This window comes from Halocatena pleomorpha, assembly GCF_003862495.1.
GTDB lineage: Archaea > Halobacteriota > Halobacteria > Halobacteriales > Haloarculaceae > Halocatena > Halocatena pleomorpha.
Genome location: NZ_RRCH01000024.1, coordinates 1 through 57,671, shown reverse-complemented (window position 1 = coordinate 57,671; position 57,671 = coordinate 1). Strand labels below are relative to the sequence as shown.

57 protein-coding genes and 5 pseudogenes are annotated in these 57,671 nt (G+C 52.6%); 33 read left to right on the top strand and 29 right to left on the bottom strand.

Annotated elements, in window-relative coordinates; translation table 11 throughout:
- The first annotated feature begins 40 nt into the window (after positions 1-40).
- The 3 genes from EIK79_RS11565 to EIK79_RS11555 all read left to right on the top strand — a co-directional run bounded on the left by EIK79_RS11565 (position 41) and on the right by EIK79_RS11555 (position 3,197).
- Positions 41-913, top strand: a complete 873-nt coding sequence (locus tag EIK79_RS11565; RefSeq protein ID WP_124955275.1) for a helix-turn-helix transcriptional regulator — start codon at positions 41-43, stop codon at positions 911-913.
- Between the two features lie 872 nt (positions 914-1,785).
- Positions 1,786-1,926: a hypothetical protein gene (locus tag EIK79_RS18780; protein ID WP_233738119.1), complete on the top strand. Its 141-nt coding sequence runs from the start codon at positions 1,786-1,788 to the stop codon at positions 1,924-1,926.
- A 365-nt stretch (positions 1,927-2,291) separates the two neighbouring features.
- Positions 2,292-3,197: a hypothetical protein gene (locus EIK79_RS11555; RefSeq protein WP_124955274.1), complete on the top strand. Its 906-nt coding sequence runs from the start codon at positions 2,292-2,294 to the stop codon at positions 3,195-3,197.
- Between the two features lie 690 nt (positions 3,198-3,887).
- On the opposite strand, the pseudogene EIK79_RS19435 reads toward EIK79_RS11555, so the two are convergent.
- Positions 3,888-3,986: pseudogene (locus EIK79_RS19435) on the bottom strand (IS1595 family transposase); the annotation flags it as partial.
- Positions 3,987-5,778: 1,792 nt separating this feature from the next.
- On the opposite strand from EIK79_RS19435, the gene EIK79_RS11545 reads away from it, so the two are divergent.
- Positions 5,779-6,009, top strand: a complete 231-nt coding sequence (locus tag EIK79_RS11545; RefSeq protein ID WP_124955273.1) for a hypothetical protein — start codon at positions 5,779-5,781, stop codon at positions 6,007-6,009.
- A 64-nt stretch (positions 6,010-6,073) separates the two neighbouring features.
- A complete protein-coding gene (locus tag EIK79_RS11540; RefSeq protein WP_124955272.1) occupies positions 6,074-6,862 on the top strand; it encodes an ABC transporter ATP-binding protein in 789 nt (262 codons plus the stop codon).
- Positions 6,863-7,438: 576 nt separating this feature from the next.
- Here the strand turns inward: EIK79_RS11540 and EIK79_RS11535 are convergent.
- Positions 7,439-7,996: a restriction endonuclease gene (locus EIK79_RS11535; protein ID WP_124955271.1), complete on the bottom strand. Its 558-nt coding sequence runs from the start codon at positions 7,994-7,996 to the stop codon at positions 7,439-7,441.
- Positions 7,997-8,464: 468 nt separating this feature from the next.
- The gene (locus tag EIK79_RS18100) at positions 8,465-8,647 is read right to left on the bottom strand and encodes a hypothetical protein (protein WP_124955270.1); all 183 of its coding nucleotides are present in this window, start codon (positions 8,645-8,647) and stop codon (positions 8,465-8,467) included.
- 221 nt (positions 8,648-8,868) lie between these two features.
- On the opposite strand from EIK79_RS18100, the gene EIK79_RS11520 reads away from it, so the two are divergent.
- Positions 8,869-9,729 (top strand): ParA family protein, encoded by an 861-nt coding sequence (locus EIK79_RS11520; protein ID WP_124955269.1) that lies wholly within the window; start codon positions 8,869-8,871, stop codon positions 9,727-9,729.
- Complete coding sequence (locus tag EIK79_RS11515; RefSeq protein WP_124955268.1) at positions 9,729-10,163, top strand: hypothetical protein; 435 nt, start codon at positions 9,729-9,731, stop codon at positions 10,161-10,163. Before EIK79_RS11520 ends, EIK79_RS11515 begins: the two co-directional genes overlap by 1 nt.
- 300 nt (positions 10,164-10,463) lie before the next feature.
- On the opposite strand, the gene EIK79_RS11505 is transcribed toward EIK79_RS11515, so the two are convergent.
- Positions 10,464-10,991: an NUDIX domain-containing protein gene (locus tag EIK79_RS11505; protein ID WP_124955287.1), complete on the bottom strand. Its 528-nt coding sequence runs from the start codon at positions 10,989-10,991 to the stop codon at positions 10,464-10,466.
- Between the two features lie 213 nt (positions 10,992-11,204).
- On the opposite strand from EIK79_RS11505, the gene EIK79_RS11500 reads away from it, so the two are divergent.
- Together EIK79_RS11500 and EIK79_RS18465 are read left to right on the top strand one after the other, a co-directional pair.
- A complete protein-coding gene (locus EIK79_RS11500) occupies positions 11,205-11,498 on the top strand; it encodes a PadR family transcriptional regulator (protein ID WP_124955267.1) in 294 nt (97 codons plus the stop codon).
- Between the two features lie 477 nt (positions 11,499-11,975).
- Positions 11,976-12,233, top strand: a complete 258-nt coding sequence (locus EIK79_RS18465) for a hypothetical protein (RefSeq protein WP_124955266.1) — start codon at positions 11,976-11,978, stop codon at positions 12,231-12,233.
- A 48-nt stretch (positions 12,234-12,281) separates the two neighbouring features.
- Here the strand turns inward: EIK79_RS18465 and EIK79_RS11490 are convergent, their stop codons facing one another.
- Positions 12,282-12,563 (bottom strand): hypothetical protein, encoded by a 282-nt coding sequence (locus EIK79_RS11490; RefSeq protein WP_124955265.1) that lies wholly within the window; start codon positions 12,561-12,563, stop codon positions 12,282-12,284.
- Between the two features lie 41 nt (positions 12,564-12,604).
- Here EIK79_RS11490 and EIK79_RS11485 point away from each other — a divergent pair, with 41 nt between their 5' ends.
- Positions 12,605-12,850, top strand: coding sequence for a hypothetical protein (locus EIK79_RS11485; RefSeq protein WP_124955264.1), 246 nt, complete (start codon positions 12,605-12,607; stop codon positions 12,848-12,850).
- A gap of 204 nt (positions 12,851-13,054) precedes the next feature.
- Positions 13,055-13,936 carry a lamin tail domain-containing protein gene (locus EIK79_RS11480; RefSeq protein WP_124955263.1) on the top strand — a complete coding sequence of 294 codons (882 nt, stop codon included), beginning with the start codon at positions 13,055-13,057 and terminating at the stop codon, positions 13,934-13,936.
- A 142-nt stretch (positions 13,937-14,078) separates the two neighbouring features.
- Here EIK79_RS11480 and EIK79_RS19285 read toward each other — a convergent pair whose 3' ends face one another.
- Together EIK79_RS19285 and EIK79_RS19280 are read right to left on the bottom strand one after the other, a co-directional pair.
- The gene (locus EIK79_RS19285) at positions 14,079-14,384 is read right to left on the bottom strand and encodes an HNH endonuclease (RefSeq protein ID WP_221621736.1); all 306 of its coding nucleotides are present in this window, start codon (positions 14,382-14,384) and stop codon (positions 14,079-14,081) included.
- A complete protein-coding gene (locus EIK79_RS19280; protein ID WP_124955262.1) occupies positions 14,374-14,607 on the bottom strand; it encodes a sigma factor-like helix-turn-helix DNA-binding protein in 234 nt (77 codons plus the stop codon). The genes EIK79_RS19285 and EIK79_RS19280 overlap by 11 nt, the downstream gene beginning before the upstream one ends.
- Before the next feature lie 112 nt (positions 14,608-14,719).
- On the opposite strand from EIK79_RS19280, the gene EIK79_RS11465 reads away from it, so the two are divergent.
- Positions 14,720-15,148: a hypothetical protein gene (locus EIK79_RS11465; protein WP_124955261.1), complete on the top strand. Its 429-nt coding sequence runs from the start codon at positions 14,720-14,722 to the stop codon at positions 15,146-15,148.
- 66 nt (positions 15,149-15,214) lie between these two features.
- A pseudogene (locus tag EIK79_RS11460) lies at positions 15,215-15,916 on the top strand (IS6 family transposase).
- Between the two features lie 716 nt (positions 15,917-16,632).
- On the opposite strand, the gene EIK79_RS11455 reads toward EIK79_RS11460, so the two are convergent.
- The 9 genes from EIK79_RS11455 to EIK79_RS11415 form a co-directional block, all read right to left on the bottom strand.
- Complete coding sequence (locus EIK79_RS11455; protein ID WP_124955260.1) at positions 16,633-17,088, bottom strand: twin-arginine translocation signal domain-containing protein; 456 nt, start codon at positions 17,086-17,088, stop codon at positions 16,633-16,635.
- A 595-nt stretch (positions 17,089-17,683) separates the two neighbouring features.
- Positions 17,684-18,787, bottom strand: a complete 1,104-nt coding sequence (locus EIK79_RS11450) for a hypothetical protein (protein ID WP_124955259.1) — start codon at positions 18,785-18,787, stop codon at positions 17,684-17,686.
- 129 nt (positions 18,788-18,916) lie between these two features.
- Positions 18,917-19,324 carry a hypothetical protein gene (locus EIK79_RS11445; protein WP_124955258.1) on the bottom strand — a complete coding sequence of 136 codons (408 nt, stop codon included), beginning with the start codon at positions 19,322-19,324 and terminating at the stop codon, positions 18,917-18,919.
- Positions 19,321-19,905 carry an outer membrane protein assembly factor BamB family protein gene (locus tag EIK79_RS11440; protein WP_185715603.1) on the bottom strand — a complete coding sequence of 195 codons (585 nt, stop codon included), beginning with the start codon at positions 19,903-19,905 and terminating at the stop codon, positions 19,321-19,323. The genes EIK79_RS11445 and EIK79_RS11440 overlap by 4 nt, the downstream gene beginning before the upstream one ends.
- Positions 19,906-20,248: 343 nt before the next feature.
- Positions 20,249-21,169: an RNA-binding domain-containing protein gene (locus EIK79_RS11435; protein ID WP_124955256.1), complete on the bottom strand. Its 921-nt coding sequence runs from the start codon at positions 21,167-21,169 to the stop codon at positions 20,249-20,251.
- A 35-nt stretch (positions 21,170-21,204) separates the two neighbouring features.
- On the bottom strand, positions 21,205-21,810 hold the full coding sequence (locus EIK79_RS11430) for a site-specific integrase (protein WP_124955255.1): 606 nt from the start codon (positions 21,808-21,810) through the stop codon (positions 21,205-21,207).
- A gap of 642 nt (positions 21,811-22,452) precedes the next feature.
- On the bottom strand, positions 22,453-22,962 hold the full coding sequence (locus EIK79_RS11425) for a cupin domain-containing protein (protein ID WP_124955254.1): 510 nt from the start codon (positions 22,960-22,962) through the stop codon (positions 22,453-22,455).
- A 770-nt stretch (positions 22,963-23,732) separates the two neighbouring features.
- Complete coding sequence (locus EIK79_RS11420; RefSeq protein ID WP_124955253.1) at positions 23,733-25,511, bottom strand: ComEC/Rec2 family competence protein; 1,779 nt, start codon at positions 25,509-25,511, stop codon at positions 23,733-23,735.
- Entirely contained in the window at positions 25,511-25,786 is a 276-nt protein-coding gene (locus EIK79_RS11415; protein ID WP_124955252.1) for a hypothetical protein, read from the bottom strand. The genes EIK79_RS11420 and EIK79_RS11415 overlap by 1 nt, the downstream gene beginning before the upstream one ends.
- 547 nt (positions 25,787-26,333) lie before the next feature.
- Here EIK79_RS11415 and EIK79_RS17765 point away from each other — a divergent pair.
- The 5 genes from EIK79_RS17765 (at position 26,334) to EIK79_RS11395 (ending at position 30,174) form a co-directional block, all read left to right on the top strand.
- Positions 26,334-26,630: a hypothetical protein gene (locus tag EIK79_RS17765; RefSeq protein WP_148094145.1), complete on the top strand. Its 297-nt coding sequence runs from the start codon at positions 26,334-26,336 to the stop codon at positions 26,628-26,630.
- A complete protein-coding gene (locus EIK79_RS11410) occupies positions 26,630-26,842 on the top strand; it encodes a hypothetical protein (protein WP_185715602.1) in 213 nt (70 codons plus the stop codon). Before EIK79_RS17765 ends, EIK79_RS11410 begins: the two co-directional genes overlap by 1 nt.
- Positions 26,843-27,432: 590 nt before the next feature.
- The gene (locus tag EIK79_RS11405) at positions 27,433-28,812 is read left to right on the top strand and encodes a lamin tail domain-containing protein (protein WP_124955250.1); all 1,380 of its coding nucleotides are present in this window, start codon (positions 27,433-27,435) and stop codon (positions 28,810-28,812) included.
- Positions 28,809-29,114 carry a DUF3006 domain-containing protein gene (locus EIK79_RS11400; protein WP_124955249.1) on the top strand — a complete coding sequence of 102 codons (306 nt, stop codon included), beginning with the start codon at positions 28,809-28,811 and terminating at the stop codon, positions 29,112-29,114. The genes EIK79_RS11405 and EIK79_RS11400 overlap by 4 nt, the downstream gene beginning before the upstream one ends.
- Positions 29,115-29,289: 175 nt before the next feature.
- Complete coding sequence (locus EIK79_RS11395; protein WP_449405144.1) at positions 29,290-30,174, top strand: lamin tail domain-containing protein; 885 nt, start codon at positions 29,290-29,292, stop codon at positions 30,172-30,174.
- Positions 30,175-30,243: 69 nt separating this feature from the next.
- Here EIK79_RS11395 and EIK79_RS11390 read toward each other — a convergent pair whose 3' ends face one another.
- The gene (locus EIK79_RS11390; protein ID WP_267900537.1) at positions 30,244-31,233 is read right to left on the bottom strand and encodes a pentapeptide repeat-containing protein; all 990 of its coding nucleotides are present in this window, start codon (positions 31,231-31,233) and stop codon (positions 30,244-30,246) included.
- Positions 31,234-31,883: 650 nt separating this feature from the next.
- On the opposite strand from EIK79_RS11390, the gene EIK79_RS11385 reads away from it, so the two are divergent.
- Together EIK79_RS11385 and EIK79_RS11380 are read left to right on the top strand one after the other, a co-directional pair.
- Positions 31,884-32,087 (top strand): lamin tail domain-containing protein, encoded by a 204-nt coding sequence (locus EIK79_RS11385; RefSeq protein ID WP_233738117.1) that lies wholly within the window; start codon positions 31,884-31,886, stop codon positions 32,085-32,087.
- Between the two features lie 220 nt (positions 32,088-32,307).
- Positions 32,308-33,792 (top strand): hypothetical protein, encoded by a 1,485-nt coding sequence (locus EIK79_RS11380; protein WP_124955246.1) that lies wholly within the window; start codon positions 32,308-32,310, stop codon positions 33,790-33,792.
- Here the strand turns inward: EIK79_RS11380 and EIK79_RS19275 are convergent, their stop codons facing one another.
- Complete coding sequence (locus EIK79_RS19275; RefSeq protein ID WP_368276817.1) at positions 33,793-34,020, bottom strand: phage minor head protein; 228 nt, start codon at positions 34,018-34,020, stop codon at positions 33,793-33,795.
- A 227-nt stretch (positions 34,021-34,247) separates the two neighbouring features.
- Between EIK79_RS19275 and EIK79_RS11370 the strand changes: the two are divergent.
- Positions 34,248-34,462 (top strand): annotated as a pseudogene (locus EIK79_RS11370) (IS1595 family transposase); the annotation flags it as partial.
- A 34-nt stretch (positions 34,463-34,496) separates the two neighbouring features.
- Here the strand turns inward: EIK79_RS11370 and EIK79_RS11365 are convergent.
- Positions 34,497-35,978, bottom strand: coding sequence for a phytoene desaturase family protein (locus EIK79_RS11365; RefSeq protein WP_124955245.1), 1,482 nt, complete (start codon positions 35,976-35,978; stop codon positions 34,497-34,499).
- Positions 35,979-36,082: 104 nt separating this feature from the next.
- Here EIK79_RS11365 and EIK79_RS11360 point away from each other — a divergent pair.
- Positions 36,083-36,317, top strand: a pseudogene (locus tag EIK79_RS11360) (helix-turn-helix domain-containing protein); the annotation flags it as partial.
- A 133-nt stretch (positions 36,318-36,450) separates the two neighbouring features.
- On the opposite strand, the gene EIK79_RS18095 reads toward EIK79_RS11360, so the two are convergent.
- A complete protein-coding gene (locus EIK79_RS18095) occupies positions 36,451-36,678 on the bottom strand; it encodes a hypothetical protein (protein ID WP_185715599.1) in 228 nt (75 codons plus the stop codon).
- 516 nt (positions 36,679-37,194) lie between these two features.
- Between EIK79_RS18095 and EIK79_RS11350 the strand changes: the two genes are divergently transcribed.
- Positions 37,195-38,460 (top strand): Cdc6/Cdc18 family protein, encoded by a 1,266-nt coding sequence (locus EIK79_RS11350; RefSeq protein ID WP_124955243.1) that lies wholly within the window; start codon positions 37,195-37,197, stop codon positions 38,458-38,460.
- Between the two features lie 348 nt (positions 38,461-38,808).
- Here the strand turns inward: EIK79_RS11350 and xseB are convergent, their stop codons facing one another.
- Positions 38,809-39,012 carry an exodeoxyribonuclease VII small subunit gene (xseB, locus tag EIK79_RS11345; protein WP_124955242.1) on the bottom strand — a complete coding sequence of 68 codons (204 nt, stop codon included), beginning with the start codon at positions 39,010-39,012 and terminating at the stop codon, positions 38,809-38,811.
- A 24-nt stretch (positions 39,013-39,036) separates the two neighbouring features.
- Positions 39,037-40,521, bottom strand: a complete 1,485-nt coding sequence (xseA, locus tag EIK79_RS11340; protein WP_124955241.1) for an exodeoxyribonuclease VII large subunit — start codon at positions 40,519-40,521, stop codon at positions 39,037-39,039.
- A gap of 308 nt (positions 40,522-40,829) precedes the next feature.
- Between xseA and EIK79_RS11335 the strand changes: the two genes are divergently transcribed.
- The 3 genes from EIK79_RS11335 to EIK79_RS18090 all read left to right on the top strand — a co-directional run bounded on the left by EIK79_RS11335 (position 40,830) and on the right by EIK79_RS18090 (position 42,460).
- A complete protein-coding gene (locus EIK79_RS11335) occupies positions 40,830-41,192 on the top strand; it encodes a helix-turn-helix domain-containing protein (protein ID WP_124955240.1) in 363 nt (120 codons plus the stop codon).
- Positions 41,193-41,642, top strand: coding sequence for a type II toxin-antitoxin system VapC family toxin (locus EIK79_RS11330; protein WP_124955239.1), 450 nt, complete (start codon positions 41,193-41,195; stop codon positions 41,640-41,642).
- Positions 41,643-42,301: 659 nt separating this feature from the next.
- Entirely contained in the window at positions 42,302-42,460 is a 159-nt protein-coding gene (locus tag EIK79_RS18090; protein ID WP_185715598.1) for a hypothetical protein, read from the top strand.
- A 1,642-nt stretch (positions 42,461-44,102) separates the two neighbouring features.
- Here EIK79_RS18090 and EIK79_RS19430 read toward each other — a convergent pair.
- From EIK79_RS19430 to EIK79_RS11310, 3 genes are all read right to left on the bottom strand, one after another.
- On the bottom strand, positions 44,103-44,348 hold the full coding sequence (locus EIK79_RS19430; protein WP_124955238.1) for a DUF7557 family protein: 246 nt from the start codon (positions 44,346-44,348) through the stop codon (positions 44,103-44,105).
- 445 nt (positions 44,349-44,793) lie between these two features.
- On the bottom strand, positions 44,794-45,177 hold the full coding sequence (locus EIK79_RS11315; protein ID WP_124955237.1) for a paraquat-inducible protein A: 384 nt from the start codon (positions 45,175-45,177) through the stop codon (positions 44,794-44,796).
- A 4-nt stretch (positions 45,178-45,181) separates the two neighbouring features.
- Positions 45,182-46,120 (bottom strand): transcription initiation factor IIB, encoded by a 939-nt coding sequence (locus EIK79_RS11310; RefSeq protein ID WP_124955236.1) that lies wholly within the window; start codon positions 46,118-46,120, stop codon positions 45,182-45,184.
- Between the two features lie 281 nt (positions 46,121-46,401).
- On the opposite strand from EIK79_RS11310, the gene EIK79_RS11305 reads away from it, so the two are divergent.
- The 3 genes from EIK79_RS11305 to EIK79_RS11295 are packed head-to-tail and all read left to right on the top strand — an operon-like array spanning position 46,402 to position 49,539.
- Positions 46,402-47,580, top strand: a complete 1,179-nt coding sequence (locus EIK79_RS11305) for a hypothetical protein (protein ID WP_124955235.1) — start codon at positions 46,402-46,404, stop codon at positions 47,578-47,580.
- Positions 47,581-47,599: 19 nt separating this feature from the next.
- On the top strand, positions 47,600-49,060 hold the full coding sequence (locus EIK79_RS11300; protein ID WP_124955234.1) for a hypothetical protein: 1,461 nt from the start codon (positions 47,600-47,602) through the stop codon (positions 49,058-49,060).
- A 26-nt stretch (positions 49,061-49,086) separates the two neighbouring features.
- Positions 49,087-49,539 (top strand): hypothetical protein, encoded by a 453-nt coding sequence (locus tag EIK79_RS11295; protein WP_124955233.1) that lies wholly within the window; start codon positions 49,087-49,089, stop codon positions 49,537-49,539.
- Between the two features lie 142 nt (positions 49,540-49,681).
- Here EIK79_RS11295 and EIK79_RS11290 read toward each other — a convergent pair whose 3' ends face one another.
- From EIK79_RS11290 to EIK79_RS11275, 4 genes are all read right to left on the bottom strand, one after another.
- On the bottom strand, positions 49,682-50,119 hold the full coding sequence (locus EIK79_RS11290; protein ID WP_124955232.1) for an HAD-IA family hydrolase: 438 nt from the start codon (positions 50,117-50,119) through the stop codon (positions 49,682-49,684).
- A 372-nt stretch (positions 50,120-50,491) separates the two neighbouring features.
- A complete protein-coding gene (locus EIK79_RS11285) occupies positions 50,492-51,829 on the bottom strand; it encodes a hypothetical protein (protein ID WP_124955231.1) in 1,338 nt (445 codons plus the stop codon).
- Positions 51,830-51,965: 136 nt separating this feature from the next.
- Positions 51,966-52,502 carry an NUDIX domain-containing protein gene (locus EIK79_RS11280; RefSeq protein WP_124955230.1) on the bottom strand — a complete coding sequence of 179 codons (537 nt, stop codon included), beginning with the start codon at positions 52,500-52,502 and terminating at the stop codon, positions 51,966-51,968.
- Positions 52,503-52,510: 8 nt separating this feature from the next.
- The gene (locus EIK79_RS11275) at positions 52,511-53,404 is read right to left on the bottom strand and encodes a protein phosphatase 2C domain-containing protein (RefSeq protein WP_185715597.1); all 894 of its coding nucleotides are present in this window, start codon (positions 53,402-53,404) and stop codon (positions 52,511-52,513) included.
- A gap of 337 nt (positions 53,405-53,741) precedes the next feature.
- On the opposite strand from EIK79_RS11275, the gene EIK79_RS19020 reads away from it, so the two are divergent.
- From EIK79_RS19020 to EIK79_RS11260, 4 genes and pseudogenes are all read left to right on the top strand, one after another.
- Positions 53,742-54,104: an SDR family NAD(P)-dependent oxidoreductase gene (locus EIK79_RS19020; protein WP_221621735.1), complete on the top strand. Its 363-nt coding sequence runs from the start codon at positions 53,742-53,744 to the stop codon at positions 54,102-54,104.
- Positions 54,068-54,583 carry an SDR family NAD(P)-dependent oxidoreductase gene (locus tag EIK79_RS19015; protein WP_221621734.1) on the top strand — a complete coding sequence of 172 codons (516 nt, stop codon included), beginning with the start codon at positions 54,068-54,070 and terminating at the stop codon, positions 54,581-54,583. Before EIK79_RS19020 ends, EIK79_RS19015 begins: the two co-directional genes overlap by 37 nt.
- Before the next feature lie 739 nt (positions 54,584-55,322).
- Positions 55,323-57,176, top strand: coding sequence for an asparagine synthase-related protein (locus tag EIK79_RS11265; protein WP_185715596.1), 1,854 nt, complete (start codon positions 55,323-55,325; stop codon positions 57,174-57,176).
- A 16-nt stretch (positions 57,177-57,192) separates the two neighbouring features.
- A pseudogene (locus EIK79_RS11260) lies at positions 57,193-57,671 on the top strand (hypothetical protein); the annotation flags it as partial.

The following is a 57,671-nucleotide window of genomic DNA, read 5'->3' as shown; positions in this document are numbered from 1 at the left end:
AAGAAATTATTATATAGTATAGTTTCATATCTATAGATAGATGGATTCGTTAGATTTTTCCAATAATACTCTTCAAGCTGATAGCAACAAGAGTGATACGACGATCCACAGTACAACGCTAGCCGAGATTAACTACCTTGCACGATCGCATAATCGGTTTCGAATTCTCGAATTGATCTGTGCGTCGCCCCATAGTCAAGATGATCTCAAAAAACAACTCGATATTCATCGGACAACACTCCGGAAGAATCTCCGTGGGTTGGAAAAGAAAAACTGGATCGAGACCATCCCAACAGAGAACGTCTATCATGTGCTACCTGCGGGCCAGATTGTGATCCAGAGTCTCCGTGCGACGCTAGCTGATTTTCAAACTGCAGATTCTCTTGGCGACTTCCTCGCGCTGTTCCCTAAAGAACTCCCGATACAGATGCAGACACTTTGTGACTGTAATATAACATACTGTGACGCTCAGAACCCGTATGCACCGATGCAGCGATCTCTTACACTGGTCAGAGAAGCGGAAACCATTCGTGCCTTTACGCCGGTATTTAATCCGATCTACGTTGAGACGTTTGAACATCCGATTTCTGACGACCATGAGATCGAGATCATTGGATCACAGGATGTCTTTGAAACGATACAGTCTGATTATACTTCATCACTCGAAACGGCTCTACAGGCTGAATCCGTACAGTTGCTCGTTGCAGATGACGTTCCACGATTCGGGATAGCACTCCTTGATGATATCGCTGTCATCGCAGTCTATGATCGTGACATGAGAGTCCACTCATTGCTGGAAGCGAACACCGGGCAGCAACAAGTGATAGAGTGGACTAAACAACAGTATAACACACTAAGGAACACAGCCGATAAATATGAGAAACTGAGTGAGGAAGAGATTATACCTCGATAGACGAAGATTGGTCTAGTTGGCACTGTCTAGTTAAGCCGGATCGGCTGATTCCGGAGGTTTGAGGAGTTGGGATGAGCGTGGAAAGGAGCCGAGAACTGATTCGACGACTGGTGAACCAGAGAGACGATCAGCCGTTCAATCGGGGATCTTCGTCTGACCTCAAAGCATTCCCCAGAGAGCTACACTAACTCGTTCGAAATCGCTTATCTAGACAGTGCCGTCTAGTTAATTGTTTAATTCAACAAATAGTAATTCCCCCATCCATTTGATTTCGAACAGTGTCATGTTGCACCCTTGGCAGGCTAACATAAGCACATCATACAATCGACAGCACGATTCGACCGACTCCTGATCGACACGAATCAGGCTACCACGTTGTGGACATGCTTCAATGAAGATTCGCAGGCTTGCCAACACACGAGCACATCCAGCAGGGCTTATAGCCGACCAGTTGGGATATCGCTCTCTAAGCGTCTTTCCGGCGGGACAGCCGTGAGCCGAGCCTCTGGAGAGAGTCACTTTATTTCACGCCATATAGGAGAGATTCAGAAATGACGAACTGATTTAAGTCGGAGTCAGCTTTCGTCGCCAAGAAAATAGCTGGAAGGAACGCCTGGATTATGTATTACTGAGCCATCTGTCCGACATCAGTGCATTATGGATACGTTTAATTCACATTTACAGTGTTTGGAACTATTTTTCGATCTTGTTGCGGTCGGTGTACTCAAGATCACCCCTCAAGTCGCACCTTGCTAACGCGGTTAAATAGCCGAATCCATTAACGAGAAACTCCGTTTTGGAGAGACCATGACGCACTTTTACTCAGAGAGGAATACCGCGGCGGGGAATGACCCCGCCGCGGCGACAGTTGAATGCCAAGTAACAGCTTCGAATCGAAATCAATGGCCGCATACAGCCAGTACCACTCAATGCCGACTTGGACAGCGGTTTCGTCAACTGCGACCCGCGTCGGCGCAGCCGACGGCGAGTCGGGTACGCTGTTGGCGAGCTGATACACCCACTGCCAGATCGCTGGATGAGACCACTAAATGCCGAATACTTCCAGGACAGCGGCTGTTTCCCGAAGTGACAACCCTATCGAGTGGAGCCGCATCCCGAACGCTCTGAGAGCGTTCGGGGGACTCATCGTCTCAACACTCAACTGAAGCTGGCTCTAAAACCGTAGTGAGTAGGTTTTGACGTTCCAGGGACACCAACCCCAAGACCTGCTCCCACTTTGACTAGACGGTGCCTGGACTAACAGAAGTTAATCTGAGTTCAGTGTATGGGTCGCTCACTGAGTGATTCGGACCCATTTAGCACACCACACTTATTGACTGTAAGATACTATTAATACGCAAAAAACACAACTCTGAATGTGGAACAAAATAATGCAAAGCAAGAAGGAAGCTTGTCTGACATTAATCGAAGGGAAGTTCTCAAAAGCATTGGTGTGACAGCGGCTGCTGGGACTGCTGGGATCAGTTTCAGTGTTCCCGCACTAGCAGCTGACGCTGGTATAGATATCGAACGGCAGGAAGTAACGGATCGAAAGTCTACAAGTAGTATTAGAAGCAGCCTCAACCAGAGAGTCGCGAATATCGTGTTAGAAGATGCTCCTGTCGACTCCTTCAACTGGAACGATCCCACAATATATGAAATAAGAGTGGATGCTGATGAAGAGTCTCATATATTTAGGGAAGTAGTTGTTCATTCCCAAGATGGTGACTCTACATTCAACTACGTGACTAACAATGAAGGTCTCGATCGTACAGCAACAGTTACAACAGGATCTGGAACAACTTATCGGGCAACCGTAGACGATGACGGACTTCGAACTGAACATATTCAACGTGGAGAGGATGTGACCAGAAAAGCGGTTAAAATGCTAGACCGTGGGAATAAAAAGAACAAGCTCACGAAGAATGGCGTTTCTGACCTAAATACTTCCCAGGCAAGTGCCTATACTGATCTCACATCAGGATCAACCCATCTGTACGTCTCAGGAACGATTGATTCTGGTAAGGAAGCTTTGATTATAATTGATATGAATGAAGGGGGCGATTTAGAGAAGGCTCAAGTGTTGGCACAGGGTCCTGTAGAGTGCTTTGCAACCTGCGTCGCAGGCTTATCTACCACGATCGGGTGGGCATGCTGGAACGCTGCGTGTGGAACATGTGTGGCCGCTCCAAACCCCGTCTCCTGTGGATCTTGCTTGGCCTGTGGGGGTGGAGTTGTAGGGGCCTGTGCAACAGGCTGCGGTGCGAGAGAAATTTTAACTTAGATCTTATTGCTGTTATAACTGCCTTAATATATTATATAATATATCAACATTTTTAATATACAATTTTGATTAGAAAATGTTGATTTCAGAACATCATTTTGACAGCATGTTTGGTGCTCTTGACCAGGTTTGCGGAACAATTCGTGAAGGTTTTGGGACACTTGGAGATCTATGTGAATTTATTCTTCGAGATGCCTCAATGCGGAAAAAGCCACGATCACAATAGCGACCTGGGGTTCTCTCAGGTCTGACGTGAACGTCTCCATTGACGTATTCGCCGTCGTCCTGAACGGCATACTCACATAAAATTCCTTGACGTTACCAATTAGGTCGTATGCTATAAATCCATCAGTATATACGGTCAGCGACTCCCCTTCGTGATCAATGAGAAGGAGTCGCACCGGCGATTGTCAGCGGATTTCACGAGGACGATATATCGATTTCATATTCCTCCTATTAACGTGGATGAAGAAGGAGGTTTATCCCCGCTTGAGCTACGTCAACACGTAGAGATCCCATGCAAGCGCGACGGGCATCGCGCTTGGGACCTTTTAATATAGCAAGACGTACATTTCATCAATTCAGGGGAATATACGAGATTGAGGAAAGGTGTATCAAGCGCCCTAATGAGACAATCGACACTCAGTACATCGTTTTCGTACATGACTTCGATTTCTCTCCGAAGTTCTGGAATACTGTGTCGAACCGGAGGAACGCATAGATTGAGAACAACCACTTGCGAAGCATGATCTTCGAATGAGCGAAGATCGCACCAATCTTATCATCGAATACGTAGTTATAATTCTAATGTAGAATAGTTAAAACAGAAATTATTTATATTGATTCTATTCACAATTGATCTGAAAATCTATCTTGATATTTTAAGTTTTGTAGGGAGTGTGTATAATAAATCTACCTAGCTAATCTCTAGTTAAAATAGTCCATAGCTGCAGAAAACACTGTCATGCCAGCAAGCCTGTTCCAGCAGATCCGCTGCGACCAATTCCGGCCCAAACACATCGAATGGGGTCATTCGTGTCGGCCACGGGTCTCGCGGTGCCCTTGTCTTCTTTTATCCTAACTCCACATCTAAATTAAACTATTACCTCTCACATCCGAGCGTTAAATGTATAATACAGCGCATATAATAAAGATTGTGACTATTCCTCTCTGGCTCCAGCGTTGTGTACGAATTTCCCAAATCGAACGGACACGGAACCAGCGACGGCTCAATCATTCGAGAGGATGGCGTATTCTTGTCCGTGTTGCAATGCTTTGTGCAACTGTTGCGATCGGCGTCAGCGCATACCTCTTCGGAACAGCTCTCAACCAAGGGCATCTCACTGGTTCACTCGATGTGCTGCCGGTAGCGACAACGATAGGATCGTTTTCGTTATTACTTATGTTCGAACGACGAACGTCCAAATACAGTAGCCACATCAATAGCGATCATCTACTGACAACAGTTCCCACGCGCGAAGTCGTTCTTGGAATAGTGTTGACGGTCCTCTATCCAGTTGCTATTCCTCTTTCTTTCGTGGTCGCCGGAGGTGCCATTGGATTCGCGATCGCCACTCAGTCACCACTGACTGTATTCACTCTCATCGTCGCAGTCAGCGGGCTACTCATACTCACTGCCCTGTTAGGTGTAGCTCTCAATCTTCTCGTTGAATTCATCACTACCCGATCGGCTCATTTTAATAAGTATAAAAAGGCGCTTGGTGTGGTAGCATTCGGTCTCTGTTTCGGTTTAGTCGCTATAGTGATCTCTGGTTTAATTTCGTCTTCATACTTGTTCAATTGGCTTAGTGTCGGACCGGCTGCATGGTTCGTGGATCTCGGATTCGCAGGGTCACCAGTGATTCAATCGGCCTCAGTTCGTAGCATGGGTGCGCTCATAGTCATTGTCAGCGGAGCTCCAGCGCTTGTGGTCGGTGCGACAGCGCTCGCCAATAGAGTGTGGAGAACTGAGCCAGTCAGTATCGCGACACTCCATCACTCCCGGACACTCATCGGTGCGGGAGTAACTGAGCGACTGTTCGCTGGTCACGTGTCGCGGCCCGTACTAACCGTTGCTCGAAAACGATGGCTCCAGGAACGACGCGTTCCGCTTGGTCTCATAATGCTATCGTGGTCGGCGCCTTTTCTTCTGGTTGTGATTGGTCCGATTCTTGCTGTAGACTCGGTTCCAGGCGTTTCGCTGGTGTTTTTTGCGTTCATTGGTGCAGTTGGGACTGGATTTTCATTCGGATTTTACCCGATCGGTACTGAGTATTTGTCGCTGCCCATGACGCTCACGACACTCACGGGAGAGCAATTCATACGTGGAGAACTCCTCGCAAGTAACACAATCGGTGCGACAGTCACAGCGGTGGGCACTGTAGTACTTGCGCTGGGAAGTTCCCTCCACATTCTCGAATCTCTGCTGATTGCTCTTGGCAGTGTTACACTGTGTGTGTGTAGTTCTTCACTCGCCCTTTCGCTCGGGATGAGAGTTTCGCATCGTGATTTGATGCCAATTCCATTACCCCTTACCTCAGCAACCATATATACTGAGATCGGACGAGCGAGCTTCGTAAGGATGGGTGTACTACTGGGGATGTTAGGAATCGTCTGTCTGCCAGCGTTCGGAGGCTATCTTCTCTCTTTTGTTTCTGTTTTCATCTCCATGCCACCGGCACTCGGAACTCAGCTCTCAATAGCGGTCGTTCGGATTAGCTCACTTCTCATGATGATCTGCCTCGCTGTCGGCGTCTCGATCCTTGCGTATCGGAAGGCGGTACACCGCTTCGATCGGTACACACTGTCGTGACCACGTGAACGAACGTAACACAATAAGACGAACGCAACAAGTGACAAACCCCAATACGACATCAATGACCGACTCACTCTCGATTAGTACGGACGCTCTCACGAAACAGTACGGTAGCACAACCGCCGTCAACGACCTCAATCTCGCAATCCCGAGTGGCGCGATCTATGGTTTCCTCGGCCCGAACGGCGCTGGCAAAACGACCACGATACGGATGCTCACGACCCTGATAACGCCGACCAGTGGCACGGCACATATCGTAGGCGAGTCGATCACCGACCGGCAGGCGGTGGTTTCACACATCGGCTATCTTCCCGAGGAGCCGCCGCTGTACGACGAACTCACTGCCCGTGAGCAACTCGAATATCACGGTGGCCTCCGCGACATGAACCCGTCAGAGATCGAGGAACGAATCGATTCGCTCCTTGACCGCTTCGACCTGACCACCGACGCCGACAATCGGATATCGACGTACTCGAAGGGGATGAAGCAGAAAACCGGGTTGATCCAAGCGTTGATGCACCAACCCAACGTGGTGATTCTCGACGAGCCGACATCGGGACTCGACCCGAGGGCTGCACGTACGGTCCGAGAAACCATTGCCGAACTCGCCGCCAGCGACACTACCGTGTTCCTCTCGACACACATCTTGCCAGTCGTCGAAGAACTCGCGACAGAGGTCGGCATCCTCTACGAGGGAGAGTTGGTCGCCGAAGGTTCGCCCGACGCACTGAAAGAACGCATGGAGACCGGCGAAGAAGGCACTCTTGAAGACGTCTTCCTCGATGTCACTACTGATGAGGCTCACGATGAACGCACGACTGAACCCGAACGCACGGGTCAACCGGAGTGAACCGATCGATGTCATGAATCTTTCCCTCATTGACTCACGCCGAACCTACTCTGGGTTGGGAATCTAAGGAGGGCTCTCCCAGCAGTGAAGGACGTAGTCTCTGGGGAGCCGAAACCAACTCTCTGAAGTGGGATTTAGCGTTCTTGTGCCAGATTCATCTTGCAGGTTTCACTCTTAGAGCCATAGAGAATCTGCAATATTTTCAAGGATTTCATCGGCGTATCCATCTTTCAGCATTTTCTCTAAATCGTCTTGATTAAATACGATTACGTACTTTCCCTGAGCAAAGAGTTCACGTACAAGTTGCTGACCAGGATCAGTCAGACCTTTCGAGAAAATATTACCGTCCCCGAGCATTCTGGGTGGAGCATATCCGCTTTTAAGGACATATTACGGATATCTTGAGATCCAATAGGCTTTGAAAACCATTTATAATCTGCAAATACAAATGGTCCCATTCCTCGCCACGGGTATTGCGACGAATTATTCGTCAGTATAAAATCGTATTCCCCGGTTGAGCCAAAACACCGGCTTTTTCGGATTCCAACATCAAGAATTGTCTTTTCAAATAAATCTTCAACGAGATCCCCAACAAGCGGCATAATCTGTTGAATATCGCTTTTTGTTCTGTATTTCCTCGTATTGCTGACGCAAGTTGTCTAAAACAAACTCCGATGTATCTACGTGGGCCCGGCCAGGATCTGTGTTCAGGTGCTCCTTAGCCAAATCATGATTTCGGTTGTTCCCTACCAATCGATTTCGAAGACGTTCAAAATCGTATATCTCCACTCTCCAACTATATTCGTCTCTGAATTCCTCTTCCACACGGTCTCGTTTGATACCGGCGGGATTCACAGTGGTCGCGAAAATGTAGAAGTCAATAGATTCTGGCCGGTCAGCAGAGCTTTCTGCATCGGCCCAACACTTACCCTCCCATTGATGGTTTATACTGCAGTGCAAAATACCAGTCTTCCCGTCTCGACGTAGTATAGAATCGCGTCCACCGTCTGGTCCTCTTGTACCGGTAGGGTCGACTTCATAGCCTTCACGTTGTAGTAGATCGACAGTCAGGCGTTCAAGTCTATGTCCTGTTTCGATGCGTTTGATGGCTCTTTCAGTTGGCGTGCCGGTCATAGATGTTATCGATAATTTGTAGTCCCTATTGTTAAGATTCAACCCATTATCGAGAGTACTACGATAGTGTAAAGAATGACACTTTGAAGACAGTTGATGGAAACATTTCTCCACCTGCCGATGAGATACCTGTCCCCCTCCGGCCGTAAAAGTAAACCCGTCAAAATCGACCGTCGTGATATCGACGTCCTCCAGTGACGGCGTTTCATCAGCGATGTCGACGTCTCACGATCAGGTATCGGCCGAAATGTCGCTGGTCGGGAGCCGCCACTCGTCACCCTCGAACTCTTCACGCAGGTACCGCGCGAACTCCTTGTAGTGATCGATCGCGATGTTCTTCCTCTCGGAGCCGGCAAGTAGCGCGATTGCAAGCTAGTCGATGCGGGCCTCATCGGCTCCGGTCCCCGGTTGAACCCACTAGGGGCGCGGCGCAGTAGGCTGACGCGCGCTTAGTGATCGCACGGCGTACTAAGCGTTCCCCCAGAATCCTTTGATCAGTTCGCCAAGATTGTCAGGAGAAAGTAGTGTGAATTCCTTGCGGACTGACGGCGGGAGATGTCCGCGTACGTCGTCCTGTCTGTGATCACTCGCCCACTGGCGGTCAACGAACACGCTAGAACTGCTGACCTCAACGGCATTGTGACTGGGCAACTGTCCTGCTCCGCTGTACTTATCGAGAAGAATGTTGTCCCTCCATCAACATCGTATAACCGCATGACTGCGTTCGGTTAAACCGTATAGATTAAACGCTTACACTAACCACATAGACTAAACAATTGGGATAACCAAGTAGCCTAATTGTATAGACTAAAGAATTAGTGATAACATTTCAATTAGATATTTATACTATCCGATTAATATAGGCGATAGGAATGATTACAACCACGGTGTACAGCGAAGCTGGTGGGACGTTCAAAACGACCACTGTCTCGAACACGGCTGTTGCTCTGTCACGACAAGGGTACGATGTCCTTGCCATCGACCTAGATCCCCAAGAAGGCTCACTTTCTTACGTCTTTGATGTAGCCGATTCGAGATCAGACGGAGAAGCTGATAATCTAGTCCTGCACATGATCGATCGGCCAAAGGGTGAGTTCGAAGACCTCATTCGCACCACAGAAGAAGGGATCAACGTCATTCCTGCCCATAATATGTTAGAAGATCTCACCTCCTTTTTGAATCGGGCAGCGGAAATCGAGGAAATGAGCAACCCTGGAAAGGAGTATGAACGATACGCACAATTGCATCGGGTACTCAGAGCGAATGACGTACAGAACGACTACGACGCAATCCTAATCGACCCCCAGGCAACGGCATCGGATGCCCTGTACAATGCGATCTACGCGACGCGCACACTCGTTAGTCCCGTTGAACTAAGCGGGAAGGGGAAACTAAGTCTCGATGGACTTGAAGATCTGGTGTTTAACTTGGAGGATCATCTCGACATCGGGGTGGGAGTGGTTGCGGTCGTTCCCGGAAATGTCGGCCGAACACGAGCCAACAAGCGGTACCAAGAACAGTTGAAAGCGCAAGAATGGCCAGTCCCGATCATGATTGGGGAGCGTGAAAGTCTCATGAATGAGATGTGGGACGCTCAAGGCTCGGCATTTAAGGTAGTTGAGCAAGGATACGTCGACGGAGTGCCCGGTGAACGACGAGACCGACCGCACGAACAGGAAACGCTTGAGAAGTACGAGGTGCTTGCTGAACATCTCGAAATGGAGTTCAACTAATGCCGGGAATGAAGACTGGCACAGGTGATGACCCGTTTGCCGACGATCCGGACCCAACCGAACAAGAAGAACAAGGCATCGACACAGAGGATACTGCGAACGATGACCAAGACAAGGAAACGTCAGATCAAAAGGAGGTCGTAAGCACGGACGAGAGTGAAGAAAACGAGACCGGCGAGGGACTCAAGCAAGACGATATCCCCTGGGTTCTCCGACGAGAGCGGGTTAAAGACGGACGACCAGAAATGATTCCAACGTATGTCCGTCAGGAAACAGCAGACGCAGAACCTGAATTCGTGCGAGACGTGGAGAAGATCGTTGGCCGGGATGTCTATAAGTTCGACGTTCGGGAGGCAGCTATGTTAGTGGCAATGGAGCATCCAGAAGAGGTTGCAGCCCAATTAAACGACTGGGGATACAAATATCTCGATTAGGCCACTTCTATCTCCGATTCAAAACCAATCCGGAGCTGTTGGTTCTGGATGAAGCGACCTCCCACGTCGATAACGGAACGGAAGTGCGTCACGCCGATACGATCCCGTTCTCGATGACGGGTCGATCGTCGAACGGGAGACACACGAGGAACTCCTAAAACAGAACGGACTGTATGCGAACCTCTGGTGGGTCCTAGTTGGAGAACTGGATGAACTCCCTAGGGCGTTCCTCGAACGAACTATCGACACTGATACGACACTCTCTGGCCAGTAACGTCACGGCATCCGAAGAGTGGTGTGCTACTGGGTTGTGGACGCGGATTCCCGAAGCACAGCGAACTGTTCGAGAACGGTCTCACTGCTGGTGTGGGTGTCGGCGTATGGATTCGTAACGGCCGCAAACGGTGGGGAGCCATCGAAGGCATCCGCTCGTTCAACGGCTCGGTCAAGGCGAACAAACGATTCAGATAGCCGGGTTGCTGCTGCCTCTGGTGTGAGCCATTCGTACGCATCGTGTTCGTCGTTCAGGGAGATCGCTCGCTCATCGGTCTCACAGCGATAGACGAGCGTCACCATCGGCTCACCTGTCGTTTCATCGATCCACCCGCCGTACATCGCCTCGACGAGTGGTCCAGCACGACTGTCGATAGCTAGCTCTTCCCGGAGTTCTCGACGAAGGCCGCCGACGAGCGTTTCTCCGTACTCGAACGTTCCACCGGGTGGTTCCCAGTGATCATCACATTTCGTAAGCAACACTTGGTCGTCCGGACCGAACAGGATCGCCTTCCGGGTGAGCTTGCCAACATAATGGTCGGATGGCTCTGACATCGTCACGTTGGCAGTGTTGAAACGGAGAGACAATATCAGTCGTGGAGCTAGCCATCCACGAATCGGAGAGCGGCTGGCCGAAGAGTGACTCTCCAAGTAGTCGATGTGAGCGTGCTCTCCTTCCGAAACGGATGTTAATTCAGATTTATGATAGGAGCGGGTCGCCGGTAACGACAAAGCCCATATAACGGACTCTCTAAGGATTGAATGGATATGTATGATGTGACTGGTTTTCAGCGCGATCTTCTTTACATCATTGCAGGGGGCGATGAACCACACGGATTGGCGATCAAAGACGAACTTGAGGACTACTACGAAACGGAGATCTCTGCCGGTCGGCTGTACCCGAACTTAGACACGCTCGTCGAGAAGGGACTCGTTGAGAAAGGCCACAAGGACCGGCGGACGAACTTCTACTCGGTGACACGGCGAGGCCAACGCGAGATCGACGCTCGGGCCGACTGGGAAGCGGAGTACGTCGATCACCCGATCTCTGTGAACGCGTAGGGGGACCTCCGTTGTGTCTATTGCTGTTACAAAACGTACCGACGGTTGTCGTCATCAACGTCACCACCATCCTTCGTCCTACATCAGTTCGTGGCTCAGTATGGGTGCGACTCGCAGGCCTGTCCGTTGCCATCGGCGTTGAGGCGATGAGGATCGTTCGCGGGGTCGTAGGTCTCAAAGAATTACTGTGCCTCTGCCCACGTCTCGAAGTCAGAACAGTTGCGATCGGCCCCAGTAATTGGTGTCGGTATGGTGTTGCTGATGTTCAGTCGAATGCCCAGATACCTTGCCTTTCGGCCTGTGCGGTTTGCGCGGCACTGCCGAACTGCTTACGATATGAAGATGAGTCTCTATTGAAGGCTCTTCTCAAAAGATTCATCTCGTGAAAAGAGCCCCTACTCTATGTAGAATTGGTTATGTCCGTCTGGTGAAGTCAATGTAGAAACTACTTTTGCGTCTCAATTTGATATTTAGTTTGTGGCAACTGAGTCTGGTCCCACTGCGATAGATTTCCGAGAATTACTCAGAGATGGCTGGAAAATAGCGGCGATCCTCCTCTTCTGGGGAGCGCTTGCCCTAATTGGGTTCGCTGGAGTCACAAACATCGGATTCTACAGACCTGGCAGCTTCTTCTGGTGGATCGGGAATATGCTTGGATGGATATTCGTAGTAACTGGGATTGGTAACATACTTATCTATACCATCGCTCGCGGGATCCACCTTTCCCGTCAATAACTGATGTAACTGAGAGAGGTTCTGAACTGAGCGAAGCGTAGCCCTAGTTCAACAGCCAGTCGCGGTCCTCAACTGTTTCTGGAACAGTAAACTCCGGCAGGTCTTCGTTCGCGGGATTTGTTTCGGGCGTATCCACCCGAGCAGTCGGATCGTATCGGTCGTCCTGTTCGTAGACTGCACCTCGATCGTGTCTCTGTCCACCACGCGTGTAACTGTCACCGTTTGCGTCTCACCTCCCGTTGGTGGTGCCTCTATCGATGGACCGGGACTCGCCGCACCGCCGGCCAACAGCAGCCGCGTCAGCGCGAGGGCAAGACGGTTCCAGTGCATCGTGATGGATAGCTAAATGGAGACAGTCCTAACGACCATTCGTGACTGCATCCGACGCGCCGACGGTGTTCGATTACACTCGATCGGATGGCCGCACCGCTACTCAGGAGCCCCAGTGCCCCCATTGCGGGACGAGGTTTCATAGCGAGCACAGAGACAGCGAGTCCGTCATCGATCGCCACGGGGAGTCATATCCCAGCATCGACGCCCCTGCTCACGACGGGCCGTTTTTCTGTCCGCCATGCTGGGCGGACTTGGAAACGAATCGACTGGCCCAAGATATCTGAGAGTCGTGGGACACGCAGGCGACTGAGCACAATCTCGACGGGTATGCGTCCCGTGCTGTGGGACGGAACTGCCTCGTCAGAGCCCGCTTGGCAGATAGCGGAATAGCCGTCGAGAGTGTGTCCGATGGGCAGGTCTGTCAGTGTAGTTCTATATACATTTCGTAACCAACGTTAATATATTATTATCTAAAAGGTATGGACGTGATGCGAACATCGCATATAGTAGTGGTGATGGCAGTGTTGGCCGTTGCGATTCCAGCGGGCGTCGTGGGCAGTCCTTCGACGACAAGCACTGAACTCACGGCGATGGTGACCGGTGTGACGGACGGGGATACTGTTGATATTGAATACTCGAATGGGACGACCGACACCGTGCGGTTGCTCGGGGTGGACACCCCTGAAGTGTATGGCGAAAACGACCCCACGGAATTCGAAGGCGTCCCAGATACGGAAGCAGGTGAGCAATGTCTCAGCGATGCAGGGGACGCCGCAAGTGCATATATGAAAGACGAGCTCCAGACGGGTGAGCAGGTGACACTTGAACTCGATGCTGAAAGCGATGGGCGGGGAGACTATGGTCGGTTGTTGGCGTACATCCACGATGACGGAGTGAATCTCAACTACAACCTCGTCGACACCGGCCACGCACGCGTCTACGACAGCCAATTCAGCCAGAGTGATCGCTTCTATGCGGCCGAATCAGATGCTCAAGCAGCTGAGCGCGGCCTGTGGCAATGTCGGAACGCAGGGAGTGAGAGCAGCCTTTCCGTCACAGAGATTCATGCCGACGCGGCTGGGAACGACAACGAGAATTTGAACGATGAATACGTGGTGTTCGAGAATACAGGTACTGACACGCTCGATCTCTCGGGCTGGTCGGTATCAGACGACGCGGGTCACACCTACACGTTCCCGAGTGGTGCGTCGCTCGCGGCCGGTGAGACTGTCACGCTCCACACAGGCAGCGGCTTGGACACAGCCAGTGATCGCTACTGGGGATCCTCAAGTGCGATCTGGAACAACGGTGGCGATACCGTGACGGTCAAAGACAGTGCTGGGACCGTCATAACAAGCAAATCCTACTGACGACGGCTCAACAGCGAATCCGTAGGTGTAATTATGGTTTCCTGAATGGGTTCTCATGTTGCAGATTGGGTGTCGCTGTTCTAGTTGGTCGGTTGTCAACTTCTCACAGATTCTAGAAACAGCAGTGAGACGTGCTATTCACTTAGAGTTCTTCAAAGTCGTCGAATGTTAGTTGGCACTCGTCCTGGTGTCCGCTGTCAATCTGTGGGTGGGAAAGATGATCAGTTGTAGAATATTCGTCGAAGGTTCCCTGATCCTCATCGGCTTTATGGCGTGAGTGCTCACACCTGTGCTTCGCGCGACTGTCACAGGGAAGGAGGTTTTCGGGGCGATTATCCCACTTGTGAGTGTTTTTGTGATGAACTACTGCCTCGGCTACAGCGTCAATCCCGTATTCAGCTACCGCTACGAGCCTGTGTACGAGGATAGTATGCCCATCACGAGCCAACAGTCATATCCGTCGGATCTTGCGGTATAGTAGCGGGGGAGTCAAGGGGATCAAGAATGCCAAACCGTCGTAGGTAGTTCCTCACAGTGGTAACAGAACAGTCCAATTCCTCGGCGATATCTGAGATAGTTTTCTCTTGTGTTTTGTACAGGTCGTAAAGCGGCGCTCGGTCTCGATAGGGTTCGGTGGGATTTCTTGCCAGCGTTGTCTGCTGGCTCTTCATCTACTATTTTGTTCTTATATTATATAGATAAATGTTTGTCATATGTGGATAATCGAATCTTGGCGGAAGTGCTAGTCAGTATATAATGGTGGGAAGAATATGTAGAGAGGGCATGAGTAGTTTACCAGCGGACGACCGAGAGGACGAACTGAACGACGAGGACATCCCCACAGTGGCAATTCCTGGATTTGATCCCGAGGATGAAGCCGATACCGACACACTGTTCGAAGGCCATCCGTTCCTCGAACTTCTCACGCCGAACTCGAGAGCTAAAATAATCTTGGCGATGCTCCGTGTACGAGGTGATAAACTCCGAGAAGCCGATATTTGCGACGCTGCGCGGATTAGTCACGACACGTGGAACAACCACAAGGACATTTTAGCTGACAAATATGGGGTTATCGAACATGTTTTGGATATTGAAAACTCGCCGCTGTACACCATCCCGGAAGACAGCGAACTTGCCGATCTCCTTGAAAAAGTCATTGGAACTGCCGCTCAGAAGGAACGCGAGTGGCTCATTGAGCAACGCGACAAGTAGCTCAATCTGGCACTGTCTAGTTAAGCCAGTTTGAGAAGCGAGCAGGTTGTTGAGTTCTTGGTCAGAATGCTCGCAGACCTGCTCAGCAAGTGCTTTGCAGTGGATTTAGAAGAAACTTAGGAGCGTGAGCAGACGGCGACGTTAACGAGACGCTTCGCGTCTCGTCCGCACCCAGAACGTGAAGCGTTCTGGGGACGCCCGTCAGGGCGTTCGCCGTCCGACTCCACGCAACCGGTTGTTCGCTCAGAGAGACAACTTCGATTCTGGCTGAATTCGGCGTTGAACGCTCTCACGGGGGTCTGGAACTGGGTGCATCGGATTGCTGACAGCGTTCCCGATCCGCCGACGCTTCGCCGTCGGCGGGTCGCGGTCGACGAAACCGCTGTCACGATCAACGGAGTGTGGTCTTGGTTGTACGCTGCAATAGACCTCGACACAAAGTTAATTCTCGATGTGACGTTGTTTGGACGGCACGGCACCGATCCAGCAGCTGCGTTTCTGTCTGGCCTCGACGAGAAACACGATCTTTCAGACACAGTGTTTCTCGTCGATCAGTTCGGCTATCGGACTGCCCTCTCTCGACTCGGGTTGAGCGGTCAGGTCGACTACACCGAGCGAAACCTCATTGAGAAATGGTTTCATACGCTTAAGATGCGGGTCGGCCGCTTCCATACTTCGTGGGTGGGCAGTCGGCGGAGCATTCGCCAGTGGCTTGCATTATTTGCGCATTACTACAACCATCTCAGACCGCACCAATCGCTCGACTGACGAACGCCGGTCGACGAGGTGCTAAACAGTGCCGAGTGAACCATCCACTTGTCTCCCGTCGGGGAGAGGAGCACGCCGACCCCAATGCCGATGAGCACTCCGTTGATGATATGTCCTCTCTTATCCACTGCGGTATTAATTGAATTATAGACAATAATGAATGTATGGGCGTCAGGGGGATGACCGACTCCGGTGGTTGCGTGCGTGGAACTACATCCACTATTATCACCAACCGACCGCCTTGCACGAGCTCGTCGAGTGAGCACTGCACTGTGCGCTCACCGCGTGAGGGAGAGACCGAGAAAAGAATCAGGAGAACTGCGAAAGAAGAGTCGAATTCGTTCGTGACTGTCGTGAGGAGTTCGCGGCCGTCACGCAAGCGGTTCAATATGCGAAACCGCTGCCTCGCTGAAGCCAATGCTGCCATGACTGTTCTCTGGCGAGACAGCCACGATCCCGTCAAATTCGGTAAAGATGTGCATCGCAGCGCGGTCTTTCCCTCGACCCCTTCAATCGCCACCTCGATGGGGTCGTGGAAATGCACGACATGTGTGACCTCCTCCTCGGGCGAACTACGATTGAGCCTGTTGTCTACCTCTTAGGCCCGTGAGAAGATTCTAACAGGATCGACCCACAGTTCCCAGATCAGAACGTTCACGACGTGAACTAGCAGGGGACCAATCGGTCCAAATCTGCTAGTAGTGACAGATACGTCTTTACAAGTCTTCCACAGTATACGTGATACCGGTCGTGTCAGGCACCGCTACGTAGCCCTCGAATCGGAACACGTCAACATTATCTGCATATATAGTCCCGTCCATTCCATAGTCATACCACGTTCCCTCATAATTGATGGCTTGAGGATATTCAAAGGGAGAATCCGTTCCTGGTGCATTGTTGTCCCCTCCCCAGATAGGTGTGGTCGAATAGATTATATAGTTGGTGAAGTCAGCTATTCCCCGTACGGTTATCCTGTTTGGAGCCTGCGTTTCTACATCATCGGCCGACTCGGTGGCACTGGCTACCTCAGTAGTAGCAGTGAGTCCGGTCAATCCTACAAGACTGGTCGCAGCTGCTTGCTTCAAGAACCCACGCCGACTGCGGGATGGAACTGATTTGTCGCCGGGGGCACTGTTTGATTCGATTGATCTGTCATCGTCTTTGTCAACCATCTATTTCACCTCAAATAAAAATTTATTTGAGAGGTAATAATGCCTCTGATGTAAGGAAAATACATGACTGAATCCCTCTATATACACGTTGTGGCTATGTAAATACCGTCAACATCGGTCGGTAGGTAAGCCACCCTGTCTGGCAACTTTACTCACTGTCGAGGAGAGTGATTCGTATCGATGCAATCGGCTTCGTCCTTGATACCACGAGCAGCTACAGCAGTCGATCAGCACCAAGGACTCCCTGTGACGTCCGTATCAACGATCGCCTACGGGAGAGTGGAGCAGGAAGAGAGAAAGCGAGAGCGATGAATCAATCGCAAGAGAATCCACGTGGGGACCTCAAGGATGGGGTACCTAATTTTAGCCTGTAAAACGACTCAGAGACTCACGGTGATGGATGTAGGTCACCTGCGACCTTTTCACATGATCTAAAACTATAGTTTTACGCCAGTCTGGCGTAAAGAGAGGTGATTTTAAGACAATAATGTACCTGGTACAAAGTGGACCGAATGGCAGGATCAACTGCACTCTGCACCCTACCAAATATCTGATCTAATTTATAATTTCCCACCGCATTCCGACACAACCTAAACTAGGAAGTTGGGAAAGCCTTTCTATAAACTTTATATCTCTCATACACTAGATACAGGCTATCTGATGATTGCCCTTCCTTACAACTTTCTTTATATTCTAAATACATATCCTCAAACTCACTGAATCCAAAATTGTGGATGAGAGCAACCTCTGCTACAGTCAAAGCTGTATAAGCGATCAACCGGAGAGCATGATCGAGTGCTTTTATATGAGTTTCACCATATAGGCGACTGAAAATTCCTCCTTGCTGGTATTGGGCCCACTCACGAAGTTCCTTTAGTAGGTCATAGAATGTAAAAATGACCTCTCCCTGTATATACGGGCTTTTTTGAGAAGATTCGTAAATGGACTCTAACTTATCTTGGGCGTATCCGTCTTGGCGCTCTTTCTGATCTTCATGAAAATCTTCGTGGATTGGGTATGGTACCTCCCAAGGGAATGCGTCTTTTTTTTTTCGAGGATTATTGGTCACGGAGAAGTACATAAATGGGAATGGATACAGTTTTGTTTGGAGTTCATCCATACACTTTCGTCGGTGCTTCTCCCATAGGCCATCGTGATTTCCTCTTCCGTCCTCCCTTATGTTCTCAAATTTTGACCGCATAATAGCACTTGTGGACTTGAACACGGCGTAGTACATCTGAATAATTCGCCATTCTGCGGTCTGAGCTCGTACTTCTTCAGAGTCGAATTGCGGATGATTGAGAGCATATTCATCTCTCCAACTATTAGTCAGATTTCGAAATGCTTCGGTGAAGTGCTCTTTTCTGTCCAATTCTCGATCTCGAAAAAAGTTCTGAAGTTCACCTCTATGCTTGATTGCTTGCGCTGTAACGTGATAGAGTACGTGTTTCCGAATGTGTTCAAGATTATTTCCCCAATACAGGTGTCCTCCTTTCTTAATCGGGTAAATTCTTGACAGGTCAATCCCCCATTTACTCCGAGTAGCGCCTTTACCGTCTTCCAAGTAAGGGTTGCCTTCACAGAAATCATGTCTATCATACTCATATGCTACTGAGTATCCATCATTGACAGCTTTTAACAAATCTACAATTGGTTCTGCCTCCTCCTTATATACTTTCCAGTCGTTGATTCTACCCATATAAATGATATTAATTGGATATAGTATTATAAATGTTGGTAATTTCGAATTTGTCTAATTTAAAGTGGGATTCATTGCTTTACACCTTGCTTTCAGTTCAGCCTCAATCTAGCAGTATGTATTATGAGACTATTCACGTATCGGAAGGACCTCCCGCCAGTTGATCCACACGACGACACAGCTCAATGACAGTGCTGCGATCCAGATGAGGCCAGCTTCCACGGTGTAGTAGATCGTCCCTCCTGTTCGGCCATCTATCATCGCCGGATTGAGAAGTGTCAGTCCGAAGAACACGAATATCATTGTGAAGGCAAACGCCCAGACCGTTCGTACTCGAACGTCGGGATACCACCACTGCACAATGTAGGTCGCACCAACTGCGACAAGCATACCGATCCCGCTTACTGGCTGATTGGTAAGGGCTACATCGAAGACCATTACAACCCCGTTTCCCAGCGAGTATTCGAACGCGAACCAGAGTGCGAGGACCCGGCCAAAGCCATTGAATTCGTTCCGCAGGCGGTTGAGCACACTCATTGAGCCGTAAGAGCGTAGAGTGTCTGGTCGGCTGCGAGATACACGGTTCCACCAGCGATGATCGGTGACGTACTTACTGTCCCCGAGTCGGATATCGTCACCCGGAACCGTTCGTTCCCAGTTGTACTGTCGAGCGCGGCGAGACCGTTTTCGAGCCCAACGTAGAGCGTTCCATCGGTGAGTGTCGGTCTACTCGCAACGCCGGGAAGATCGACACGCCACCGCAACTCGCCGCTCTCTGCATCGAGCGCACGGACGCTGTCATTGAGCACAAAATAGACTGTTGACCCATCGGATACCGGTTCAAGGTTGGCGTCACTGGTCCCAAGTGGGTACGACCAACGGGTGCTCCCGTCCGTAAGGTTCAGCGCATACAGCGGCCCGGTTCTGCAGTAGATGACCCCATTCACGATACACAGGCTGGGCTGATAGAAGGGATTACTGATCCCGATAGATCGTTTCCACTCTCTCGTTCCCGTGGAAACATCGACAGCACCGATCTGTCTCGTCGTGGGATTCCCAGACCGATCGCCAACAACAAACAGGGTTAGTTTCTTGCATCCACCAGCTGTGCGAGTCATCAAATCCCACATCGTCGGGGTGCAGTTCAAAGTCCCACCGATTCGCGGGTACCTCAGCCATCTTCTCAGTCATACTCCTGTTAAGAATTGAGTTTTAGATAAACATATGGAAGTGGATGTGTCTTGTAGTAGAGTGTAATGAGGTATCGTGGTTCGCTCGAACTATTCACAGCACAGCGGTGCGCCTTATGGTAATGAGTTCTCTTCGGTTGGAGTGGTTTTACCTCTAGTCTTAGTTAACGCTGCCGTCCTCATAATTGAGAACTGGTTGTGGTTATCGATCCTTATCAGTATGAGTCTCCTCTCGTGTCTCGTCCTGAGGAGCTGATCCTATCTTGATGGTTTATTCTCTGAAGAATGAGGCCACATTGGGCGAATGCATCAGACTGCTTGTTGTTCCATCTCTCTTATAAAAACGCCCATCAACTGAATGTGGGAGATCGCGGTATTGGGGTATTTTGACGACTACAATTTGTTTTTCATCAACAGTTGATATGGTGATATCGGCTTCAATGGATGGAGTGACATCGTAATCTAACGACATACGAATCAGTTTACTCACGTTATCGGGATTATCAACGCCAACAACCTCGCCGCTATCATCGATACCAATCAAGATGGCACCGCCTTCAGTATTTGCAAGAGCTGCGGCATCTCTTTCGGTTCCCTTGCGTGGTAGCTGACGTTTGAATTCGAGCTGATGGGATTCTCCTTGTTCTACTGCCGTAGCCACTTCCTGTCGGGTGACGAAGCCGGAGAACATATCATACAACTCTGACACCATAGAATTCTTTTTCACTCGGTCATCAACATTAATGACTGTGGAAAGGAGATCGCCTTGACTTTGGGAAAGCGGTATACGTTTCGCTGGAATTTGGACAGTTTCCTGTTGCTGCCATTTTTCCTCTGGTTTCTCGTATTCGTCTAAGATATACGTCTGCACAACCTTCCAGTATATTTCTTCTGACTGTTGTTCATAGAGTGCTAAAAGTACTGAGTTTCCAAGACGCATATAAAAATCAAGAGAATCAGTATCGAGTTGGTGCGTCACAGTATTCTCTCCTTCGAACGCTGCTGACGCTTTCAGCTGAATCGAAACGGATATCGGAAGGACTTCTTTTGTCTCAGGACATACCGGATACGCCTCAAAATCGATTCCGTAATCCTCCATAGTTTCGTTTAGTACCCAGTGGGAGAGCGCTCTGGTTAAGGCTCCCCGAGATTCGGCTTCCAGTTGATGCCCATCTGGTTTCTTCTTAACCATCCAATTATCACTTCTCTCCTATAGCAATATAACTATTAAAGTGCAGCAGTGCTCATTGAGTCGATGATGTTCTCCTCGGTCGGCGCAGCGAGGTAGGGCTCGATCGCGTCGTAGCTCGACCAGCCGCCCAGCGCCATCACGATGCGCGGGGAGATCCCTCCCTCGACGAGTAAGTGATTAGCCCAGCAGCGCCGGAGATCGTGGGACGTGACGCGTCGATAGTCCCCATCACCGGTCGTCTCAGCCGCCGCCTCGGCCGCATGCTCGACCCAGTACTGGAGTGTTCGCTTCGATCGGTCGATGAGTGGCTCGTTCCGATCGATGTCCTCGTGCTGGACGAAGCGGTTGATGGTTCGTTCAAGTTCGACGGGCAGCCACGTTTCCCGATGTTTTCCGTCTGTATGCTCGCCAGTGGTATCCTTTCCACCGACGACTTCCAGGGAGTGGTGAGTCCCGTCGCTCATGCGCGAGACATGCCGGGGCTCGACATCGAGTACCTCGGCGACCCGGAGGCCGCAGTCGCCCATCAGTCGGATCGCGATCTCCCGGTCCCACGAGCTGCACTCTCGTTGGAGCTGTTGGTATTCGTCGCGGCTCAGCCAGACGTTGAACGTGCCGTCTTTGTTACGTTCGGTTCTCATTCTTGCACACTTCTATTAAGCATTTCATGCAACTTAGAGCCATCGGACGCTAGAACGATTTGTTGAGTCGCCTGAAATCGGGCATCTGAGAGCGGAGTTGGGTGGTGAGTTGCACGTTAGTAGACAAACGTGAAACTAACTATAAACTCACCCTTGCGCTCGGGGAGTGGTTCGAAGGTTCATGCTTATCCTGCCAACCCTCCGGCCCTCTCAGGGCCGAGAGGCCTTGTGTAACGCCCAAAGGAATTAATCACTAGAGTGTGTACTGCCCCCGAAATGAACTTACTAAGCCGTCTGAAGCAATGGTTCGGAAGTCTCTCACCCATTTGGTAAGTAGTCCTTTTTGTAGTTCCGTTCCTTGCAGTTCGGCTGACTCTCATGATTCTGTTTCCGGAAGCTAGTCCGTCTCTGGTATCAATATTTATAGCATATATAATTCTCGGGGGAGTCACATGTCTCGGCCTTATAGCTATAACTTACCGGGCCGAACACACTGACGGCCCTCCTTATTAGAGTCTCGTCAAGCACAGTGCCCCTGTCAGTCGACACTCCGCTGCTGACAGAGTGAAACGGTCGTGTTGAACTGAGTTTCATTGTTTGGAAAAACACGCAACACGGATCAATGTCGACTGATCGATCGTGTTAGTAAGAGATTCGATGCGTTTCAGTATCGCAGTCGGTACAACGGGTGATGAATTCGTTCTGTTCTTCTAGCCGTTCGAAAACCTGTGTGGTACGTTCGCCGCACTCATCGCAGTCTATGAGATACTGGGTATTCTCCTCATATTCGCGGGGAGCACCAAGAGTGATCGCTGTAACCTGTTCATCTCCGTGGTTAATCCCGAACTGGAACGTGCCTGGTGGAATGTGGAGGATTTCGCCAGCGGTGACCGTTATCTTCCCAGTTTCTGTCTCGAACGTCACTGTTCCTGACTGAATGTAGAAGACTTCTTCCTGATTGCTGTGTCGATGGGATGAGTGGGCGAAGCTCTCTCCAGGGTCGAGTTCGTAGTAGTTAATTGCCAATCCAATGGTGCCAAGTGGCTCTGAAAGCAGACGGGCATCGCCTATTGAACTTGCCATCGCTCCATTCGGGATGTTTTCGTCTGGTGGCGACTGCGGTTCGATGTCCTTAATGGTTACTTTCTCCATACTCAAACCCTCATTATATATGATGCCCATAACACACTTCTAACTACTGTTTGATAGAGAAAAACAAGCGAGCTCCTATCTACACAATCCCGAGATTGTCGCCTTCTCCCATAAGGCGGCAGGGTCAGGGATTGCGTACTAATACAGATTCACGCAACTGAAGCTACAAGCAGAACTCTCTCGATAGTATGGACAGTTCGAATACCCGACTGTGGTACGTGGTGCTCGCTTCGCTAGCCGGCCGATTCGCTATGACGAACTGCGCTGTTGCACACACCGGGAGAGCTGGGATGCGCCAGATCACTACAGAGCACGGTGGGTGTCAGAGGTCGGCTAGGTAGATTCATCATGCATATCCCGCTACGAAATTTTGACCGCTGATATAGGTTTCACGCCCAGCCGTGCATAGAGCGTGTCATATAACCCATTTCGTGCCGTGAGCATCTCGCGTCTCAGGGTGTCTCCTCGTTCGTCGTTGGTGATTGTGACGATCACTCGATGCACAGAGTAGACATCTACCTGTACCGACGAGAGGTCCGGAGCAGTAACTGCTCGCTGGAAACCAAGCATTCGGAGTCCCCCTGAGCGAATCGGTTCGATCATTATCTGATGACAAGACGACCGTTATCCGACAGAAGCCGATGAGATAACACTCACCGCACTACGGTAGCCGCGTGTAAGCAGCGAGCCCTCCGCTCATGTATCGGAGGTACAACCGATCGGCGTCAGTCGTCAGGGTACATTGCCCACGATCGCTCGACAGTCGGATTTCACAGTCCCAATGAGAAGTCCTGATCCTGGGTGTGGGTCTGTTCTTCTGTTCGTTCGTGTTCTTTTGTTCGTTCCAGCAAGTCGTCGATGCCTTTTTCGGATTTGTTCTGCTCGTGAGCGTCAGGGGTGTCGATCGCATAGAGGAAGTCCTGGTGTGCACCAGGGGTGTCGCGAAGGTGTCGACACAGCTCGCGGGGTGTGTGAGCGTCGTCAACGGCGGTGTCGGCGGCGGTTTCGGCTCTCAGAAGCGAGCGCGACCAGTTGTTAACGAAGTCGCCCTCGACGCGGAGTTTGGCGGCGGGGTCGTTTCTGACCGCTTTCGGCACGTCCTCGATGTTTTTGGGGAGAGCATCCATCTCGTCCGACGAGGGTCCGTCGGTCAATGGGTGCTCGATCCCACCGAACCGAGAGGGGAGGTTTGCCCGTAGCCGCGTGTGCAGCGGGAGTCGTTCATAAGCCTGTTCTCGTTCGACGGCCTCGAAGTATGCTTCCTTGTTCCGCTTCACGTCTTGTTTGGTGGTGACGTGGGCCTCGCGGTCGGCCTGCACCGTCTCCCGGAGCTGGTCGTGAGCATCGGGCGTTGGGTCAAGCGTTTGTCGAAGGTCTTCGACCGTCTCGGCATTCGCAACCGCCTCGTCGATGAACTGTTCTTGGGTGTCTGCGATCATCGGCGCGGCGTCAATCGCCCACGCGGGCGTTTCCTCAGGAAAGTTGTCTGGCAGAAGCACGCCGACGGCTTCTGGGTCAATCTCGTGTTCTCGACAGTAGTACTTCAGGGCGGCCAGATCCGCCGCGTCGGTTGTCTCGAGATCGGTCGTTGGCTCTGGGCGGGCCGTCTCTGCATCCAGATTTGTGCGTGTCGTTCCGTGGCCTGCGGTCCAGTAGACATCGACATCTCGATCGTGAAGGCGCTTGAGGGTTGCATCGTGGGGGTGGGCGTCGTGCTGGTTCTCACTCGTGTGCTTATTATCCAGTCCGCTTGAAATTACTGCAACATCTGGATCGACCCGATCGAGAAATTCATCGCTGGTCGCATGGGTCGACCCATGATGACTAGCGAAGATGATATCTGCCTCAAGGTCGATCTCACTCTCAGGATTGTCGTGTTGTTGCATGAGCCAACTTTCAGCGTGATGGTGAGAGTCATCCTGTACATCCCCCATAAAGAGGGCCGAACGTTCACCTTCTAATTTGTACACTGCACCATTCTCGTTGGACTGTTCAGGTTTAAAATTGACAGTAGCCCCTGTTGCAGGACGGGTCACCTTCACAATTCCCTCGTCTGCGGGGGGAGCTAAGACGTTGATTTCCGCATCGGATGGATTTGAGAGTTGAACACCCTTCGACACCTGTGTGATATCATCCACATCAATATTATGAAATCCAAGATGGTTTCTATAGTTATTAATGACTTTTTCCGTCACACCATCCTTGTTGTCCTCGGTCTGTGGATCGACTATCTCAAATCGACTAATATCGGGTTGTGTTACGTGCTGTATTTCATAGCCATTCTCGTGTAATGATTTGAGCCCCCATACATGATCATAATCGATATGCGTCACATGGAAGTGGTCAATACGGACCTTCCCGTCATCGGTTCTTTTGAGTTCCCGATCTTCAAGCACCTCAGTCAGTTCCTCTGCTACGGCTTCCTTGTCTGCGTCAGTGAGAATCGTCTCTCCAGTAGGAGTAACAGTAAGCCGGGCATCTCCCTGTCCTACATCAAGAGTATATATCTCTAATTCACCATTGGCAAGCGGGGAACCGCCATCAGCCATCAGCTATCCTCCAATTTCTCCTTGAATCGCTTCACTCCCTCTTTCGCTTCCTCACGCTTTCGTTCACTGAGTTCTTCGTCGTAGTGGAGCGCGGTAATGGTTCCTTCGTCATCAAATTCTGGTCTGAAGTCACCACCTAGGTGATTTCGCTCAGCCCCGTCTGGTAGCTCTTCGATGCGATAGCGAAGGTGTTCTTGAAATTCACCGTCTTTATAGAGAATGAGTTTTGCAACCTCATCCTCAATGGCATCAAACGAAACACGGTACTCCGTCATTATCTGTGACCAAAATCAGCATCGAACTTAATTGTACCGGGGCTGAACAGTGGCCAAGGACGACCCATATTCTGGGCACGGTTCGTAAGCTTGCTGTGCCGGACTTTCATTACCGCATTATAGCCGTTCGATCGCAAAACGTTGGATCTCTATGGTATGATGATTTCAAACTACATATATGCCAGCACTGACGAGCGAATCCTATCTGACCCGAGTTCTTGCAACGCTTCCACCGGTGATGGCGATGACAGTCTCTGATGCTTTGGCAGCCTCAAAGAATTCCTGGTGCGTCGAACCCAAGCAGGCTAATCTCGAAAATTCTCAGATGACGATTGTAGTCGTAGCGACCGGCGCGCATTGCGTCGATTAATTCGTCGAACTTGTCTCACAACTCAATAGCGGGTCCCTACCCGCAGTCCCAATTCTATATTCGGTCGTCCTCAAGAATCGTTTCACGACCGACCTAAGGATCTTCAATCAGTCGGTTCTGAAGATGAATTCCGCCTGCACTTCCCTTGTTGATCTTCTCGATTGTGATTCCTCAGTTGTGCTTGTCTCGACGAGTGTCGTTGAGGCCGGTGTCGATATCAGCTTCGAGACGGTGTTCCGCGACTACGCACCCATCCCCACCCTCGTGCAGTCAAACGGCCGCTGCAATCGAGGATTCAGTAGCGAGATCGGGGATGTAATCATCTGGCGACTGGTCGAGCCAGAAGAGGGAATGAGTCTACTCTCGCTCGTGATTCACGGTAGGGACGGTGGCGATACACTTTCGCTGTTGGGAGAGACCGGCCGTGTGCTGCAGCGACATGCACCCCAGACGGTCGCATCCACAAGTCAGTGATGATCTCGGATATCGTTGTAGAGTCCCATGAATCGTTGTTCGCGGGCCAACTGGAGCCTGGCGACGAACCTCTTGCCGCGGCTATCAGGTCGGCCTCTGTCAGAACTGAAGGAGACCCATATGATCGACGGGTTGGAGCCTACGAGGACGTGCTTGCGTGTCTCACTGAAGCGGAACGAGACGAACGGCTCGCTGGTGCTCACGAGCCTTAGTCAACAAAATCTCTCGATTATCCACCGATTGTTGACTAAGGACAAATCCCCTGCTTTCGTTCCATTGACAGCGAAATCCTCGCCCAACACACCAGTATATATAAATTTTCGATGTCAAACCACAATCGCGGGCTCTGGCCCCGTGGGACCTCCGTTCTCTTAGTCGCTTCATCGGTACTGACGGGAATCCATTCCTGTTGACAGAGGCCCCGTTATTCGTAGACATTTCGCTGATGTTCCACTTGCCGAACGAATAGTACCTCGGGTATCTCGCTGCGCTGCCGGTCGATGATTACGTGGTCATCTCCAACACGGAGAGAGTACCGATCAGCAGTACCGGGAGGCAGCTGGTGGATGCTTGTGCGGTCCGGTGGGCGCAGGTGTATGACTATTGAAGGCAGATTCCCCCTCACGACGACGGATAGCGATGTTCGAATGCGTAGTTAATCAAGGTTCTTATCGTGCTATCAATTGTTATGCACGAAGACGAGGAAGGCTCCTGTGTGGCCTTTTCTCGAAATCTTCGATGCGTTGGCTGTGGGTTCTCCATCGATGTCATTATACTTACTGCATAGAATGAAATGAATAGTATGCAGAGAAAAACGCTTCTCGCGCTCACGCTCGTGTTCATTCTCGTCGTCGCAGGGTGTACGAACGGCCCACTGGATGGCACACCGACCCCAGAGCAGCCATCTATTCCCGACGGGCTTTCGATTCACTACATCAACACGGGGCTTGGGACCAGCACACTCATTGAGGGAGCCAACGAGACAATCCTGATCGATTCGGGCGATTGGCAGGACGATGGGGACCACGTCCTCGACTATCTCCGAGCGAACGGCATCGCCCGAATCGATCATCTGGTGTCAACCCACCCTGATTCGGATCACATCGGTGGGCAGGCAGCTGTCATCGAGTACTTCGAAGAAGAAGCCGACGGCATCGGTGCGGTGTACGATCCTGGGGTACCGGCTACCACCCGGACCTACGACCGCTACCTTGATGCGATCGAGACATACGATGTCCAACTGTACCAGACCCGAGCTGGCGATGAACTTCCGTTCGCTGGGGCCGATGTCCGCGTTCTCAGTCCGCCCGAGCCGTATCTGGCCAACGAGGAGCCGAATGAGAACAGCATCGTCTTGCAGGTCGAACACGGTCAGGCTGGCTTTCTCTTTCCGGGTGATGCGGCCGAGGCTGGCGAGGAATATCTCGTCAACGAGTATGGGAACTCGATGAACGTCTCGGCCCTGTTAGCGGGCCATCACGGAAGCAAATCCAGTTCGAGTGCCGCGCTGCTCGATGTGACAACCCCAGCCGTCACGGTCATCTCCAGTCCGTATGACTCCCAATACGGCCACCCACACGAGGAGGTGTTAGCCCGGCTAGCTACGCGTGCCATCCCGACATACTGGACCGGAACGCACGGGGACATTGTGATGCGGAGCAACGGATCCGCGCTTACGATCGCCACCCAACGAGAGGCACCGACGGAGCCAGCTCGGCTCCGAGACGGCGAGCCGATCGACCCAGAGACGAACGAGCCCGTGCAACCCCGTACGGTCATTGCGCTCTCGACGGGTGAGGCGGAATCCCCTGCTGGACCCGATGGCGGACCCGAGACCGAGACTGGGAGCGAGACACTCTCGATCACAGAGATCAACGCCGATGCAGAGGGCACTGACCGGGAGAATCTTAACGACGAAACCATTACCTTCGAGCATACGGGGTCTGAGCCACTCGATCTGTCCGGGTGGACGGTCGCCGATGACGCAGGAGCGACATACACGTTCCCAGCCGGAACCGCGCTTGCTCCCGACCAAGAACTAACGCTCCATACGGGGAGTGGCTCAAATTCGGCAACCGACCTGTACTGGGGCTCGCCACAACCGGTGTGGAACAATGCCGGTGATACCGTGATCATGCGGGATGGGACTGGGACCGTGGTCCTGGAGGAGGATTACTCATGACACTCGACGATGGCACGTACACAGCGGTGATCGATCGCTTCGAGGCCGACCAGGCCGTCCTGCTTGTTGAGGACGAAGACGGCGCCCTCTGTGGCGAGGTCGTTGCTGATCGGGCTGAGCTGCCAGAGGCGGGCCAGCACGTCGATGCCGTGCTCACGATTGCAGTCGAAGCCGGTGAGCTGCGCACCGCGACGTATGAAGAGGCCGAAACTAAGCGGCGCACCGAGCAGGTCCGCGACCGCTTTGACCAGCTGTCCGAGCGCCTTTCGTCTGATAAGGGAGACGGAGACCGTACCGAGTAGCAGTCCAACCAGGGAGGCAGGCAGGTGCAACCTCAGTGCTGTCCGCGTGGTCAGGGAGCGAAAGTAGTGATCGACTGCCGGGTGACGTTCGGGGCTGTCCAGCAGGACCTCTCCATGTGGATCTATATACATTTCGTAACCAACGTTAATATGTTATTATTCAAAATGTATGAATGTGATACGAACGTCTCACATAGTGGTGGTGATGGCAGTGCTCGCCGTTGCGATTCCAGCGGGCGTCGTTGGCAGTCCCTCGACGACAAGTGATACGCTGAGTGCGACGGTCACGTCGGTGACCGATGGTGATACGGTTGACGTCGAGTATGCGAATGGGACGACCGACACCGTGCGGCTGCTCGGAGTTGACACGCCGGAGGTCTACAGCGAAAACGATCCGACTGAATATGAAGGGGTCCCGGACACAGAAGCTGGGATACAGTGTCTGGATGCGGCTGGTGAAGATGCGAGTCAGTATACCAAGGACAGGTTGCAGCAGGGCGAACAGATAACGCTTGAGTTGGATGCAGCAAGCGATGGGCGGGGCGACTACGGCCGGTTACTTGCGTATATCCATGATGATGGCCAGAATCTCAATTACGACCTCATCGATACGGGCAACGCGCGCGTGTACGACAGTGAATTCAGCCAGTCTGACCGGTTCTATGCCGCTGAATCGGATGCCCAAACGGCCGAACGCGGTCTGTGGCAGTGTCGTGAGCCGAGTAGCGGGAGTTCCCTTTCAATTACAGAGATCCACGCCGATGCGACTGGGAACGACAATGAGAATCTCAGTGACGAATATGTGACGTTCACAAATACAGGATCGGAGACGCTTGATTTGTCGGAGTGGACGGTCTCAGATGAGGCAAGACACGTATACACGTTCCCGAGTGGTGCGTCGCTCGCGGCCGGTGAGACTGTCACGCTCCATACCGGGAGCGGCTCGGATACGCAAACAGATCGCTACTGGGGATCGTCGAGTGCAATTTGGAATAACGGCGGTGATACCGTGACGGTCGAAGACGACACCGGTACACTCGTGACGAGCAAATCTTACTGAGCAGTCGTCTTTGTCCCTCTCGATCGGCTGGTGGCTGAATCGCTGTCGTCTCACGAGACGTCGATCGCTTTACCGTGCGGTTCGTCGACCAAGGACGAACACGAGAAGGGCGACGAGCAATGCACCAGTGATGGACTCGACGGCGACGATGGCCCGCGTCCCTATCCCGGCAGGGGCGAGCCCACCGTCCATGATCGTTGAGAACGTGGTGACGCTGAAGTAGATATTCATCAGGATGTCTTGCCAGCCAGTGACCGTCCGCAATTGACTGAGTGAGGTAATGGCGTAGTTGGTGCCAGTAGCGTCCTTCACCCCACCAAGTCCCGCGAATAGGAGGCCAGCGGTGAGGATGACGATCCCCCACCAGATGAGGACGCGCTTGACGCTTTCGCCGTGTTTCGTGAGATACCACATCAGGGTTTTGACGGCCCACGGACCGTATCTTCCACGATCCTTGTAGAGGGCGCGTTCGGCCTCCTCTTTGCTAATGTGGAACTCGCGGGCAACTTCGGAGAGGGCATTCTCTTCATGGAGGGATTCGAGCCGCCGGTATACCCAATGGGCCGCTTCGAGAGGAGAAATATCCTCGGGAAGCTTCTCAGCTGTGGTGGGATCTTTTTCGTAGATACAGATCGGGCGTGTTTCTGCGGGATCGTAAAACGTTGTTGTGGAGTTGATGCGCGTGTCCGCAAAGACGGTTTCATAGAGGAGCGCGTCGGTGAAATCTGCTCCCCGACAGTCCGCACGCATAAGCACCGCATCTTGAAGCGTTGCGTGCTGAAAGCTCACCTCCCTGGCGTTGGCCTCCGATAACTTAGCGCCCTGAAGGTCAGCATCGGTGAAATCAGCCGTTGCAAGGTCAGTGTCACGGAAATCAGTCCATCGGAGGTCAGCATTGGTGAAGGCGGCCCCGATCGGGGTAGCGTCGGTAAAATCAGCTCCGATGGATGTAGCGTCGGTGAAGTCAGCCCATCGAAGGTTCGCGTCGGTGAAGTCAACTCCCCTCATCTCTGACATCTCAAAGCTAGCCCCGTGGAGTGTGCACCTCCGAAACGACATCGCTTCGTCCTCTATATGGAGCTGACGGAGCTGCGCGCCATCGAATCGTTCCGGTGTGTTTGTCCGTGACGTGATGAGCTCTGTGAGCGGTTTCTCGTCCACATCTGCGTGCCAGATACATCGTGCTGTCTCGTCGTGGGACGCCCACACTGGCCGCAAGCAACAGACTGGGCTCATGACTGTATCCCACCTGGACTGCTTAAACACCCAGTCGACATTCTCACAGCGCAATTCGAATCCACACCGATCGTCTGGCACATCCATCATATAATTTGGCATAAGATTAACCATAGTATATTGTTTTAAAAGTGTAGAGATAGATGACGGTTTTGCAGGTGGTGTAACAGGGGGCCTCAGCCTCCGAGGAAGACATCTCATGTGATAGATGTGAGAATAACTGGATTTTTATAGTCTCCAGAGCGACATGGATTCTCGATCCGGCTACACGTTACAACGAGACTGTGCTCATAGCGTTGGCAATGTCTTCCTGAATCGGCGCCGCGAGGTGGGTTTGATCGCATCATGGGAACTCTCGCCGCCGAGGAACCATGGTGATGTACGGGGTAATGTCCTCCTTGACGGGTAAGTGAGGGACCCCCCTTTCGATCGTGGAGAGCAACGCGGATGCAGAGGGTGATGATTGAGAGAATTTGAACGACGAGTACGTTACCTTCGAGAATGGGGGTGAACAGACCCTCAATCTCGGTGATGAAATAACCTTACACACCGGCAGCGGATCAAATTCGGCGACCGATCTATACTGGGGGTCGTTGAGTGCGATCTGGAATAACGGCGGTGATACCGTGACGATCGAAGATGATGCTGGCACAGTCGTCGCCAGTCAGTCCTACTGACGAGCTGTCGATTCCTGCCGTTTGGTGTATATTCTTCTCCTGGCTTTCCCTGCCTCTCACGCTAAAGCGGTGTTTTTCACTGTGTCGTGGTTCGTCCCGACTGATCCAGAATCCGAGTGACGAATCATTCGTTTCAGACATCCATCTATTCATAACTAGGTTCATTCTGATACATATTCAATCATAAATATATGGGTATAATATTGTCTGCTCATAGGATATGGATCCGATCACGAGTGGTCTGGTGACGAATCTACTTGCGGCAGGACTGTTGAACAGGGTTGAGGCGGGCCGCCAGCAGCTTCACGCCGTGTTCCGGGAAGCGGAGTTCCACACAGAGCTCGATGCGATCGAGACGGAGTTCCACACGAGCCTTCGGGACGCGATCGCGGACGGGGCTACCGAGCAGGAACTGGATGAGTTTGCGGACATTGTCGAGCACTGGGATGCGGTCATCGAGCGTCTGGAAGCGACGTCAGAGGGTGGTGAGGAGGATATTACTGGACGCAACCGACTCATCTTCGAGAATGAAACGGAGGCTGTCGATCGACTCGCCCGAGAGATCGCGGCTGTTTGTGGCTATGAGCTAGGGACGAATCCTCAACTACAACAGGCCCTCAAGCGTGCAATTGCTGAGGCCTACAGGGAAACCGTTGGCTCGTTCGGCGAACGGCTCGTCGAGACGGGGTTAGACGCGCAATTCGTCGCCGAAGCGAACATCGAGGAGCTAGGAGCCCTTGATCAACTCCAAGATCGCTTAGCTGATCTCGAAGAACGGCTCACTCATCCTCGGTTTTACGAGCTGTACCGTGGAGACGAGGCTGGTCGTCGCCGGGCGAGTCGGATGGTCGACCCTCAAGCGCTGGAATTCGTCTCCCGACCGGAATTGGAGGGCAAACAGGCAGCCCAGCGTCTGTTAGTGCTCGGGTCGGGTGGCTCGGGCAAATCGCGGGTGCTGGCCGAACTCGTCGCCAACGCTGATCCGGCGATCGAACACATCATCCGACCGAAGGCAGCTCTGCAAAGTCCCCAGGATCTTCAGCCCCTTCGGAGCGAAGCGTTTCAGGGGGATGTGCTGCTCGTCTGGGACGATATCCATGCGATCAGTCCCGAGACGAACAATACCGTCTTCCGGAAGGCAGTCACCGAACTGGAGGAGTTTCTCGCCCCCGACCACGAACTGCACGTGCTTGCAGCGGCTCGATCCAATCGGGTGGACTCACTGCCAGGAGAGATCAGTCCTGACTCGTCGTTATGGTTGCCGTTCGAGGATGTGTGGTTGGAGGCGATTGAGGAGGAGGCGATCGCAACCTTGATCGAACCAGGCCTCACCCGTGAGTTTCGTCTCACTGTCATCCTCGGTGGTTGGACTGCGAAGGTCACCGATGATCGGTGGCTCCTCGATCCCGGCGTCGGAGACGGTCGCGATCCCATCCTCGTCGACGGGGTGATCGAGGGCGAGCGGGATGCGATCCCACGCTTTTTCGGACTCCCCAGGAAGGAGCTCTCGATAGGGACGGTCCCTGTTGGCCTGTGGGTACTGATAGACGCCCTCCTTTGCGAGGATGCCCGTCGCTTTCAGGTACTCGCCGTCATCTGTTTCGACGCGTTCGACGGTGTCGACCGACCGGAACGGCGCTGCACTGTTCGCTCTGGATCTGATTGTGTGTCTCATGATACTGTTATCGCTACTGGGAACGCCTAATCATATCCAACTGATAGGGATGATAAGACATCGACAATTAGCGTCTAATGGCGGACGCGGTGCTCGTCCATCAACGACTGCATCAAGCCGATAGACCCGTCCGTGGAGCGGTCGACAGAGTGCACAAACCCTGCTATCTCGGGCCGTTTTCCAGACGTCGTATCTGACCGATTCACGGGGCGATGTCTGTTCAGGCGTTGGCGATTCGACCGTGCCAGCACCAGGCACAACACGACTAACACCTCGGGCAGCCTCCGTCAGCGTTGGATTGCCGTCATCGGTGGTGTGGACGTGCTGTCGGCGGTGCTGTTGGGCCGCACTGGCCCGTTCTGGCGCACCACCAACGAACTCGACGCCGGCGTGGCGGTAGGTGTGGATGGCGAAGAGATTTACCACCGCGACGATCGCCGTGATCGCCTCCTCCCAGCGCTGGTCGAGATCGTCGACGAGGAGGCGGCCATCTTGCCGTCACCCACTCCGAGCTTACATCATCGGTGATGCCCACGCAAACACCTGCGAGAACCGCCACAGTTTCCTTCGCCAGTGGCTAGCGAAGTTCCGTGGCGTCTCGAAGCATCATCTCCAGAAATACCTCAGCTTTCTCGCACTGAAACTCAACTCACCAGACGACTGGTTCGAGAAACTGCTGTGTTACAGTATATCGGGATGAACGCTAAGTTATTCATTCACAACAATTTCATGTATTAGCTGGTATTCATAACATGATCCGCAGCAATAGAACTCCCCTTTACACACGCGACGGTACCGAGTCCCGGCCACGTCGTGTCTCCAGCCACGTAGAACCCATCAACACCAATGTCCTGCGGAACCGCATTTTGGTTCGTGTTTTCCAACGTTTGTCGGTATCCCCCAATTGCTCCTCTAGGTCTATTCGTAAATTCCTCGTACGTTTTGGGCGTTCCAACCTCGTACACTAGAGGATTCGTGGCGATATCGGGATACACCGTCCGCGCTCCTGCGACCAGTCGTTTCCCTATCTCGGCTTTCCTTCGCTCGTATATTTCCTCATCGAGATCCTGCCACGGCGGGAGTTCACAATGAGTGGATAGGATCACTGCTCGGTAGCCTTTCGGAGCGCTGATCGTGTCGTCCGGTGCCGAAACAGAGACAAACATATTGTTGCCGTCGCCCAGCGGTTCGTCGTAGTCCCGTAATATCTGGTGGTGTGTGATCTCTCGATCCGCGACGTTCTCTTCCGGTACCCCGAGGAAGACCACAGCCGCACCGCCCTCGTGCTCTTGCAACAGCGCGATATGGTCGTCGAGTCGCTCACCGACAATAGACGGAGCGATCTTTTTCGTCAGATCGATCGGAACCGCACTCACTACTTGGTTAGTTCGATATTGCTCCTGGTCGGTGACGAGCCGAAAATCTCCTTTCGAACCAGTTACGTCACTTACTTCTTCGCTCGTCTTTACCGTCCCACCCATACCGATGTATTGTCGTTCGAAGGTTTCCCAGAATCCATACATCCCGCCGTTGGCTCTCCCGATTCCTGCTTTCCTGATAGTGATTCCGAGTATCGAGTTGAGTAAGGGAGCCTCTTCGAGGGTTGAATGAACGGTATCCTCCACCAGCATGGCGATCATCGTGCGAAGGGGAACATCATCGAACACGCCAAACTTCAGGAGGGCGTCCTTCATCGTCCATCGAAGATATCTGGCCAGAGGAATGCTGTTCATCCCTACTGCTCTTGCGTTTCTCAGTACATCGCTGATCCCTTGAATCGGCAGTTTCACGTCATCTCTGGTGATCTCCCAGAGTGTATTGGACGTGCGTTCGAGGAAGCGATAGAACCGTTGATGGTTCTCATCGTCGCCGAACGTTTTCTCCAATTCATCCCTCCATCGGTGCTGATCGCGATAGAGGGTTACAGTCCGATCAGGTAGCCACACTTCGTAGGCATCTTGAACATCGATCAGCGGTGGTTCAAACCCAAGTTGCTTCAGCAATTGACCGCCGATACCTTCCGGCTGAAAATCGACGAGCGTCGTTGCACCGACATCAAACACAAACCCCTCCTGCTGGTAATACCCTGCACACCCTCCGATATGCTGGTGCTGTTCAAGTACTACCGTGGATAGTCCTTTCGACTGCACCAGTGCCGCAGTACACATCCCAGCGACGCCGCCACCGATAATCGCAACATCAAATCGTCGAGACATTATATTCAATAGTACGCGTGTCGGGATATGATTTTGTCACTTCACCCAGTCAGTAGTCACTAATGAGTGGGAGAATCTTTGAAAATGGCTGCCCATGACAGGTGATGGGTGGAGATCGTCGCAAAGAGATTAAGCACCACCTTCCAGAGGAGAGGATCGATGAGATGCATCGAGAAGCCGAAGACGACGACTGTCTTCGGCGCATTGGCTTCGTGAAGAATCTCTACCAAGGAGATACGCTCAGAGGCTGCCGATCGTGTGGGACGTTATCTAGCAACTGGAGGTCGGTGGGTAGAAGACTGGAATGAGGGCGGATTTGCTGAACTCATGCCTCTCTACTGGTACGTCGCTCGCTACCGTCACAGCACCCTAGAAACCCAACACGGGTTTGAAACAGAACGGACGACCACGGCTACGAATGTGAGGACTGCGAACGGCACAGACGAATCCGAGTCAGGTTGAAGCCCGTTCGCTATGGGCTATCGGTAATGTGGAGGTCCCCATCGACAGCATACAGATACCCTTTTGAGAGCAACCGATCGAGAACACTGTGGGCAACGGACGGTTCACAATCGAGCTCTGCAAGTGCGGTGACGGCCACCGCTCGTGAAAAACTGTCTGCAACCGGCTCGTAGTCTTCGTACAGTCGCTCAAGCGCGGCTTGTTCAGTATGACTCAGTGGTGTCCGCTGGTTCCGCATAGAGACGTGAACGGCCCCGATCACCGAGACTGTTCGGGTCCGTGCCAGTATCGACGACAGCGAGATATCGAAAGAGAGGGCTGCTCCGAACTGTCGTCTTAATTGTGCATCGCGCGTTCGTTCAGTTAGGGTCGCCTCATAAGTGAAGACTACGGAACATATCCATCGGCCGATCAGAACGACCCGGACCATCACTTCCAATTGGCCGTTCCTTTATATACCCCACTCCCCCCACTATTTCCAACTCAGCGTAGTAAGGGAGGGTTCTCAGGAAACAAAATGATATTAATGTATCATTTTGTTACCTTCTGTGTATAGTACGGATACTGTTTTACTCGGTATGTATTAAGCGTTTCCCTACTACATAGGCTATACTGGAGCACCATCAGATCTCAACGAGGAGTTGGAAATGAAGGGGGGAGTGGGGTATATAAAGAAACTCGTGATTGGAAGAGACGGTATGGGTGGTAGGGTTAGAAGCGGTGGTTTTATGGGTTCATCTTGTGGTGTTATAGCATGGGCTATTTCGACGATGATAGCTTCCTCGATGAATACATCATAAAGGACCGGAGCGTGCTGAAACCAGAACATCAGCCCAAGAAACTGGAGGAACGAGACGATGAAATCGAAGACTACGTCAAGCTTCTTCGTCCTCTATTGAAAGGTTGGGATCTCGATAATATCTTCCTCTACGGCCATTCGGGCGTCGGTAAGACCGTTGCTACGCGTATTTTACTTCCCGATTTACGAGAAACAGCTGAGAAACAGTCTATTGATGTTGATCTTCTTGAAATAAATTGCTCATCTGCAAACACATCATACCAATCAGCGATCGAACTCATCAATGAGGCTCGAAACCGTACGTATCCATTGACAACCCTTTCTATAAATAAGCCTGAGCTGAGTAAGACAGGATATCCTACTGAACAAGTCTATGATGAACTATTTGGTGATCTGAGTGAAGCTGCAGAGAATATTATACTTATCCTCGATGAGGTGAATACACTTGGGAATAATACCGAATTGCTCTACCAACTCACTCGAGCGCAAACAATGCACAAACTCGACGCTGAGCTATGTCTTATTGGGATCAGTAACGACTTCCAGTTCCGCGATGAACTTCCTGCCAGGGTAAAGGATACACTTTGCGAAACCGAGCTTCACTTTCCAGCATACGAGCGGAACGACCTTGTTTCGATACTCTCTCGTCGTGCTGATCAAGCATTCTACGACGGTGTAACTGAACCAGGCATTATCGATCTTTGTGCGGCACTCGCCTCACGCGATCGTGGATCTGCCCGTCAGGCTATCCGTCTACTACGAAAAGCTGCTGAACTCGCTGAAAACGAAGCAGTCGAGACTGGCGAGACTGAATGTATTAAAGAACAACATGTTCGAGCAGCTGAAGACGTGATCGAACGTAAACAGGTGACAACAGGAATTCGAAAGCTCCCAACACATCGAAAATATGTTCTTCTCGCTATCACAAATCTTGCCGCACAGAAAAAGACACCTGCTCAAACAAGAGAGATCTATGAATACTATAAAACAATAGCAAATGATTTTGGTCGAGATCCGCTTACTCGGCGTGGTGCTCACGAACATCTACTTGAAATGTGTGATAATGGCATTCTGAAGAACGTAACACCCGATCAGCGTGGTAGAGGTCGACCAAATAAATACGAACTTGATACACCACTTGAAACCGTTATTAATGCGTTAGAAAGTGAGGAAGATGACGAAATCGATGATTTAAGTAAACTGAGAGAGACTGTGCGTTGACGTGACTTTTTCAATAATAAGGTGGAAGTGGTGGGGGGATGCTGACTTAAAACTTGGAACAAATGGTTGGGGTAGAAGCTGAGGTCCGACACGCGTCAGACAGCTGTTGGAAATGAAGGGGTGCATCCATTTAAATAGTTAGAAGTAGTGGTACGGGGTGATATTGATCCGTTTAGTCTGGCATATATAACTGATGGATCGGCACATCACAAGATACTCCCTGAAATGGCTTGAGTCGGTGGACTTGTATGCCGCAGAGGTGGCCAACGGTTGGGATTCAACTGTTGTCGAGAAAGAAGTCGATGAAGAATCAAGAAGCGACTGCATCGGCAATGAGTTGACGTGTGATCAGGTCCGTTCTATGACCTCCCCGTCCCCGAGGGCTAGCTCCTCTTCAAGCGCCTCGATGAGTGCTGTGCCTTCCTCGTGGAGTTCTTTCGCTCGCTCGAGTGAGACTGCGCCATCCTCGAGCTTGTCGATGATGGCTTCGAGGCGCTGTTGTTTCTCAGCGATCGATGCGTCCGCGGATACGTTAGTTGGTGTGTCAGTCATTGGTTGGTGGTGTCTCGGTTGTACTCACGTTAGTATGATATAGCCAACGAGTAATATCACAAGCAGAAGCAAGGCAGCGAGAGCGATCTGTTGGCGATGGTGAGCGTGCGTCGTTTGGGCCTGTTCGCGCTCATGGCGCTTTTGCTGTTCAAGAACCTCATAGGCATGATCAAGTCGCTGGCTGGCGTTGTTCACCCGGTCAGACACAGTTTGGGTGTACGCTACATCGAGCCGGTTGTGCTGTTGCATGAGCTGTTCCCGGTCGCGGTGTCTCTGTCGTTTGAGGCTGCTGTAGGCGTGATTCAGTGTCGTTGCCCGATCGGTGAGCACACGTGTTAGGTGCCGCTCGTAGGCCTGCTCAAGCCGTTGGTGCTGACCGGTGAGCTTATTGGTTACCACCTGTCGGTAGGCGGCGGCAAGGTGGTCGTGTTGTCTGTCGAGTTGTTCGTGTTCGTAGCGTTTGCGGGAGGCGAGTGTCTCGTAGGTGTTGGTAAGGGTGGTTGTTAGGGCATCGAGTTCGCTCATCACGTGCTGCTCATAGCTCTGAGTCAGCCGCTGTTGCAGGGCGATGACGCGATCGTTCGCTAGCTGGGTGGAGGCCGTCGTGAGTTGCTCGTGTTGCTGGGTGAGTTGCTCAGTCAGTGTCTCATAGCGTGGCACGATTTGGCCGACCTCCGTGGGGGTCATCACGCGCTGGTCGGCGACATCCTCAGCAAGCGTGCGATCAGCCTCATGGCCCACGCCGACAGCGATCGGGGTCTGCGTATTGTGGACCACACGACAGAGCGCGGTATCGTTGAACACGCGGAGATGGGTGTCAGACCCGCCCCCGCGTGTCAAGACGATCACATCGACCCGCGCGTCCGTATCGAGGGTGCCGATTGCTTGCATCATCGATGGCCCTGCGCTCTCACCCTGAACGGTCGTGTCCTGAACGATGATTGCCACACCGGGATGGCGGCGGTGGATGCTCGTCACCGCATCGTCACGGGCGTCGCTCGCTGCACTGGTGACAAGACCAACACAGGAGGGATAGTCTGGCAGGGGTTGTTTCGTGGCGTCATCAAGGAGTCCGTCGTCGGCGAGCAGTTGCTTGTTGGCCTCGTAAGTCTGTTGGTAGGTGCCCTCCCCGACGGTGACGGCGTCCTCGACCATGATCGAACAGTAGTTGTCGACGGTATAAAACGAAAGCTCGCCAGTGACAGCAACTTGCACTCCGTCCTCGAGCTCTGTGGGAATGTCCTCCCGGCGGAAGTGGAGGACCACACAGTGGAGCTGACAGCCCTCGTGGACGAGATCGAAGTGCACGTGGTCGTTCGATGAGATGCCGTAGTTGGTAACCTCCCCGATCACGTACTCATAGCGGTGGAGCTCGCTGGCCGCTTCGAGCACTGTCTCGATCTCGGTAGCAACCGTATCGACGAACGCGATCTGGTCGCTCTCAAGTGTGTCCTGCAAGGATGTCAGTTCCTTGGTGGCCTGCGTCTCTGTCGACGGCTCGACACCCATTGATTCCACATGTAACGGCGATGTGTGAAAAATCTATGGGACCGGTCACCCGCGAGCAGTGTGGTGGTTGCTCTATCGAATCCTTGTGAGATAGTGATGAGTGGCTATTGTGCCGGTGGCTTCGCGTGTACGTCGCCAGGGCATCCCTCAATGAGACAACTGTGTTCATGTGTTGTGAACACGTGACTCCATGTGAACACACGTCACGAGAGCAGTCTGCCCTCCTGTTCCCATGTGTTACATGGTGTTAAATAGGCCCACTACCAATGTGGGAAATGGTTAAGGCAGCAGCGCGTCTACCGTCGTGTATGTCAGATGCGAATCGCGACGACAGTGGGAAGTATACGGCTCGGGTGTCCGATGAGGCAATCCTCACGGCACTTGAACAGGCCCCTGGTCACGTCGGAACGGCTGCCGAACTCGCGGCGGAACTGCCAATCGGTCGCCGTGCGGTGCGTGAGCGGTTGCTCGCGCTCCAAGAGCAGGGGACTGTCGACCGAAAGAAAGTCGGGGGACGGGCCGTCGTCTGGTGGGTGAGCGACGCCGGAGAGGACGAAGTGACCGCGATCCCGGCTGATGATCCGCTGTTTTCGGCTCCAACGTTCACTCTTGAAGAGCCGATTGACGAGGAGGCGATTGATGATGTGCTGTACGGTGAGGTTAACAGCTAAATGAGTCGGGCAGGAGCAACAGCGTTGTTTCTCGACACGGGTGCGTTGTTCGCGCGGTTTGTCGATAACGCCCCGCGTCATGAGCGAGCCCGAGCGGTGTTCGATGCGATTCAAACGGGCGAGCTCGCGTACCGGCCCCTCTACACCTCGACATATGTTCTCGATGAACTCACCACGCTGATTCGGCGCAAACACACCCATGAGCGAGCGTCGGCCACGTTAGATCGGCTTCGACAGTCCGATTCACTGACGCTCATCCATCCGAGTGAAGCGGACTTTGAGGCTGCCTGTGTACAGTTTGCCCGCTACGACGATCATGCCATCTCGTTCACCGATCACATGACTGGTGTTCTTGCTATCGATCGGGACAGTGAACATATTTTCGCGTTTGACGGGGATTTTCGCACCCTTGGATTGACGCTCGTCCCTGCTGACACTGGTGACGTGTGAGTGGTGTATTGAGACGGGTTGGTGAGCGATCACGCGTGTTGAGAGCACACCGATCGGGACAGTGGACACGCTGCTCGCCGAGCTCGGCCACGTGTCTGTAGTCGGCTGAGAGGGCGCTGTTGACCGCCGTAAGGGGCCGTCGCTGTCTCAGAACGTCCAGTGTTCTCTTGGGCAGTCGGCGGGTGGCCTCTGGGTAGCTGGTGCTTTAGCTCGTCGACGGTGCGGCCGGTACTGGTAGCTCAGGAGCTATCGGTGCCACCAGTGATGTCCACTCGGCGGCGACTCGGAGTACTAGACTGGAGTCCGGTGGTACTCTGGTTGCCGTGTAGGCCGGCCGGAAATGTCGGTCACAGGTGATGCCCCGGTCCCCGAGCATCGATCGGTCGGCCTCGTAGTTGTCACCCAGCACCCTTACCAGTGCATGGAAGGTCGCACCCTCAGCCGGTCGTGGTGCGTGGACACCCGGGGGCCCACCGTGGGTTCATGAGCTCGTCGTTGCCGGTCAGTTCCCCGAGCAGGCTCGCGGTTTTTCTCGTGCAAACCGGTGTGTGTTCGAGGCCCCAGCGGAGTGCTCAGTTTCACTACCACACACCCCTGTGGTGCAGTATTGGACCCAATGCTGGTATGCGGATTTCATCGGAAACACGGTGTGATATTCGGTGAGGTATCCCCCCGTCGGTGCCGGCTGGCTGTCCGGGCACTTGTGGCCCGCAACTGAGACCCAAACTGGGCGTGGGATCGATCGGACAGAGGGACCGATGGTCGTCACGGAGCAATCCGCTGCTGGGCCAGTGTTCTCGCCAAGTGATCGGACCTGAGGCCCGACTGACTGGGGCCGTCCTGTGAGCAGTGAGTGCTGTCCAGCACTGCCATCGCCATCGTCGTTGGTCGCCCCGATGCTCTTAGCGGTTCAGTCCTGACCACTACTGGGAAATCCATCCCAGCATACAGCGTGGTTCGCTGGCAGGGCGCGCTAGCGCCAGTGACGCATCACTCGATCGCTGCCCGGCCACTGCCAGAGTGGCCGGCTGATACTGACACACCCCCCTGGTAGGTATCCTTCAGCCACCCTGCTGATCATAGTCAGATATCTAATGTATTAATTACTCTATAGGAAATATCCACGCTCGAAAACCAACGGCTTTGCCCCCCCTCTATATCAGTTGGTTTTTCGGGGGGACCCTTGACGAACCGACTGCCGTCTATCGATTCGACCCTTGACGCGCGCAAGCGAGAATCTTCGACCCTTGACCACGACCCTTGACTCGCCTTCCCGTCGTGTTATTTTCAGAGTTATTTGGGAGATAAATACGAGTGTCACCAGTGACCCTTGACCACACCCTTGACTCACCGCGCCGTCTCGCGATTATTGGATAGATGATTTCAATGAGTATGAAATAACAAATATATTTTATATAGGTGGTCACTCCCGTACTGCTGCCCCGGACCGGACGAACGGCGTTCCTGTGACCAGCACGTGGCAGCTCGTGTGCTGCTAGGTGTACGTCAGTTCTTATAGCGACGTACTACTGTGTAGATCGCCGCCCGTGACCGTACAGCCCGCTAGCGTTGAAGGGCCAAACGGACGAGTGCGACAGTCCCGTGAGTGACGTCGTCAGTGCGGCGCTCGAACTCGAAGGACAGCGCCAGCGTTGCGACGTTCCTCGAGCGGGGTGATGAACGCAGCCAGCGAGTCGGTGAGTTCCTCGAGACCGAGCGCGTCGTTGAGACGATCTGTAAAGATCGCGAGCGCCGCTCATGCCCGAGCCGGCGAACCAGTCCTCCGATCGAGACAGTTCTGATTGTGAGGCCGGTTGGATGGTTCTCTATGAGCATACAACGCACGAGTGCCTTCGCTGTCCTATCGACGAATGGGTGTCTCGAACATCGTCGTCTTGGTTCTCTTCGTTGATCGTGCCCTGCGGTCGTTCGTCTACGTATCGTTTCCCCTTTCGTGGTAGGCGGAGCCAGGGCTGTATTGGAGATGACACATCATAGGCCAAGGAGGCCCCCTTGAGCGGGAGATGCAACTACGCGCGCCGGGGAACCGTGTCATGCGTCTCTCTATGCGCCATTGTTCGGTACGAAAGTTCGTGACATCCATCAGGTCGGTGAGACGGTGGGTTTCAAAATCGTTGTCTGCGACGATGAGTTCATCCTCTAGACCGTATGGCGCCACGACCAGCAGGTTGCGGGCGGCCTTCCGTTGGCCATCAGCCAGCAACGTGTCCTGCATTCGGGTGCCTCCAGCGTGATCTACACATTCAGGATGAGCGCTTGCACGCCTCCAAACTGCTGGCGCACTGCCACGACGTCAGTCTGCCCGCTTCCAATCACTCCATTCACGACCTCGAACACACAGAGAGGCCGTCAGGTATAGCTGGCCGCAGTCCTCGACGGCTGTGACACTCGCCAGAATGCCTTCCAGCATATCGATGATGACGGAACTATCGAGAACCGTCACCGCTCGACACTCTCTCGGGAGCGTTTCTCGGCTGCCCGCACCCGATCGGCGTCTTTCTCACTCCATGCTCCAATGTCAATTGGCCGCTCACGCGTGGCGAGGCGTGCGAGGAGATCATCAAACGTTGCATCGTCCCTCCGCAGGCTGTCAAGCCTCCGTTGTGTGCTGTCGGAGACGCGGATGGACGTACTCGTGCATACAGACGGTCTACATACGCAGTTAGCGGTTGCGGTGCAGACCACTATGCCCTCTGATTGCCGTCCCGCTGAGCGGCATCACAAGGTATTCTAGAGGTGTACCCCGCCACTGGCCGTGTAACTTCACTCACCGTCGACGGTGTCTCTGGGCACTCGACACAATGGACGGATATCAAACATATTTCTGTGACCGAATAGTATTTCCCTATTCGAAAACCAACGGCTTTGCCCCCCCTCTATATCAGTTGGTTTTTCGGGGGGATCCCTGACCGGATCCCGTCCCGTCTGGCGATGAATCCCTGACCAGGCGTTCTCAGAGATGCCCTCCTTTCGGGCGATCCCTGACCACTCTCGCTGTATGGTGTTTTTGAATTTCTACATCAGAAATAAACTACGATATTCGCCGATCCCTGACCACGATCCCTGACCGGCTGCGCTGTCGGGCGATTTTTGGACGCATCGTTATCACATAATGGTATTAATTGATCTCTTATGAAACGGAGGACACTGGGAGATCGTCTCTCGTAATGAGACAAAGAATCCCTCTCGGCACTTTTCCCAACAGCTCCTCGCGGACCCACCGGCGATCGGTCGCTCGATACTGCAACCACGCTCCGTCCTCGAAGAACACCCGCGCGATGGGCTGGTCCGTCTCATCGGTGAGTATGGTGTGATCGACGATCGCTGGTGGACGCTCAATGTACTGCTCCGGTGGATGATGAATGATGGTGTCCCGGCACCCCGGACAGGTGTATTCAGCTATCTCTTCACCCCGGTAATCGATATACGGCGCTCGGTGCGCCGGAAAGGTTCGGTCGCAGTCCGGACACGAAATCTGGTGAGTGGTGTGTCCCTCGGTGGCTCTGTCTGTCATTGGATCACTCATCGTTGAGGAACTCTCTGTAGTGAGTCCGGATCGTCATGGTCGTGACGTTGGCCACGTCGCTGATCTCTTGTTGGGTGAGTGGATCGCCAGTGAGACACGAGCCAGCGTACAGTGCTGCTGCGGCCAATCCGACTGGGCTTTTCCCGCTGGTATAGTGCCTGCCAACGACGCCTTCGAGAAGTTCACGGGTCTTCCGGTGGGTTGCCTGCGAACAGTCCAACTCGGACGTGAACCGGGGGAGGTACGCTATCGGGTCGGTCGGTTCGATCGCTAGCTCTAACTCGGCGATGACCGCTCGATACGCCCGCGCGATTCGGTTGTACTCGACGCGCGCAACGGACGTCATTTCATCGAGCGTGCGAGGAATCCCTTCCGTTCGGGCAGCGGCGTACAACGTGGCAGTGGCGACACTCTCAATCGATCGTCCGAGTAGCAGGTTCGCAGACAACGCACGTCGGTAGATGACGCTCGCCGTCTCGCAGGCGGATTTGGGTAGTCCAAGCGCACTCGCCATCCGGTCGATCTCCGAAAACGCCTGCTTGAGATTGCGCTCTTTCCCGTCCCACGTCTGACAGCGCTTGTGCCACTTACGGAGCCGTCCCAGCTGCTTACGCTTGCGAGGCGACAGCGACTGTCCGTTGGCGTCCTTGTTTTGCCACCCGATCTGTGTCGACAGCCCCTTGTCGTGCATTGTCGGGGTTGTTGGCGCACCAACCCGTGCTTTCTGCTGGTGTTCCTGATGGGTGAACGCTCGCCACTCCGGACTGCGATCGAGACGATCTTCGGCAACGATAAGCCCGCATTCCTCACAGACGGTTTCATCAAGGGTTGTACCGGGAGAGATAGGACCATTACATTCGGGGCATTTAGCTACCTCCTGATCGGTAGAGTCACGGACGATCATCTGGATCTCCTCTCTGTCGCCCACCATTTCCACGACACTAGCCGCGTAGCCCTAGACTGATGGGACCGGTTGACTGGTTCTCGACTAACCATGTGCCTACCATGTCTGTGTTACCTACAAACATAAAAATGTTCTAGATAGGCCGATTCATACAGAACAGTGTTCCAAACGATGGAGACAACTCCCAAAGTTCTGGTTTTTGGAACGCCAACAGAAGGTGAGCCTCAGGGCGTGAAGAAGGAAGATATTATTAACTCTGCCACCTTTACAACGGAAACAGTTACAAGTGGAGGTAACATTTTTCGTGTATGCCACAGCAGAGTGTCACGGCAGGTCCGCCGACGGACGCGCTCGCTCAAGCCGGTGAGCTCCTACAGACGCTCACCCCACGGACGCTTGCGACGTTGCTCATCGTTGTCGACGACGATCCACAAACACAGGGAGAGATCGCCGAGACGATCGGAAGTGCACGATCAACCGTCTCGAAGTACTTGCTTTCGCTCGAAGAGCTGCCGCTCCCACTGGTCATGAAGGGCCGACAGCGCTACGCCGGGACGGACGCCGGTCGAACGGTTATCGGACTGTTCGATGGGATGACCGAACGGCTTGGCGTCGATCTGGCAACGATCGACTGGCAGACAGATACGGAGGTAGAGCAGGTCGCGGACTGTCTCACGCCACTCTGTGATTCTCGCAGCCTAACCCCTATTTTCGTGCTTGAAGCACTGCGGGGCCGGAGTGGCATTGTTGATCTCCTTGGTACCCCGCGTCCGGTTTCGGTCGAGGTAGTCGTCGACGCTGTTGACCGTCGACACCGTGAACGAGGAGAACACAGTACCACCGAACAGATTCGCACGATTCTGCGACGGTTCAAGGACGCCGATGCGATTAAGTTCGATGGCGACGACTGTATCCTCTCCGAGAAAGGACAGGAACACGCCTGTCTGTTGCACCGAATCGTGGAGTTGCTTGAGGAACAGGCTGGAAGGCAAGACGAGCGCGAGGCGCAACCCAGAAGCGGCCAGTCAGATGATTCGCCTCGAACGACAGAAGCACATCCATCGACTGCTCCGATCGCTGGTATCGACACTGGCAGGATCGCTAATCAGCTTGATCCGCGCCAGTTTACTGGTGGGGGTCCCCCTGACAACTCTGTGTCGACCGATGAGCAGAAGACACCCACTATCATCCCGGCGTACTGGCTGGTTCCCGACACAGCGGGAGAGAAAGAGAGAACACAAACGCAGCCAACAGCAGTGCTGCCACTCACTTCGATGACGCCTGAAGAGTTAGTAGACCGTTCCACGCACTTGCTCGAGGAGCATGGCACTGATGCGGCGTTGGTTCCGTATTGGACGTTACAGATGGGGAATGAACACCATCCACTAGAAAAAGCGGAGCTGTCTCTCGATGCAGTGAATCCATGGACCCTGCTCACTGGAGCACGCCATCCGACTGACGAACGATCAGAGGACGATCAATCGTAGGATTTTGTCGCCAGCAGACATGACAACTGACAATCGACAGAATTCCCAGACCATTACGATCGAATTAGGCCCAACATTCGGTTCGTCCCCTGCCGATGTCGCTCAGATTCGAAACAGTCAGGTCAGTTGGCTGGGTGAAATGGCCGAAGCCGAGGAGCCGATTTTCGCTATCGAGCGGCCGCTCGAGATAGCTGGTGTGGCTGCTAGTCAATCAACCCAACCTCATGCATCCTCCCAACCAGCTCCATCGATGCTGACGTTTGTCCCCGCTGGTGAACCGACCATCCGGGGGATCCCCCCCGATGTCCACGTTCGTAGTTCGCTGGGAATGCATGGACACATGGATATGAGTGTGGATTCGCTGTCCCGATCAGTGCTCCTCACTGATATTGACGAGCGGACACTTATTGATGAGATCCGAACCAAGGTCACTGTTGCTACCGATAGCCTCACCGCTCTTAACCGCGATCTTCTCGTGCCGGAATTGTACGAATCGTTCGATAAGACAGCCGCTACTCGGGCAACGGCACTCCTCAAAGAGAACATCAGACGGCACGAACGCGAGCACGTTCGGTGTCTGTTGGACCCAGACACAGCACTGTGGAAAGAATTCGAGCTATATGTGCGGTCGATTCTCATCGGTGCCGAGGAACACACATGGACCGATTTGGGATTCCTTGATCGATTGGCAACGTTGTACGCGACACCGAGTCGGTTCACCGTTGAGCTACTCGGAAGGCTAGCTGAAGACTATACGATGGCTGATCCAACCATCCAACGGGCAGTTGAGTCCCGTGTGGCCGCCCAACGGGGGTCTGAAGCGACACTCTGGCAGTTCATGAAGGACCACCATATTGATCTCGATCGGTTGGAAGCGATGCTCCGGTCACCGGTCGGTGAGCAGTACTGTGATCTCTGGCTTGCATACATTATTGACGAGCTACGAGCCGGGAACTCACTTGAAGAGATTACTGCAGCCAGCTTTTATCGCAACTGTACGCCGACTGCAACCCCGTACGACGCGATCGTTGCCGATAGCGAGACACGGTCAATGTATGTTGATCTCATGCGAGAGCGATTGCGGGGTCCCGTTATCGAAGTTGTTCGGCTCAAACGTGTCGAAGGAACGTTCACGCTTGAACGAGCCTGGTACTCGCTGAATCCGAACGTGGCAAACGACGACAGTCTGCTCGCTGTGCGACGGACCTTGTTCCGACGGCAGTTTCTGTCTACATTCAGCGCCGAAAGTGGACTCGGTAGCCTCCGTGCTGAACGAGAAGCCGGTGTTGAGCGGATCATTCAGGATGCCTCGCTTACTGACAGCTCGGTATTCGATATCTCTCTTCCTCCATCGAATCATATAGCCCAGTGTTTACCAGCGGCGTGTGAAACAGCCGCAACGACGCTCCTTGGGCCGACAGCATCGATAGAAGACCTTACTGCGTGGTTAAACGAGCCACAGTTTGAACTGACAGAATAACACGTTCGGACCATACTACAGATAGGATGATGGTCGAGGACCACTCTACGGGGACGAACACAGCGATAGGGGAGGAACAAGCCCAGACACGGTTAACCACAAATCGACAACGGTTCCTGAAATACACGGTGCTGAGTGGTGTCGTCGGATTGGTTGACAGATCGCTCATGGACCGGACAGCGAGTGCGACATCCTCTACTGACGCTGGGTCCACAGAACATCCTGCTTCCATCCATGATCATCGAGAACAGAGTGCTGACAAGACGTTGCGTGTGACTGGTGTGGGCGATCATATCAACCACTACCATATCGAAACAAGAGCGTCCGTCATCACAAACGAGGAGAGCGATGACTCTCCCACGATAGATGTGACCGTCATCGAGGGAGATGTCCATCGAGACGAAACCGACGGGCATCGGATCAAGGGTCGTGTGACAACCGTGCGTACGCAGGGGAGTATCATGTACTCTACCGAGTAATGCCGACGAGATGGTAAGTCGATGATCCAATCCGTTGCTACCGGCGACGCTCAGCTGTCTTGAGCCAATCAACAGTGTCTTTCTCTGTGATGCTCAGGCGTCCCTTTCGGAACGGAGATGTGTACGGTGAGCCGAATATTGGTTATGTTCCAAGAAGAGAGGACAGCTCCGCTATGGATCCGATTTGAATGACTGGTAGTGTTTCGTCGTCAGTTGATAGCGTCTCATCGAACACCCATACCGCATCGATCCTGACAGCGTCAGCGCCGCAGATATCCGACTCGAAATCATCTCCGACGTAAAGTGCCTCATCGGGGGAGGCGCCACTCACCCGTAACGCCTGTTGGAACAGCTCCGGATGAGGTTTGTATTCGGTATCATACCCAATGTAGACGATCGTCTCGAACAGAGAAGAGATACCGAGCTGGTCTAGTTTCGGTTGTTGTACTGCTTCTTTGGCGTTCATGATGAGATCCAGCTCATATCGACCGGTGAGTGCCGTCAACGTCTTCTCAGCCCCGTCAAGGGATGCAACCTGGCCGTATCTGTGACGATGGGAATAGACTTCACCGGGTTTGATCCCTGTGGAGCGATCATATCCATGCTCAAGGGCTGTATTTCACAACTTCTGCGACGGCAATCGGACTTTGTCGTTACTTCCTTGGCATCGTCGAAGGTCTCCATTGCAGCCTCAAACTCCTCAATGGCGAAAAACGGCTCTAACTTACATTCCTCGAATGCACGCTTAAGGACTCTTTCTTTGATTTACTGTATGTACAGATCGTCTGATCGAAATCGAGGATGACGAGTTATATCTCCGCTGAGTCGAGCATCCTACGAATACCAATTGGGTGACTCTATTAGATATATCCGATCGATGCTTGTAAACAGTGCTGATCAGCAGCACTTCAGTCGTCATGACTCGGTTATCTGTTACCGTTGAGTGCTAAGATCACCGATCACGGTCAAGAGTCTCAAACCAGTCCGTGTGTTCTTGCCAGGTCGCGTTTCCGCGCTCTTTGTGGACTGCTTCAAGCTCCCTCTCGTCAACTGCTGGTGGATCGAGACGAACCATCTGACGGACGCTCAGGTGATAAATATCGTTGTCATCGTACTGACGATGGGGATTTCGCGCGATATTCGCGCCAATCAGTGCGGCAGCTTGCGAGACAGTATTCCTGTCTATGAGTGTTCGTAATTCACGAGAGTAGGTTGAAAGAGTAGTCATATACCGGATCAGATCAACAGGCCCGCCCTTTTGCGTTCCACTGAAACCAGTCGGCAGATCAAATTGTTCGGCTACCCAGCCTGCATCGTACCGCATTTCATCTTGAGAGACACTTTCCATTCCATTATTTTCTAATACGTCAATAACTTTTTTCGTTTCTGTTATAAGTTCTTTCTTGTTAAGTTCTCTGTTGATCTGTCTATAAATATTTTCGAATCCGAACAGTTGCTGATATTGCGGCACCGCAAATGAAGGGCCAAGCAAGAACCAGTCAGTATGTTGGACCCCGGCTATTTCAGTAGCTATCGTACTAACTGTATCAAGTAGTGCTCTGGTTTGCGTAGCTTTGTTAGCATCGAATCCCGTGATTCTATACTTGGGTTTTAGGTGCTCTATGTCCGAAAGATCGGTCGTAAGTGTTCCTCTACGCGATTGTTCGAGAAAATCGTGGATCATCTCGAACCCTGTATGTGCTATAATCCCACGAACGTTCACATTTAACGTCTGGTTGACCTGGTGTGCAATCGAAAGTGCAGCAATTCCTTTGTTGAGGACTTTTTCGTTCCATTCGAGAGGATTGTGAGAGCCACATTTCAGTTTTCGGTGCTGTTTTTCATCTTGCCGTCGGAGATCATTGACTGCATCCTCAGTCTCGCCGAGGGTTCCACGAAACGATTCTTGATAGCTACCACGGCCATACTGAATCCAGCCTTCGGACGCCTTCAGAGCTGCTTGTCGAAGCATCCAGTCTGGAGCGTCTTGAAGCACCGCTTGATTTTGCCGGAGATATCTCTTCTGAATAGAGGGGGAGTAGAATTTCGCGTAGTCAATGAGACGAATTACTCCGCGGCGACGTAACTCCTCGTACGCCGTTAACAGATAGGGTGCTTTCTTCCCTTCTATCTCACCAGTTAGCAGCTCTGCACGCAACTGATCGTAATCATGCTGGTCCATAAGAATAAGTGGGGTAGACCTTGAAAAACGCATGATATCTGGCACATTGAGAAGAATCGTCGTAACTGATGGACCGGGAAGAGCGAGATACGCAGCTTGGGATGGCATAGTAATGTATCAAATCAGAGTATAATATAAATCCTTCCGCTCTTCATTTTATTATATATTATATACTACTATAATCATAGAATGGATAATACTGGTACTGCGATAATCAAAATGAGCTTTGGACTCGATCGGCGTGCTATATCTCTCCAAGTTCATCGATTGCTTCTCGGATATGTGAATCGTCGTCCGGGGTAGATCGGAGGATCTCTTTTGACGCCTGTAACTCCTCAAGCGTCCAGAATCGGGCATTTTCTGCATCAGTGCTGGGCACTGGCGATCCTCTTGTCTGATCGGATGTAACTGTATAGTAGAGACCGATATTGTGCCACCCCTCTGTTGCAGTGACAGAATACGTTCCAAGAAGCACCAAGTCAGTCGGATCGACCGTTACACCTGTTTCTTCATATAATTCCCGAGCTGCTGCGGCCTCCGGTGATTCACCAAACTCAGCAATGCCTCCAGGTAGTGCCCACTTCCCTTCGTGGGGCGGATTGGTTCGTTCGATGAGAAGCACTCGTGTTTCATCGATGACTGCAACGTCGACACATGGAATTGGTTGCTGATAGATGACTCGATCACACTCACGGCAGTACGTGCGTTCTTTCTCTTCTATCCATCGAGTGACCAATTCCGTTCCACAATATGGACAGAATTTAGCTTCGAAAACAGTCATGGGGCCAGTTACTCGATCAAAGGCTCTGTGACATTCTCGCTAAAGTCCACCGATACCACAGTTGCATCATCATGGGTCTTGGGCCGCGGATAGGTCGTACAGTCCATATCGTCTTGTTCGATGGCACGAAGCCGCCTAAACGCCTGCTCGATACCATGCTCATCCGTCCATCCGACGGACTGGTACCAGTCATTGAAGACACCGAACGTTGTGATAAGTCGGGTAAAGCCGTCACTACAGAGGAGTATCCGATCGACCGTCTCCCGATCGAATTGACTGTACTGTCCATCTGTGGCCGCCTCGGGAGACAGGCACAGTGTCCAGTGTTCATCTGACAGCCGGAGGTTCCGAATATCGTGTGCTGCCTTCGGTCTGAGGAGCGACCGGGCTTTGGCGTGTGATATGTCCCGTTCCTCCATGAGTTGAGACATTCCGTTAACAGTCTCGTTTTGTCGGCGAGCAAGGGTTGAGCGTGGATCCATCACGGGCCTGATGTCATCAGTCGACGTGATAATCACTAGCTCACAATCCCCTAAGACGTACGTTTCAACCGACTCCGACGTCCATCGCGCGATCACACAAACGGCCGATGGTCTCGATTCGGGTGTGATTTCATCGGGATCGATCATGTCCGTAAATTCGGTCGCCACCGACTCAATGCCTCGCCGAATGATCGTCTGGAGGTCTGTCGTATGATCGTCGACGTGCTGGCGGAGAAAATGATCGAACTGTTGGACGTACCACCGCGCATCGGTCGCACCAGATGTGAATCCACCTTCACCAACACCAGTTGCTCCATCGAGCACCCACGCAGCATGTGGCGTCGTTCCACCGATATCTTCGTTCACTGCACGGCCTGGATCGGTCAAGAGGTGATAGGACGGGTGAATCATGTCGTTCATAGGTATGATGTGTCTCATTGACCATGAGACGACAAGTGTTTTGGTCCGAACAGAAGGGGAACAAGGAGATAACTTTAGACCACACTGTCTGCTCGTCTCTCAATTGGTCGCTCATCTAGGGGCCCGCCCAATATGCACCGGGTCGTCATACATGTTCTCTAGTCCGTATAGTGAAGCAAACGAAGAATCATCCTCCGTGTGGATTTGGATACTTCGCTGTAGTCCCCCGTCATTCAATCCGACGAGCAGGTTGATTGTGTGATGGTCAAGAACAGGACACTATGATAGCATGCCTTGAGATGGCGAGCTATTAGGAACAGAACTGTATAGTACATGTATGGAAACGCACACGCTGGCTAGACAGACGGCTATCGTCACAGGCGCGTCTCGGGGGATCGGGAAAGTGATCGTCACCCTATTCGCCGCGGAAGGGGCCGCGACAGTGATGTGCTCGCGTTCGACCGACAGAATAGAGACCACCGCAGAGGAAATCGAAGAAACGCTCGGTGACGGTCCCAGTGAAGTTCATCCGATCGAGTGTGACGTGACGAACGAGTCAGACGTACAGACGTTGGTAGATGCCACGCTTGAGGAGTTCAATGGCATTGACATCCTCATCAACAACGCCGGGGGCTCGTTTGGGGGGACGGGAAAGTGCATGCGGTGGAGATATCGACGTGGGAGGAGAGCCTTGGCGTGAATCTCACTGGCCCGTACCTCTGCTCACGTGAAGTCATTCCGCCGACGGCAGAGGGTGGCAGCGGATCGATCGTCCATGTGAGCACAGCCAACGCACTCACTGGCATCAGCGCGAGTGTCTACTCCGCCGCAAAATCTGGGTTGTACGCTCTCTCACGCATGATCGCCGTCCACTATGGGTCGCATGATATCAGATCGAACGTCCTCTCGCTCGGGACGCTCATGACCGAACAGCGCCAAGACCGTATGGACAATCCACCTACGGAGACCCACCAAGAATTACTCGATGAGTATCCACTCGGTCGCTTTGGCTGGCCCGAAGAAGTCGCTGAAACCGTTCTGTTTCTCGCCTCTCCACGCAGCTCATTCATCACGGGCGTGGACGTTCCTGTTGACGGCGGACTCACAGCTGGTCTTAGTCAGCAATTCCATCGGCCAGTATCCAACGTCGACGAGCCGCCGCAACGCCGATCCCAGTAACGGCGACCTCCCGTAGTCATTGGATAATAGACACTCCTTTGAGGAAGACAGATATCACCGTATTCGATTAGTTATCTTGAGTCAGCAGAGTCTCCTCCGGAGAATGGTCCGGTGTGAGGGTAGTAATCGTCGCGGGTTCGACGTCGTTTTCACCGTGTACGTTAAAGCCACGAGATCCGCCGCGTCGATCGTGTCGCGATCGATCGTTGAGGTGGTGGTAAGGGCTTAATCCAAATTAGTGCGAAACGTCTCATACCCGACGGTCCAATAGACATCAACCTCGTACCCGTGTATGTTTTCTATCACTCATCATGGGGGATCGTGCTATCCATCAAAGTTATTCGAAATCACTGCTAGCTCCGGATTGACGCGATCGTTGTGACAGTCGGTTAGAGCATGAAGTACGATGACCAAAAATATAATAAATTATTCATGATCGCATGACTTTTGTGCCAAGTCTATATACTAGTTATTGTGGTTCGATAATGGGAGATAAAAAGAAAAGCAAGCACGACGCTGGAAGAGGAAAGACCAAAGAATACGACAAAGCTCCCGATAGAAGGAGTGTTGTCACCCTCACGAGACAGGCTGTCAAGAATAAACTGTTCAAGTAAGAACTGAATGAGAGTCTACGTGTGATAGTTACATCATCGACATGACTCTCTATTCAGGGACCACAGCCGAACAGTACTGGATTTATTAATAGTAGTGTATATGTTTGATGTCACATCATAGAGTAATGTACGAGCTTCATGGGTTTATCACCCATCACCAGGACAGGACCGATCGCTCCCGCTTTCAAGACCGATGGATCACCGATGTTTTCGATCGGGAGACAGTCCCGACAGCTACGGGGACGTTATACGTTGATCGATATACAGCGGCTCCGTCGACCAGTGAGCCGTATTTCAGCGGTGATGATGTGCTAGTGGCCGTTGAGGGCGATCTCCATGAGGTACGCCCTGCAGTGAAGCGAATAGAACCACTCTCGATCGGCACTGCCTCAGCCTCCGAAGTGGTTGCACGAGCCTATCGAACGTTCGGGTGGCAGTTCCCGCAATATCTGATCGGTGATTACTGCTTTCTCCTCATCGATCGCACAAAGCGTCGGCTGGTTGCCGGACGGGATCGTACGCTGACCGAGGCGATCTACTATACCGTTGCGAATGGGACGACGCTCGTGAGTACCGACCTCGTCGCTCTCGCTGCTGAAGTCAACGCCGACGTGAACAACGCGTATTTGGGAGAGTATCTTACTGGAGACATCGAATCACCGCAGGAGACGTTCTATGCGGACGTTTTCCGGATTCCACCGGGTTGTGTGTTGGTGTCGTCTGCCGACGCGGCGCACGTGAAACGGTATTATCATCCTCAGCCTGAGAACCGGAGTGGCTATCAACAGCTGTCGATCACCGAACTTGGCGAGATATTACGAGAACGGCTCGAAACGGCTATCGACTGTCGGCTTGCGGCAAGCGGTCCAACTGGCGTGTTCATGAGTGGCGGTGCTGATTCGACGGCAATCGCGGGCCTTGCGTCCCAGCGTGAACTTCCACAGCCACTCCACACGTACTCATACGTGTTTCCGAACACTGATGCAATCAATGAAACGGAAGGCATCACGGCGGCAGTCGAGACCTACGGGCTGGATCACAACGAGCAAATCACCGTCGACAATCACTGGGTATTGAAAGATAAAGCACTCTACGAGCAGGCATGGGCGTACAGCCCAGCCGTTGACTCACTCCTCCAGCCAAAAGTCAAATTATTACAGCGGGCCACAGCAGACGGAATGGAGACGATCCTTGTGGGAGATAATGGGAATGCGCTCGATGGGTCTCGGCTGGCGATCGCTGACACGCTTCGGGACGGGCAGTACCGCGAAGCGCTCAGGGCTGCACGTGTCGATCCTGTCTATACGACCATCATCTGTTTGCTTCTGTATGGCATCCTTCCAAACCTCGGCATTCATACGTCGTACGCGCTTCCCTCCACGTCTGTCGAACAGTCCTTCAGACGTATACTTACAGACGATATCTTGGAAGCAATCGAGGCACGTCGTCACGCGTCTCAGGTGGGAAACTGGCTACAGTACCACCATGATCAGGCGATCTATCGCGCGCTGATCGCACCGATTGCCGAGTATCGTAACGACATTTACTGTAAAATAGCGAAACAACACGGGATTCGCTTGACCGATCCGTATCAGGATGCTCGCCTCATGCAGTTCGTGTTTGACCTTCCCGGTACGACTAATTTACAGCACGGCTACGACAAGGCCGTCTTTCGGGATGGCTTGAGCGACGTCTTACCGGCTGCGATTCTCTCACGACAGAAAGATGACACCGTAGAGGGTGAAGAAGCGAAAGGATTGCAGCGAGAGGCGGACTATCTCACGCCACTTCTGGACATTTCCCCGCTAAAAGACATCGGTATCGTCCGCGAACAGTGGTCCGTTCCAGATACGGCAATAGCAATACAGAAGTTCAAAGATGGTGACGTCGGTATCTGGCGAGTGATAGCTGCACACGCGTGGGTCGAGAATCAATTATCAGGGAGAGCAAAGACGCGCCGAAAGCATTTATTGAGGTGATATTAGAATGGATATTATGGATGGATCGTTGTCTATTGATGAGCTTGGGAGTGTTCCTTCGTTTACCTGGCCAGCGGTGTCGCCGTCGGGGGCGTCGCTGGCAGTGTATCGAGAGCAGGACGAGCAGTGTACGTTGTTGGTGATAGATCTCGAAACAGGCACAACGTCATCGATTCCGAGCGACCTCTCACTCAAGCCGAACCACCGGATCGTCTGGGATCGAGCGGGAGAGCAGTTGTATGTCCATCACAGTGACGCCGGCGCGGAACGAACCGATATCTACACGCTTGGGCTTGATGGGACTGCTCAGCCTCTCATCACTCGGGAAGGGCGCTGTTGGCTGTGGGACGTCAGTCCCGATGATCGATCGCTGCTCTACTCTCACTGTCGTCCAGATGCCGATCTCTGGGAGAGTCCCCGTACCCTGTATCGCTACGATCGAGACGCCGATACCCATCACCAGCTCACACCCGATGATCAGTTCGTGATGGCCCG

Coding starts and splice junctions, on each gene's coding strand:
- EIK79_RS11565 (WP_124955275.1), top strand. CDS start 41: ATGGATTCGTTAGATTTTTCCAATAATACTCTTCAAGCTGATAGCAAC.
- EIK79_RS18780 (WP_233738119.1), top strand. CDS start 1,786: ATGCCAAGTAACAGCTTCGAATCGAAATCAATGGCCGCATACAGCCAG.
- EIK79_RS11545 (WP_124955273.1), top strand. CDS start 5,779: ATGGGTGTACTACTGGGGATGTTAGGAATCGTCTGTCTGCCAGCGTTC.
- EIK79_RS11540 (WP_124955272.1), top strand. CDS start 6,074: ATGACCGACTCACTCTCGATTAGTACGGACGCTCTCACGAAACAGTAC.
- EIK79_RS11535 (WP_124955271.1), bottom strand. CDS start 7,996: ATGACCGGCACGCCAACTGAAAGAGCCATCAAACGCATCGAAACAGGA.
- EIK79_RS11520 (WP_124955269.1), top strand. CDS start 8,869: ATGATTACAACCACGGTGTACAGCGAAGCTGGTGGGACGTTCAAAACG.
- EIK79_RS11515 (WP_124955268.1), top strand. CDS start 9,729: ATGCCGGGAATGAAGACTGGCACAGGTGATGACCCGTTTGCCGACGAT.
- EIK79_RS11505 (WP_124955287.1), bottom strand. CDS start 10,991: ATGTCAGAGCCATCCGACCATTATGTTGGCAAGCTCACCCGGAAGGCG.
- EIK79_RS11500 (WP_124955267.1), top strand. CDS start 11,205: ATGTATGATGTGACTGGTTTTCAGCGCGATCTTCTTTACATCATTGCA.
- EIK79_RS11490 (WP_124955265.1), bottom strand. CDS start 12,563: ATGCACTGGAACCGTCTTGCCCTCGCGCTGACGCGGCTGCTGTTGGCC.
- EIK79_RS11480 (WP_124955263.1), top strand. CDS start 13,055: ATGCGAACATCGCATATAGTAGTGGTGATGGCAGTGTTGGCCGTTGCG.
- EIK79_RS19280 (WP_124955262.1), bottom strand. CDS start 14,607: ATGAAGAGCCAGCAGACAACGCTGGCAAGAAATCCCACCGAACCCTAT.
- EIK79_RS11465 (WP_124955261.1), top strand. CDS start 14,720: ATGAGTAGTTTACCAGCGGACGACCGAGAGGACGAACTGAACGACGAG.
- EIK79_RS11455 (WP_124955260.1), bottom strand. CDS start 17,088: ATGGTTGACAAAGACGATGACAGATCAATCGAATCAAACAGTGCCCCC.
- EIK79_RS11450 (WP_124955259.1), bottom strand. CDS start 18,787: ATGGGTAGAATCAACGACTGGAAAGTATATAAGGAGGAGGCAGAACCA.
- EIK79_RS11445 (WP_124955258.1), bottom strand. CDS start 19,324: ATGAGTGTGCTCAACCGCCTGCGGAACGAATTCAATGGCTTTGGCCGG.
- EIK79_RS11440 (WP_185715603.1), bottom strand. CDS start 19,905: ATGACTCGCACAGCTGGTGGATGCAAGAAACTAACCCTGTTTGTTGTT.
- EIK79_RS11435 (WP_124955256.1), bottom strand. CDS start 21,169: ATGGTTAAGAAGAAACCAGATGGGCATCAACTGGAAGCCGAATCTCGG.
- EIK79_RS11430 (WP_124955255.1), bottom strand. CDS start 21,810: ATGAGAACCGAACGTAACAAAGACGGCACGTTCAACGTCTGGCTGAGC.
- EIK79_RS11425 (WP_124955254.1), bottom strand. CDS start 22,962: ATGGAGAAAGTAACCATTAAGGACATCGAACCGCAGTCGCCACCAGAC.
- EIK79_RS11420 (WP_124955253.1), bottom strand. CDS start 25,511: ATGGCTGATGGCGGTTCCCCGCTTGCCAATGGTGAATTAGAGATATAT.
- EIK79_RS11415 (WP_124955252.1), bottom strand. CDS start 25,786: ATGACGGAGTACCGTGTTTCGTTTGATGCCATTGAGGATGAGGTTGCA.
- EIK79_RS11410 (WP_185715602.1), top strand. CDS start 26,630: ATGATCTCGGATATCGTTGTAGAGTCCCATGAATCGTTGTTCGCGGGC.
- EIK79_RS11405 (WP_124955250.1), top strand. CDS start 27,433: ATGCAGAGAAAAACGCTTCTCGCGCTCACGCTCGTGTTCATTCTCGTC.
- EIK79_RS11400 (WP_124955249.1), top strand. CDS start 28,809: ATGACACTCGACGATGGCACGTACACAGCGGTGATCGATCGCTTCGAG.
- EIK79_RS11390 (WP_267900537.1), bottom strand. CDS start 31,233: ATGTCGTTTCGGAGGTGCACACTCCACGGGGCTAGCTTTGAGATGTCA.
- EIK79_RS11380 (WP_124955246.1), top strand. CDS start 32,308: ATGGATCCGATCACGAGTGGTCTGGTGACGAATCTACTTGCGGCAGGA.
- EIK79_RS11365 (WP_124955245.1), bottom strand. CDS start 35,978: ATGTCTCGACGATTTGATGTTGCGATTATCGGTGGCGGCGTCGCTGGG.
- EIK79_RS18095 (WP_185715599.1), bottom strand. CDS start 36,678: ATGCGGAACCAGCGGACACCACTGAGTCATACTGAACAAGCCGCGCTT.
- EIK79_RS11350 (WP_124955243.1), top strand. CDS start 37,195: ATGGGCTATTTCGACGATGATAGCTTCCTCGATGAATACATCATAAAG.
- xseB (WP_124955242.1), bottom strand. CDS start 39,012: ATGACTGACACACCAACTAACGTATCCGCGGACGCATCGATCGCTGAG.
- xseA (WP_124955241.1), bottom strand. CDS start 40,521: ATGGGTGTCGAGCCGTCGACAGAGACGCAGGCCACCAAGGAACTGACA.
- EIK79_RS11335 (WP_124955240.1), top strand. CDS start 40,830: ATGTCAGATGCGAATCGCGACGACAGTGGGAAGTATACGGCTCGGGTG.
- EIK79_RS11330 (WP_124955239.1), top strand. CDS start 41,193: ATGAGTCGGGCAGGAGCAACAGCGTTGTTTCTCGACACGGGTGCGTTG.
- EIK79_RS11315 (WP_124955237.1), bottom strand. CDS start 45,177: ATGACAGACAGAGCCACCGAGGGACACACCACTCACCAGATTTCGTGT.
- EIK79_RS11310 (WP_124955236.1), bottom strand. CDS start 46,120: ATGGTGGGCGACAGAGAGGAGATCCAGATGATCGTCCGTGACTCTACC.
- EIK79_RS11305 (WP_124955235.1), top strand. CDS start 46,402: ATGCCACAGCAGAGTGTCACGGCAGGTCCGCCGACGGACGCGCTCGCT.
- EIK79_RS11300 (WP_124955234.1), top strand. CDS start 47,600: ATGACAACTGACAATCGACAGAATTCCCAGACCATTACGATCGAATTA.
- EIK79_RS11295 (WP_124955233.1), top strand. CDS start 49,087: ATGATGGTCGAGGACCACTCTACGGGGACGAACACAGCGATAGGGGAG.
- EIK79_RS11285 (WP_124955231.1), bottom strand. CDS start 51,829: ATGCCATCCCAAGCTGCGTATCTCGCTCTTCCCGGTCCATCAGTTACG.
- EIK79_RS11280 (WP_124955230.1), bottom strand. CDS start 52,502: ATGACTGTTTTCGAAGCTAAATTCTGTCCATATTGTGGAACGGAATTG.
- EIK79_RS11275 (WP_185715597.1), bottom strand. CDS start 53,404: ATGAACGACATGATTCACCCGTCCTATCACCTCTTGACCGATCCAGGC.
- EIK79_RS19020 (WP_221621735.1), top strand. CDS start 53,742: ATGGAAACGCACACGCTGGCTAGACAGACGGCTATCGTCACAGGCGCG.
- EIK79_RS11265 (WP_185715596.1), top strand. CDS start 55,323: ATGTACGAGCTTCATGGGTTTATCACCCATCACCAGGACAGGACCGAT.